34 protein-coding genes are annotated in these 42,869 nt (G+C 71.2%); 19 read left to right on the top strand and 15 right to left on the bottom strand.

Annotated elements, in window-relative coordinates; all coding sequences use genetic code 11:
* Together LZ198_RS39855 and LZ198_RS39860 are read right to left on the bottom strand one after the other, a co-directional pair.
* The coding region (locus tag LZ198_RS39855) for an FHA domain-containing protein (RefSeq protein WP_253977407.1) at positions 1 to 638 on the bottom strand (638 nt) is incomplete at its 3' end.
* A gap of 39 nt (positions 639 to 677) precedes the next feature.
* Complete coding sequence (locus LZ198_RS39860) at positions 678 to 1,025, bottom strand: hypothetical protein (protein ID WP_253977408.1); 348 nt, start codon at positions 1,023 to 1,025, stop codon at positions 678 to 680.
* 361 nt (positions 1,026 to 1,386) lie between these two features.
* Between LZ198_RS39860 and LZ198_RS39865 the strand changes: the two genes are divergently transcribed.
* The 6 genes from LZ198_RS39865 (at position 1,387) to LZ198_RS39890 (ending at position 13,142) form a co-directional block, all read left to right on the top strand.
* The gene (locus LZ198_RS39865) at positions 1,387 to 3,684 is read left to right on the top strand and encodes an MtsA protein (RefSeq protein WP_323383375.1); all 2,298 of its coding nucleotides are present in this window, start codon (positions 1,387 to 1,389) and stop codon (positions 3,682 to 3,684) included.
* A 208-nt stretch (positions 3,685 to 3,892) separates the two neighbouring features.
* Positions 3,893 to 5,485: a thrombospondin type 3 repeat-containing protein gene (locus LZ198_RS39870; protein ID WP_253977410.1), complete on the top strand. Its 1,593-nt coding sequence runs from the start codon at positions 3,893 to 3,895 to the stop codon at positions 5,483 to 5,485.
* Positions 5,486 to 5,655: 170 nt separating this feature from the next.
* The gene (gene mtsC, locus LZ198_RS39875) at positions 5,656 to 6,984 is read left to right on the top strand and encodes a cell-cell cohesion MYXO-CTERM protein MtsC (RefSeq protein ID WP_253977411.1); all 1,329 of its coding nucleotides are present in this window, start codon (positions 5,656 to 5,658) and stop codon (positions 6,982 to 6,984) included.
* A gap of 37 nt (positions 6,985 to 7,021) precedes the next feature.
* Positions 7,022 to 8,995 (top strand): cell-cell cohesion protein MtsD, encoded by a 1,974-nt coding sequence (gene mtsD, locus LZ198_RS39880; protein ID WP_253977412.1) that lies wholly within the window; start codon positions 7,022 to 7,024, stop codon positions 8,993 to 8,995.
* The gene (locus tag LZ198_RS39885) at positions 8,992 to 10,743 is read left to right on the top strand and encodes a vWA domain-containing protein (protein WP_253977413.1); all 1,752 of its coding nucleotides are present in this window, start codon (positions 8,992 to 8,994) and stop codon (positions 10,741 to 10,743) included. Before mtsD ends, LZ198_RS39885 begins: the two co-directional genes overlap by 4 nt.
* Before the next feature lie 14 nt (positions 10,744 to 10,757).
* A complete protein-coding gene (locus LZ198_RS39890; RefSeq protein ID WP_253977414.1) occupies positions 10,758 to 13,142 on the top strand; it encodes a hypothetical protein in 2,385 nt (794 codons plus the stop codon).
* Positions 13,143 to 13,419: 277 nt separating this feature from the next.
* On the opposite strand, the gene LZ198_RS39895 is transcribed toward LZ198_RS39890, so the two are convergent.
* On the bottom strand, positions 13,420 to 13,854 hold the full coding sequence (locus LZ198_RS39895) for a hypothetical protein (RefSeq protein WP_253977415.1): 435 nt from the start codon (positions 13,852 to 13,854) through the stop codon (positions 13,420 to 13,422).
* 145 nt (positions 13,855 to 13,999) lie between these two features.
* On the opposite strand from LZ198_RS39895, the gene LZ198_RS39900 reads away from it, so the two are divergent.
* Positions 14,000 to 14,392, top strand: coding sequence for a hypothetical protein (locus LZ198_RS39900; RefSeq protein ID WP_253977416.1), 393 nt, complete (start codon positions 14,000 to 14,002; stop codon positions 14,390 to 14,392).
* Here LZ198_RS39900 and LZ198_RS39905 read toward each other — a convergent pair whose 3' ends face one another.
* Together LZ198_RS39905 and LZ198_RS39910 are read right to left on the bottom strand one after the other, a co-directional pair.
* Entirely contained in the window at positions 14,393 to 16,063 is a 1,671-nt protein-coding gene (locus LZ198_RS39905; RefSeq protein WP_253977417.1) for a GMC family oxidoreductase, read from the bottom strand. It abuts the gene before it with no gap.
* Complete coding sequence (locus LZ198_RS39910) at positions 16,060 to 16,719, bottom strand: gluconate 2-dehydrogenase subunit 3 family protein (RefSeq protein WP_253977418.1); 660 nt, start codon at positions 16,717 to 16,719, stop codon at positions 16,060 to 16,062. Before LZ198_RS39910 ends, LZ198_RS39905 begins: the two co-directional genes overlap by 4 nt.
* A gap of 138 nt (positions 16,720 to 16,857) precedes the next feature.
* Between LZ198_RS39910 and LZ198_RS39915 the strand changes: the two genes are divergently transcribed.
* Entirely contained in the window at positions 16,858 to 18,204 is a 1,347-nt protein-coding gene (locus LZ198_RS39915) for a hypothetical protein (protein WP_253977419.1), read from the top strand.
* Positions 18,201 to 18,761 (top strand): hypothetical protein, encoded by a 561-nt coding sequence (locus LZ198_RS39920; protein WP_253977420.1) that lies wholly within the window; start codon positions 18,201 to 18,203, stop codon positions 18,759 to 18,761. The genes LZ198_RS39915 and LZ198_RS39920 overlap by 4 nt, the downstream gene beginning before the upstream one ends.
* 54 nt (positions 18,762 to 18,815) lie before the next feature.
* On the opposite strand, the gene LZ198_RS39925 is transcribed toward LZ198_RS39920, so the two are convergent.
* Entirely contained in the window at positions 18,816 to 19,853 is a 1,038-nt protein-coding gene (locus LZ198_RS39925) for a PrsW family intramembrane metalloprotease (RefSeq protein ID WP_253977421.1), read from the bottom strand.
* Positions 19,854 to 20,512: 659 nt separating this feature from the next.
* Positions 20,513 to 21,157, bottom strand: a complete 645-nt coding sequence (locus tag LZ198_RS39930; protein ID WP_253977422.1) for a DUF3332 domain-containing protein — start codon at positions 21,155 to 21,157, stop codon at positions 20,513 to 20,515.
* A gap of 124 nt (positions 21,158 to 21,281) precedes the next feature.
* Between LZ198_RS39930 and LZ198_RS39935 the strand changes: the two genes are divergently transcribed.
* A complete protein-coding gene (locus LZ198_RS39935; RefSeq protein ID WP_253977423.1) occupies positions 21,282 to 22,112 on the top strand; it encodes a M15 family metallopeptidase in 831 nt (276 codons plus the stop codon).
* A 12-nt stretch (positions 22,113 to 22,124) separates the two neighbouring features.
* On the opposite strand, the gene LZ198_RS39940 is transcribed toward LZ198_RS39935, so the two are convergent.
* Positions 22,125 to 23,492 carry a sigma 54-interacting transcriptional regulator gene (locus LZ198_RS39940; protein ID WP_253977424.1) on the bottom strand — a complete coding sequence of 456 codons (1,368 nt, stop codon included), beginning with the start codon at positions 23,490 to 23,492 and terminating at the stop codon, positions 22,125 to 22,127.
* A gap of 122 nt (positions 23,493 to 23,614) precedes the next feature.
* Here LZ198_RS39940 and LZ198_RS43340 point away from each other — a divergent pair, with 122 nt between their 5' ends.
* On the top strand, positions 23,615 to 26,299 hold the full coding sequence (locus LZ198_RS43340) for an amidohydrolase family protein (RefSeq protein ID WP_253977425.1): 2,685 nt from the start codon (positions 23,615 to 23,617) through the stop codon (positions 26,297 to 26,299).
* Positions 26,300 to 26,364: 65 nt separating this feature from the next.
* On the opposite strand, the gene LZ198_RS39950 is transcribed toward LZ198_RS43340, so the two are convergent.
* Positions 26,365 to 27,966: a ligand-binding sensor domain-containing protein gene (locus tag LZ198_RS39950; protein WP_253977426.1), complete on the bottom strand. Its 1,602-nt coding sequence runs from the start codon at positions 27,964 to 27,966 to the stop codon at positions 26,365 to 26,367.
* A 201-nt stretch (positions 27,967 to 28,167) separates the two neighbouring features.
* Between LZ198_RS39950 and LZ198_RS39955 the strand changes: the two genes are divergently transcribed.
* Complete coding sequence (locus LZ198_RS39955; RefSeq protein ID WP_256560328.1) at positions 28,168 to 28,866, top strand: class I SAM-dependent methyltransferase; 699 nt, start codon at positions 28,168 to 28,170, stop codon at positions 28,864 to 28,866.
* A gap of 3 nt (positions 28,867 to 28,869) precedes the next feature.
* On the opposite strand, the gene LZ198_RS39960 is transcribed toward LZ198_RS39955, so the two are convergent.
* Both LZ198_RS39960 and LZ198_RS39965 read right to left on the bottom strand, forming a co-directional pair.
* The gene (locus LZ198_RS39960; RefSeq protein WP_253977428.1) at positions 28,870 to 29,562 is read right to left on the bottom strand and encodes a response regulator transcription factor; all 693 of its coding nucleotides are present in this window, start codon (positions 29,560 to 29,562) and stop codon (positions 28,870 to 28,872) included.
* Positions 29,559 to 31,091 carry a sensor histidine kinase gene (locus LZ198_RS39965; protein WP_253977429.1) on the bottom strand — a complete coding sequence of 511 codons (1,533 nt, stop codon included), beginning with the start codon at positions 31,089 to 31,091 and terminating at the stop codon, positions 29,559 to 29,561. The genes LZ198_RS39960 and LZ198_RS39965 overlap by 4 nt, the downstream gene beginning before the upstream one ends.
* A 256-nt stretch (positions 31,092 to 31,347) precedes the next feature.
* Here LZ198_RS39965 and LZ198_RS39970 point away from each other — a divergent pair, with 256 nt between their 5' ends.
* The gene (locus LZ198_RS39970) at positions 31,348 to 33,336 is read left to right on the top strand and encodes a c-type cytochrome (RefSeq protein ID WP_253977430.1); all 1,989 of its coding nucleotides are present in this window, start codon (positions 31,348 to 31,350) and stop codon (positions 33,334 to 33,336) included.
* 16 nt (positions 33,337 to 33,352) lie between these two features.
* On the opposite strand, the gene LZ198_RS39975 is transcribed toward LZ198_RS39970, so the two are convergent.
* Positions 33,353 to 33,922 carry a hypothetical protein gene (locus tag LZ198_RS39975; protein ID WP_253977431.1) on the bottom strand — a complete coding sequence of 190 codons (570 nt, stop codon included), beginning with the start codon at positions 33,920 to 33,922 and terminating at the stop codon, positions 33,353 to 33,355.
* Between the two features lie 132 nt (positions 33,923 to 34,054).
* Here LZ198_RS39975 and LZ198_RS39980 point away from each other — a divergent pair, with 132 nt between their 5' ends.
* Together LZ198_RS39980 and LZ198_RS39985 are read left to right on the top strand one after the other, a co-directional pair.
* Positions 34,055 to 35,041: a hypothetical protein gene (locus tag LZ198_RS39980; RefSeq protein WP_253977432.1), complete on the top strand. Its 987-nt coding sequence runs from the start codon at positions 34,055 to 34,057 to the stop codon at positions 35,039 to 35,041.
* A gap of 45 nt (positions 35,042 to 35,086) precedes the next feature.
* Complete coding sequence (locus LZ198_RS39985) at positions 35,087 to 36,088, top strand: NAD(P)H-dependent glycerol-3-phosphate dehydrogenase (protein WP_253977433.1); 1,002 nt, start codon at positions 35,087 to 35,089, stop codon at positions 36,086 to 36,088.
* Between the two features lie 40 nt (positions 36,089 to 36,128).
* Here the strand turns inward: LZ198_RS39985 and LZ198_RS39990 are convergent, their stop codons facing one another.
* Together LZ198_RS39990 and hflX are read right to left on the bottom strand one after the other, a co-directional pair.
* Positions 36,129 to 36,575, bottom strand: coding sequence for a hypothetical protein (locus tag LZ198_RS39990; protein WP_407667507.1), 447 nt, complete (start codon positions 36,573 to 36,575; stop codon positions 36,129 to 36,131).
* A gap of 50 nt (positions 36,576 to 36,625) precedes the next feature.
* Positions 36,626 to 38,278, bottom strand: a complete 1,653-nt coding sequence (gene hflX, locus LZ198_RS39995) for a GTPase HflX (protein WP_253977434.1) — start codon at positions 38,276 to 38,278, stop codon at positions 36,626 to 36,628.
* 158 nt (positions 38,279 to 38,436) lie between these two features.
* Between hflX and proB the strand changes: the two genes are divergently transcribed.
* On the top strand, positions 38,437 to 39,564 hold the full coding sequence (proB, locus tag LZ198_RS40000) for a glutamate 5-kinase (RefSeq protein ID WP_253977435.1): 1,128 nt from the start codon (positions 38,437 to 38,439) through the stop codon (positions 39,562 to 39,564).
* A 19-nt stretch (positions 39,565 to 39,583) separates the two neighbouring features.
* On the opposite strand, the gene LZ198_RS40005 is transcribed toward proB, so the two are convergent.
* Positions 39,584 to 40,054, bottom strand: coding sequence for a hypothetical protein (locus LZ198_RS40005; protein WP_253977436.1), 471 nt, complete (start codon positions 40,052 to 40,054; stop codon positions 39,584 to 39,586).
* A 246-nt stretch (positions 40,055 to 40,300) separates the two neighbouring features.
* On the opposite strand from LZ198_RS40005, the gene LZ198_RS40010 reads away from it, so the two are divergent.
* The 3 genes from LZ198_RS40010 to LZ198_RS40020 form a co-directional block, all read left to right on the top strand.
* Positions 40,301 to 41,326, top strand: a complete 1,026-nt coding sequence (locus LZ198_RS40010) for a helix-turn-helix transcriptional regulator (RefSeq protein ID WP_253977437.1) — start codon at positions 40,301 to 40,303, stop codon at positions 41,324 to 41,326.
* Positions 41,323 to 42,252: a WYL domain-containing transcriptional regulator gene (locus tag LZ198_RS40015; protein WP_253977438.1), complete on the top strand. Its 930-nt coding sequence runs from the start codon at positions 41,323 to 41,325 to the stop codon at positions 42,250 to 42,252. The genes LZ198_RS40010 and LZ198_RS40015 overlap by 4 nt, the downstream gene beginning before the upstream one ends.
* Positions 42,253 to 42,258: 6 nt before the next feature.
* Positions 42,259 to 42,869, top strand: a 611-nt coding sequence (locus LZ198_RS40020) for an FHA domain-containing protein (protein ID WP_253977439.1), incomplete at its 3' end; no start/stop codon positions are given.

Here is a 42,869-nt window from a genome sequence, read left to right on the forward strand (position 1 = left end):
GGGGCCACGTGCACCGGCGCGGCCCCGGCCTGGGGCGCGTGCGCGACGGGCGCGGGCACCGGCACCACGGCGGGGGCCACGGCGTGCTGCGGGAAGCTGGCCTGCGTGGCGGCCTGGACCGGCGCGGGCTGCTGCGGCACCGCGCGCACCGCGGGCACCGTGGTGGCCAGCGGCTGGGCGGGCGCGGTGACGGGGCGGAGCTGGCGCACGGCGCCGGATTGCGACTGCGCGGCGGGGGCCTGCGACGGCGCGGCGGGCGGCGGGGGCTGCGGCGTGCCGAAGAGCGCGGCGACCTCCGGCGGCGGCTGCGGCTTGGCCTCCTGCGGCTTCTGCGCGAGCACGCGCGTCTTCAGGACGAAGGGGCCACACAGCACCTCGTCCACGGAGCGGATCTCGCACGCGGTGACGCGGTGGCCGTTGACGAACAGGCCGGTGGCCGTGCCCGCGTCCTGGATGGCCGCGCGGCCGTTCTGGAAGTAGAGCAGCGCGTGGCGCGGCTCCACGGACGGGTCATCCAGCCTCAGGTCCGACGAGGGATCCGAGCCGAGCGCATACGTGCCGGGGACGAAGACCTCGGTCCCTACGAGGAGTCCGTCGCGGAGGATGACGACTTGCAGGACGCTGGGCTGGCCGCTCAACGGTGACGCTCCCTTCAAGGGCTGGTGGGCGGTGCGGACCTACTGGTCGTAGACCGTGGCCAGCGTTTCGGCGCGGAAGCTCTCGCGCTCGCGGATCATCGACCGCGTCTTCAGCTCCTTGCGGTCGTAGAGATAGACGGCGCCCGACTTGTTCGTCTGGCCCTGGATGAGCCGGTCGTCGAAGTCGATGCGCGACGGCCCGCGCTGCGGCGGCGCCGACGACGCCGTGGCGTCCGCGTCACCGGTGACGGGGTCCGTCACGGGGGTGCCCTTGGTCTCGATTCTGGGCGGTGTCTTCGGGCCGGACTTCTTCGTTCCGGCCTTCGACTTCGCCGTTTTCGCCGAACGACCGCGGCCCTGGGCCCATGCATCGCTCGGGACGAACATCGTGCTGATTCCGAGGAGCTGGGCGACGGCCATGCAGAGAAGGAAGCGTCGCATCATCAACAGGTTAAGCGATGCGCGTATGGACCTGTCAACGCACACTCCTGCGCTCTTCGCAGCGTGCGGGCCGGCAGGTGTGGGGGGCACTCCACCCCATGTGGGGCGCCTGCTCCACGACCGGACTCGGATGTTGCCTTCATGCTGGAAAGATGGCGTGCCGCTCCGCTTCCGTAGTTGTCTCCCGGGCGAGCAGGCTCCTGCTCCAGCTCCACGAGACATCGCGACGCGTCGGGGATTGGGACATGCTCCGGCGCGCGCAACCCAGGACACGGATGTGACACCTTCGGCTCGACGATGGGGAGTGGTGGCGGGCGTCGCCCTGCTGTGGACGGCGGCGGGCGTCGTCGCCTTCCGGCTGAGCCGGGGCGCGGACGCACCCGTCGTCCCCGCGGAGGCCGCCCGGCCGCCGAGCACGGCTCCCCGGCTGGTGTCCGTGGGACCTCGGCTCACGAGCAACGAGACGTCCCAGCCGCTCGCGCTCCATGGAGAGCGTCTGGTACCCGGGTTGCGACTGTCACTGGGGCCACCTTTGTCGCTCGAGTTGCCGGTGACGGTGGTGGACGCGGGGCACGCGTTCGCGCGGCTCCCGGGGCACGTGCCGCTGTCGGAGGACCTGACCCAGGCGGTGGTCGAGGCGCGGCTGGTGGCGCCCGCCGGGAGCCCCGCGCCGGAGGGGAGCGCCCCGCTCACGGTGGTGAACGACACGGCGTTCCCGGACCTGACGGCGATGGTGGCGTCGCCGGACGGCGGTCGGCTGTTCATCCTGTCGCCGCCCACGGACACGGTGTTCTCGCTGGACGTGGCGTCCGGGAAGGTGGAGGCGCGCGCGGTGGGGGATGGCCCGTCCGCGTTCGCGACCTGGAAGGACGCGCGGGGCAAGGCCTGGCTGGGCGTGGTGCACCGCTACCAGCCGGAGCTGCGCGTGTACGCGCTGGACGAGGGCGCGGACGTGGCGCCTCGGGTGCTGCCGGCGCCGCTGGGGGCCTCCGGGCTGGAGGTGGACGGCGCCCGGGCCGTGGCCTACGTGGCGGAGCAGGTGGAGGACCGGGTGCGCGCGCTGTCGCTCGAGGACGGGCGGGAGCGGTGGAGCGCGCGCGTGGACCCGAACCCGCGCGCGCTGGCGCGCTGGAAGGACCTGCTGGCGGTGGGCAGCCTCCAGACGGGCCAGCTGGAGCTGTTGCGGCAGGCGGACGGGGCCTTGGTGTCCACGGTGGTGCCGGGGCCGGGGGTGGCCATCGTCGGGGGCTACACGGAGCGCTTCCGGGCGCAGGTGATGGGGGGCAAGGCGCCGCGCGCGCTCGTGGCCAGCGAGAAGCTGGGGCGCGTCTTCATGGCGAGCCTGGGGCCGAACATCGGGCCCAACCCCCAGCGCATGGAGGTGAGCAACAACAGCGGCGTGGCGGTGGTGGACCCCGCGCGCGCCGAGTTCGTGCGGCACCGGGGCTTCGGCGCGGGCGTGACGGAGGGCCTGGCGCTGGACGAGTCCACGGGGCTGCTCTACGCGGCGGACGTGGGCATCGGCCGCGTGCGCGTGCTGGACGCGCGGGCGCTGATGTCCAACAGCGACGCGGAGGCGCGCGGCGCGGTGCTCCAGGAGCTCGCGCTGCCACCTCCGGAGGGCACGCCGCGCATCCGCCCGGCGGAGGACTTCCAGAAGAAGGGCCGGGCGGGCGAGGAGCTGCACTCCGGGCCTCGCTCGGTGGTGCTGTCCCCCGACGGGAGGACGCTGTACGTGCTCAACCGCTTCACGCGCACGGTGGCGGTGGTGGACGTGCGCGAGGCCCGGGCGGGCAAGGCGCGCGTGCTGCGCCAGTTGCCGGTGGTCCCGTCGCGCGCGCAGGCCAAGCGCCGGCTGGGACAGGTGCTCTATTACGTGGACCTCGGGCGCACCGGCATCACCTGTGACGGCTGCCACGTCGAGGGCCACACCGGTGGCGTCTTCTACGAGAAGACGAAGCCCAACCGCATCTACCGCTCGCCCACGGTGCTGGGCAGCCGCGACACGCCGCCCTACTTCACGCCCGCCAGCCAGCACAGCCTGATGGAGACGGCGCGCTTCGTGGGGGGCCGCAACCGCTTCCACGACCCGGACCCCACGGACGAGGAGGTGGAGGCGCTCACGCTGTTCACCTCGTTGATGGTCACGCCGCCCAATCCCTTCCGGGGAGAGGACGGCGCGCCCCGGGAGACGGTGACGCTGCCGGACGGTCGCTCGGGCCACCCCGCGCGGGGGCGCGCGCTGTTCGAGGGGCGGGGCCGGTGCACCGAGTGCCACCCCGCGCCGCTCTACACCCTGGACCAGGACGCGGCGACGCGCGGGCAGTACCTGGACGTGGGGACCCCCATCGCCCTGCCGCTGCGGGTGGAGCTCCAGGACCTGGTGGTGGGCGCGGCGCCTCCCTCGCTGGTAGGCACGTGGGACATGTGGCCGCTGTTGACGAGCGCCACCGCGGGCTACGGCGTCAGGGACGGACACCTGGTGGTGGAGACCCGCTTCCCGCTGCGCGCGGTGCTGGAGTCGGCGGGTCCGAAGCATGGTGGCGCCAGCGACCTGACACCCGCGGAGCGCGACGACCTGCTCGCCTTCCTGCTCACATTGTGAGGTCCACGCGCTCGGCGCGCGCACGACGTCATCGCTTGGTGACGTGTCAGCCTGGCGGTCGTGTCGCGGGTCGTGGCCCGCAGGCACTCGCACGTTCCATGGCCGGCCGAAATCTCCCCTTCGGTTGTGCCCATGCGAGCGCAAAGCGCGCGCGACGCGTCGCTGTCGCTTGCGTTGCCCGGGGGGGCTGCGGTCTACAATCCAACGGATGAGCCCCCTCCCACGCGCCGCGTGGCTCCTGCTCCCGATTCTCTTCCTGTCCTGCTCCGACGCGGGGCTGTACTCCATTGATGGCCGCGGAGCGGGGCGCAAGGACCGCGCCAGCTTCTCGGGCACCGTGTGCGTGCCGCTCGCGGGCGGCGAGGCGTTCCCCACCAAGGTCCTCTTCGCGATGCAGGGAGGGCAGGGCATCGAGACGGAGATCGTGGGCTACGGCACGGACGCCCTCTCCACGCTGTCCAGCCGCTTCTCCGGTCCCTTCGTGAAGTTCGCCCTGGTGGCGCACCACTCCGTGGCCACGGGCCTCATGGGCCGCTTCTCCGACGCGGCCGAGTTCCAGGCGGTGCTTCCCCAGTACGCCTCCTACCAGGAGAGCGGCCCCATCAGCGTCCGCTCCGCGCTGAAGCTGGCGAAGACGCTGCTGTCCGGCGACATGCAGACGTCCTGCCGGGGCGAGGTGGCGCGCACGCGCTACGTGGTGGTGGTGGTCATGCGCCTGAGCGACGCGAGCTGCGCCAACCCCCTGCTCAACGAGGGCATCGCCCAGCGCTGCCGGAGCCTCACCTCGCCCACGGACTGCAGCTCGTGCGAGCTGGGCGCCATCACCGGGGAGATCAAGGACCTGGCCCGGCAGTACGGCGCGGGCGAGGTCGTGGTGCAGCCCATCTACGTCCGGGGGCAGACCTCCGACCCCATCACCCACGCGAACGCGGCGGCCATCGCGGAGGCGGGTGGCACCGAGCTGTTGGAGACGGACCCCGCGGGCCTGCCCGGCGCCATCACCGGGCTGAAGTACACCGCGCGCCCCAACACCCTGAAGCTCAAGCGCTTCATCGCCTACAACCGCAACGTGGTGGTGCGCGCCGGCCAGCTGCTCGTCGACAGTGACGGGGACGGCCTGCCGGACCTGGACGAGACGGCGCTCGGCACGGACCCGACGTCGGCCGACTCGGACATGGACGGGCTGATGGACGGGCTGGAGGTGCGCATGGGGCTCGATCCGCTCGTCCCCGACGTCATCAACGGCTGCAGCGTGTCGCTCGACGAGGACGGCGACCGGCTGAATGGCTGCGAGGAGCGCGTGCTGGGCACCGACCCGTGCATCGGCGACACCGACGGCGACACCATCCCGGACCTCATCGAGGTGCTGGCGATGACCAACCCGCTCGTGCCCGAGGACCTGCTCGACTCGGACCGCGACGGCCTCACCAACATCGCGGAGGTGGAGGCCCATGGCGACCCGCTCAGCGCCGACCTCGACTTCCACCGCGAGCGCGGCTACGGCTACAACCTCGTGGAGACGGACCCGTCCGTGGACGGGCGTATCTGCTACGCCACGCGCGTGGAGAACATCTCCCTGATGCCCACGCTCGCGCGCCCGCATCCCTTCATCCCGGGAGAGATCATCCCCGCGGGCACCAACGACATCTACCTGTACCTCCAGGCCGGCCGGGACAATGATCCGCGCGGCGCGGGTATCGGCTCGCTGCTCGTGCAGCCCGTCCGCTACGACGAGGACAAGGGTCGTACCCCCTCGGGCATCATTCCCCTCGACCCCGACGCGTTCATTCTCGGAACCTGATCCATCCCTCAAGTGTGGGGCTCGCCCCTCGCTGTGACTGGGGTGCCCCCCCCACACTCCCGCCCCCAGCACCCATGCCGCACTCGCAACCCCCTGGAACCTCGATGTTTTCCTCTGCCAAGGCCGCCGGATCGGCTCTTGCTAGGGGCTCGGGTCGGAAAGGAGTCACCATGTCGCTCTTTCGTTTCGCCCCGGCCTTCGTGCTCGGAGCAATCCTGGTCGTGAACCCTGGGGTGGCCCAGGCGCAGTCCAATGACAATCCGGACAACCCGGAGTGCCTCGGCGATAGCTGCGGTCGTCCCCAAGAGGAGGGCGGTGGCTGTGGTTGCGGTTGCGGCGGCTCGGTGTGGGTGAACTACACGGACGACGGCGACACGCTGTCGTACACGGACGACGCGGACGGCGACGGCCGCGCGGATGACCGCGACAACTGCCCGTTCGTCTCCAACCGCGACCAGACGGACACCGACGGCGATGGCGTGGGCAATGCCTGCGACAACTGCCCCTCGCAGTCCAACTTCCAGCAGCGCGACGCGGACGGCGACGGCATCGGCGACGACTGCGACCCCGACCAGGACAACGACGGCGTCGAGAACGCGCGCGACAACTGCCCGCTCATCCCCAACACGGACCAGTCCGACCTGGACGCGGACGGCCTGGGTGACGTGTGCGACCAGGACGACGACAACGACGGCGTGCCGGATGGCTCCGACAACTGCCCGCGCGTGTTCAACCCGGATCAGGTGATGCCGGCGGATGCCAGCCAGTGCCGCGTGGACGCGGACGGCGACAACATCTCCGACAACGCGGACAACTGCCCCGGCCTGGCCAACCCGGACCAGAAGGACACGGACAACGACGGCCTGGGCGACGCGTGCGACCCGGACATCGACAACGACAGCATCCTGAACGACGCGGACAACTGCAAGGAGGTCGCCAACCGCGACCAGTCCGACGACGACCGTGACGGCATCGGCGACGCGTGCGACACGCTCTACTGCCTCGTGGTGGACAAGAGCAACCCGGCGGACTGCCTCAACCCGAAGTCGCCCTTCACGGTGAGCGCCGGTGGGCACCGCGCGGAGAAGCAGACGGGCATCGCCATCCGTCCGGCGCTGTTCGCCAACCGCAACGGCGCGGCCATGGAGTACAAGTGGTCGGTGACGAAGCGTCCCGAGGGCTCCAACGCGGTGGTGGAGAGCCCGCAGGGCGCCGTGACGCTGAGCCGCAACTGGGAGTACGTCTACGTCGACGGCAACGTCCCCCACTTCGTCCCGGACAAGAAGGGCACCTACGAGCTGACGGTGGAGGCCCGCCTGGCGTTCGCCGACCGCGTCTTCCCGGACCACCGCGTCTCCACCTCCACCCTGGTGGTGGCGGTGGGCGAGGAGGGCGAGGACGGCTCGAACTGCAACTCCGTGCCCGCCGGCTTCAGCGCCACGGCCTTCGGCGCCGCGCTGCTGGGCATGCTCCTGCGCCGTCGTCGCAGCGAGCAGTAGTCACCTGATGCACCCCATGCCAGGAGGTCGCTTCCGCATGTTCCGCCTCGTTCGTGTTCCGTTGTTCGCGGCGGGCCTCCTGGCCGCGGGTCTGCTGTCCTGCTCCGACTCCATGTTGGAGTCGAAGGTGGACCCGCTCTCGCAACTCGATGACCGGCTCACGCTGCAGGGCCGGGTCTGCACCCGCCCACCTTCACCGAGCGGCTTCCCGGTGAAGGTGGTGGTGGTCATCGACGAGTCCGGCAGCATGTGCGTCTCCGACCCGCCGGGCGCGCAGATGGACAGCGGCTTCTGCCAGCGCGCGGAGGTGCAGGCCATCATCCCGCCGGGTGTCACGGAGCCGGCGCGCGTGCGCGCCCTCAAGCGCCTGGTGGCGCAGTTCCGTCAGGTGAACGCGCAGGGCGGCAACGTGCAGGTGTCCGTCGCCCCCTTCGAGACCAACGTCCGCAACGTCTGGCCGCCGAGCACCGCCAGCGAGCGCTTCGCCCGGCCGGACACCAACATCGACAGCTACATCGAGGGCCTCCAGAGCCAGCTGGGCAAGGGCACCGACTACCAGGGCGCGCTGTCGTACGCCTACGGCGTCATCGCCTCCGACATCCAGAAGGTCTCCACGGAGAACCCGGAGCTGCTGCCTCGCACCCGCTACGTCGTCGTGTTCCTCACGGACGGCACGCCGTATCCGCGCTGCTCCGCGAACGACAACCTGAGCGTCTACGCCAACCCGGACAACCCGGACCTGACGTGGGCGGACTCCATCGTGAGCTTCTGCAACGCCACGAACACGACGGACCAGATCGACGGGTTCGAGATCGGCACGGACCGCAACCAGAACTACCAGCTCTTCAGCTACGTGCGCCGGCTGATGGAGCTCAAGGACCAGTACAACGTGGGCGACCTGCGCATGCACACGGTGCTGCTCTTCAACCAGGAGGCGGTGCGCGCCTGCGGCCCCATCTGCCAGGAGATCTACGGCATCTACCCGGGCGTGCCGCAGGCCCAGTATCCGGAGGCTGCGAAGAAGATCGCCTCCTGGCTGCTCAAGCGCTTCGCGGAGATGGGCAACGGCGTCTACCAGGAGTTCAACGACACCAGTGAGATCTCCAACCTGGGGTTGGGCGCGCTGGACTACTCGTCGTTCGCCTCGCGCAACGTGATGAAGAGCCTGGTGGTGGAGTCGCTCAGCTCGATGCCTTCGCTGCAGTCGCGCATCGTGGACAGCGACGGGGACGGCGTCCCGGACGACCAGGACAACTCCGTGGTGCTGAAGACCAACCCCTTCCTGCGCGACAGCGACGGCGACTGCCTGGACGACGGCTTCGAGACGCGCCGCGCGGACCAGGGCTTCAAGGCGTCCAACCACCGCGACTCGCGTGGCTGCGACGTGCTCACGGCCCAGGGCACCTGCCAGTGCCGCGACACGGACGGCGACGGCCTGTCCCAGTCCGCGGAGAACTTCCTGCGCACGAAGACGCAGTTGGTGGACAGCGACGGCGACGGCATGCCGGACAGCCTCGAGGCGCGCTGGGGGTTGGACCCGCTCACGCCCAACGTGGCGGGCCTGGACACGGACGGCGATGGGATTCCGGACGACCTGGAGCTGCGCTCCGGCTCCGACCCGACCCGCCGCGACAAGGCCTTCTTCGACAAGTACGGCTACCAGTACGAGACGCGCATCGCCGAGGTCCGCCCCGACGGCAGCATCTGCTACGACTTCACCATCTCCAACCTGCAACTGGTCTCGCCGCAGGAGCGCTCGGGCGCGAAGCAGGGCTTCAACCTCTTCAACGTCTGGTTCGCCGAGGCGCCGGAGAGCGGCGTCGCCACGGACTACGGCGTCTGGACGAGCGCGTGCGCGTGGGCGCAGTACGCGCCGCCGTCCGTGCGCGTGCCGGTGGGGCCGGAGCTGACGTTCGCTGCGGGGGACTTCCGCACGACGAGCAACCTGCCGAATCCGTGGGATGACCAGAGGCGGTGCATCGGCACCACTCCTTCCGGGGAGACGCGATGAGAAGTGTGGGTGGACGGGTCCTGGCGGGCGTGGCCGCCGCGCTGGTGGTGGTGTTCGCCTGCACGGATACCTATCTGTACGACCCGCGTCGCGACACGGAGGTCCCCGTGGACCGGGCCATCGCGATCGAGGGGCGCTTCTGCACGGTCGGCTCCAACGAAGTGGTCCGCCCCATCAAGCTCGTGGTCGCCATGGACGCCTCCCAGTCCATGCGCGTGAGCGACCCGGACGGCGCGCGCGCCACCGCGCTGGTGGAGCTCATCGAGAACCTGCCGCAGGACCCGGAGGTGTACCTGGCCGTCGTCCTCTTCGCCGGCAGCACCACCGCGTTCCTCACCCAGGCGCCGGGCAACCCGCCCGAGGACGGCTTCGTCCAGGTGGCCACGCTGGACGACGCCGCGCGCCGCAAGCTCACCGAGCAACTGCTGACGTTCCGCAACCCCGACAACTCGCCCAACCGGGACTCGACGGACTTCGTCAAGCCGCTGTCGGACATCTACTCGCTCATCAACACGGACATCGCGCGCAGCCGCCTGTCGCCGGGCGGGCAGAACGCGCTGGCGCAGGCGCGCTACTCGGTCATCTTCCTGTCGGACGGCAAGCCCACCAACAACCAGGACGCGGAGCTCATCGAGGGTGATGCGGTGGTGCGCATCCACCAACTGCGCGACCTGGTGGAGGAGGTGACGGTCAACACCGTCCACGTCTTCAACCCCACCCAGCCGATCGGCACCGGCTGTGACCTGTCCGGGGATGCGGGCTGCCCGCTGCTCATCATCAACCAGAACGCGGACCGCCTGGAGAAGATGGCGGGGCGGGGCGGCGGCAACTTCCGCGACTTCCGCAACAACGAGCCCATCAACTTCCTCGACTTCTCCTTCGGCCAGGTGCGCCGCACCTTCATCGTGAAGGAGGTCATCGCCTCCAACCTCTCCGCTGCTCCCGGAAGCCGTATCGAGGACGCGGACACGGACGGTGACGGCCTGTCCGACGCGCGCGAGGCGGAGATCGGCACCGACCCCAACAAGGTGGACACGGACGGCGACGGCTTCAGCGACGGCGTGGAGGTGTACTTCCGCGACCGTGGCGTCGACTTCAACCCCATCCAGGTCGCGGACCCGGACGGCGGCGGGTTGGACAAGGGCTGCCCGCCGGCGCTGCGCGCCGTGGACACGGACTGCGACGGCCTCCTGGACTGCGACGAGCAGTTCATCGGCACCAACGCGTCGCTGGCGGACAGCGACCGCGACGGCGTGCCGGACGGCATCGAGTGGCGCGGCGGCACGCAGGGCTCCAGCAACGACCTGGACGAGGACCCGGACAACGACGGCCTGACGAGCCGCGAGGAGCTGCGGCTGCACTCCCACCCGCTCGAGGTCGACACCGCGAACCTGTCCGTGGACGGCTACCGGTACGCGTTCGAGGCGGAGGGGCCGCCGGACGAGCAGGGTCGCCAGTGCTACACGCTGCGCGTGGACAACGTGCTGCTGGTGCCCACGCTGCCCGCCGCGGACGACGCGGGAATCGTCACCCACGGCGCCGGTTACAACAACGTGGTCCTGTCCGTGGCCATGGTGCCCGCGGACGACCCCACCGCCCGAACCCTCGTGCGCACCTTCCGGGTGGACAACGTCCGCTACCCCGTGGGTGGCATCAAGTCCCCCGCCGACGGCGTCATCCGCGTGACGCCCGAGGACTTCGTCGACGGCTGCCCCGGCCGCGTCGACGACCCGCCCCAGACGCCGTGAGAGCTGACGCCATCATGCCTACCTACGTCCGACTGTTGCCACTCGCGCTCCTGACCCTGGTCGCCTGTTCGTCCGGCGGGGACGACAAGGAGGACGCGGGCACGCCGCTGGTGGAGGACCTCTGCAACTCGCGCGAGGAGGCCCTGTCGCTGGCCGAGTGCGAGCTCAAGCCCGGCGTGGCGCTGGAGCGCCTGCTGGTGCTCGAGGGCGAGAAGCGCGAGGGCGACCAGGACTGGTACCGCATCGTGCTGCCCGCCAACACCAGCGCGCGCACGCTGCTCAACGTGAACGGCGCCTACCTGGCCTCCAGCACCGCGGTGCAGTTGTCCATCACCATCCTGGGCCCCCTCGCGGACGGCAAGGAGGGCGCGCTGGCGAAGAAGGACGACAAGCATGGTCAGGGCGCGCCGCGGCCGGTGGACATGGTGGTGCCGCTGCGCGACGACCTGGCGGGCAAGACGCTGCTGGTGCTGGTGCAGGACGCGCCGGACGTGGTGTCGCAGCCGAAGTTCGACGCGCGCAATCCCTACCGGTTGACGATGACCATCACGGAGAACCCGGACGCGCACGAGCCCAACGACCTGCCCACGGCGGCCACGCCGCTGGCGCTGGGCGCGGGCACCGACGGGTTGGTGGCCACGACGACGGGCTACCTGGCCACGGACAACGACGTGGACCGCTACACGTTCGACCTGGCCGAGGGCAAGGTGGCCTACGTGCGCGTCACCGCGCCGGACCAGGGCTTCGTGCCCAACTGGCGCCTGTCCTACCAGTTGCTGCGCCCCGGCTTCCTGACGAAGGAGGAGAAGGAGGACGAGGGCGAGGTGCGGCCGCAGGTGCGCCCGGGCGTGCTGGCCACGGCGCGCAAGGTGAAGGCGGGGCGGGGCGGCAAGTGGATGCTGGTGGTGCGCGGCTACCGGGGCATCAGCGACCGGGACACGGCCGCCGGTGACATCCGGCAACCGTACGAGGTGGAGATTCGCGTCCTCGACGAGAAGGACCCGCAGGACGTCACGCTGCCGGGCAACGACACCGTCGCCACCGCGTTCGGCGCGGGGCTGGACGGCACCACGCCGGGCACGCCCCAGGCGGTGAGGACGTTCGAGGGCCGGCTGGCCTACCTCGCGGACCAGGACTGGTACTCGGTCCGGCTGCCGGCCTCCACCGTGCCCACGCGCCTGCGCTACCAGCTCACGCCGCTGGCGACGGGCGGGCGCTTCCCCGCGCTGCCGGACACGCCGGACCGTCAGGTGCTGGTGTTCAGGCTGGTGACGACGGCGGGCAATCTGGATGACTGGCGCAACACCTGCCTCAACGACAGCAAAGTGTGCCCGAAGGGCTTCTCGGAGAACCCGGACATGACCTCGCTGGTGCGTGGTTTCTGCGAGCGCACCGACCTGCCCGCGCCCATGTGTCTGCACTCGCTGCGCGAGGAGGCCGCCAGCAACCCGGTCTTCGCCAACTTGAGCAACTTCGTCGGCGTGCTGCCGGTGCCCGCGCACACGGACAACATCACCTACTACTTCCTGGTCCAGGACGACGGCACGGACTGGGCGGACGACAAGGACTACCGGCTGACGGTGTCGTGGCTGGAGGAGGACGCGGACGAGGTGGGCCGGTACGTGAGCGGCACCGAGCAGCCCGTGGTCCGGACGCTGGCGTCCACGAGCGCCTTCCCGTCGCCGCCCGACACGGCGGAGTTCTCCGTCTCCGGCAAGCTGTCCCACGGCTTCGGCCGGCTGCGCAACGGCGAGGACCGCGTCAACGGCCGCGGCGTGCGCGGGCCCATGGACTATGACGCCGTGCCCTCGGACGTGGACTCGTACGAGTTCACCCTCCCGGACGTCCCCGCTCCGGAGGACCGGGCGTGGCTGGTGCAGTGGGAGGTGGAGAAGGTCCCCGACTCGGGCACGCCGCACGGGCTCGCGCTCGACCTGACCTTCTGTGATGGCGACGCGACGGCGGACGGGGGCGTGTCCGACGGAGGCTGCGTGGCGGTGAAGACGGGCAGCCGCAATCAATCCCTCACACTGGGCTACCGCTCGGACGCGCTGCGCGCCTGGCACACGCCGGCCAATGCCTCCGTGAACAGCCTCATGCCGCTGTACACGCTGGAGGAGCGCCCCAACTCCACCGTCGTCACGCTGGCGCCGTATGCCTGCGGCTGCCTGGAGCCTCGCTTCATCCGCGGCAAGAAGATGCGCGTGGACGTCTCCGCCGCGGAGCGCACGTCCTACGAGTCGGTGAACTACACGCTGCGCACCGCCTACGCGCCGTATCCCCAGAAGTACACGCTCGACGGCGGCACGGAGGTGTCGTGCCCCATGGCGGGCGCCGACGCCGGGACTCCGGACGGGGGCGGCACCGCGGCGAACTGTGTGTTCACCCGTCAGCCGTGAGCCTCGCGAGCACGGGGCCCGCCACGCGGGCTCCGTGAGCACGCTTCGTCCCGGGAGCCCTCGCCTCGCGAGGCGCTCCGCGACGGGACTCCGCCGTCGCCATGGCTCCCGCGCCATGCGTCGTCGACGCGAGGTCTGGAAGGGGAACCCGCCTCCGGGGGGCGCCTGGCTTCAGGACCTGACCGCTGTCGGTCAGGGAGCCACGCGGCGGCCTCTCACGGCGGGGCGCGCAGCCGGGCGGGGACGTGAGGCCCACCACCCGGCTGGCGGGACGCGCTCAGGGCTGGATGCCCAGCGCGTTGAGGGTGACGACCTTCTCCGGCAGGTTGCCCGCGTTGGACTTGATGGTGATGGAGCCGGTGTACTCGCGGGCCTCGCGGGGCTTGAAGCCCACCTCGATGAAGACGCGCTTGTTGGTGGCCACCTGGAGCGGCGTCCCCGGCGTGAAGCCCTCCGGGAGCTTGATGCGGAAGTCGCTGGGGCCGCTCAGGACGATGTCGGTGATTTCCAGCGTATCCTGGCCCTTGTTGGTCACCGAGACGGAGTTGAAGTTCTCCGTGCCGATGTACGTGCCGCTGCCGAACTCGCGGTTGAAAGCCATTTCATCGCGGTCGGTGATGATTTGCGGCGCCTTGGGGAATTCCTCGCTGCTTTCACCGCAGGCCGCGACGGAAAAGAGAATGATGGGGAGCCACGGGGTGTGCAGTCGCATGGACGTCCACTCCTCGCTAGAGGGTCAGATGATGATGAATGTTGTAACAGTGTTTCGTCGTAAGGCCCAGCACGCAGCGGCAATTCTGTGCGTGGCATTGGCGGTGGGATGTGGGGACACGCGGGATGACTTCATCGGGCCGCGCGTGAAGGATTCGTGTGATGCCACCTGGCCGGTCTGCAACCGCATCGCCGGCTGCATCCTGGGCTCGGAGTCGTGGGCGGAGGGGCGCTTCCCCGGGCATGGGCAGTTCATCGTGCAGGTGCCGGAGGCCTCCACCGTCAAGGTGAGCTTCTTCCTGGACGAGGTGACGGCGGCGGGCGAGGAGACGGTCGTCCTCTTCCACGAGGATGGCTGCCGCGCGCGCACCCGCAAGGCGACCGCGGGCCGCTCGGTGTTGGACCAGATGGAGAAGTTCGGTGTCTTCTCCCTGGAGGCGGACGTCATCGGCGTGGGCGACCACCTCATCGAATTCGACTCGGACCTGCAGGGGCGCTACGCCGTGAAGGTGGACGTGGAGCCCCTGCGCGCGCGCTAGCTAGCCCCCCGCGCGGGCGCCCGACTTGAGCGAGCGCACCAGGTGGTCCGCCACGCGGAAGCTGTTGGCGGCGATGGTGAGCGTGGAGGGCACACTGCCGCCGGTGGGCATGAAGCTGCCGTCCACCACGTAGAGGTTGGGCACCTCGTGGGCGCGGCAGTGCTTGTCGAGCACCGACGTCGCGGCGTCGTCCCCGAAGCGGCAGGTGCCGTGCTGGAGGATGGTCGTCTCGCCCGTGGTGTTGGTGCGCTTCACCTCGTCCGGCTCCAGCCGCAGCAGCACCTCCTCGCCGCGGTCGACGAGGAAGCGCGTGGCCACCAGGTCCAGCGGGTGGCGCTCCACGGTGATGGCCGCCACGGGGATGCCGAAGTGGTCCTTCACCCCCTGCTCCACGCCGACGTAGCTGCCGGGGGTGGGGAGGTACTCCGCGTACACCTCGAACTGGAGGATGCGTGAGTCGCGGTAGGCCCGCATCCGGTCCTTCAATTCCTTGCCGAAGACAGCGGACGCCCCGCTGCCCGCCAACCCTGTCGCCGCGTGGATGGGATTGGGGTGCGTCCACATGAAGCCCAACGTGCCGCCCTTGCGGAAGCCGAAGCGCGTGTCAGGCATCAGGTAGAAGTCCTGGATGCTGCGGTTGACGAAGGGCCCCGGGTCCTTCAACCACGGGCGCTTGTCCGCCTGTTTCGACAGCCGGAACGTCGCCTGCGATTCGCCGAACGAGCTGAAGATGAGGTTCTTGCCCACCAGCCCGCTGCCGTTGGCGAGCCCCTGGGAGAAGCGGCTGGACGTGGAGTTGAGGAGCAGGCGCGCGCTCTCCACCGCCGTGCACGACACGACGATGACCTTGGCCGGCTGCTCCTGGGTGACCCCGTCCGGGTCCACGTAGACGACGCTGCGCGCGCGGCCCTTGCGGTCCACCTCCACCGTGCGGGCCATGCAGCCGGGGCGCACCTGCACGTTGCCGGTGGCGATGGCGGCGGGGATGAGGTTGGCGTTCGTCCCGCTCTTGGCCCCCATCTCGCAGCCGTAGCTGCCACACAGCGCGCAGTACGCACACGGCGCGCGCCCCTTGTACGGCCGGCTGATGATGCCGCGCGCGGTGGGCAGCGAGTGCCAGCCCATGGCCGCGCACGCCTTGTCGATTTCCCCCGCCACCGGATGCACGTCCAGTGCGGGCAGGGGATACGGACCGCTGCGGGGCTCGGCGAACGGGTGGGGCACCGCCTGTCCGGACACGCCCAGCTCCACCTCCGCCTTGTCGTAGAAGGGCGCCAGCTCCTCGTAGGAGATGGGCCAGTCCACGACGGTGCTGCCGGGCACCGCGCCCAGCGTGCTGCGCAGCCGGAAGTCCACCGGCTTGAGCCGGTAGAAGAAGCCGCTCATGTGGACGGTGCCACCACCCACGCAGTTGGCCGTCCACGCCGCGGTGCTCCGCTCGTAGCGCTCCTTGGCGTTGCGCCGGATGAGGTGCGGCTCCTCCCACGGCAACGGCATGAAGAAGTTGCGGCGGCTGTTGAGGATTTCATCGTGGATGAAGTCCTGGGGCCGGTAGTGCGGCCCCTTCTCCAGCACGACGACCTTGAAGCCCGCGCGCCCCAGCTCCAGCGCCATGGGCGCGCCGCCCGCGCCGCTGCCGATGATGCAGATGTCGACCTCGGGCAGGCTCACTTGTGGACCCCGCACTCGCGCAGGCACTTCGGCCCGTCGTAGTCGTCCGGCGGCGCCATGGCCACCGTGCCCACGGTGTCGAACCCCACCAGCCGCCAGCCCACGCGCCCCTTGTTGCCGCCGTAGGACGGATCCCCGAGGAAGCCCTCCAGCGACAGCACGGTGAGCAGCTCGAAGAAGTGCGCCTCGCCGCTCTTGCCCGGGCTGTCCTTGAAGAGGGTGAGCAGCTCGTCCTGCTGCGCGGGCGTCAGGGTGGCGAAGCCCTTCTGGAACATGCGCTGGGCGCGTCGCTCCAGCGCGGCCACGCCCTCGAGGAAGTCGCCGCGGATGGGCTCCATCTCCGGTGTCTGGAGGATGCGGTCGATGTAGACGGCCACGTCCGCGTCGGTCGCGCCGGGGTCCTCGTCGCGCGGGAGGATGCGCTCGGTGGCGGCGACGACGACGGCGTACTCGAACGCCGAGAAAGTCCGTGGAGTCTTCCCCCCACTTTCACGCGCGAGTGGACCGGGGTCCTTGGGAGGGGCCTTGGAGGAGTCGTCGGACGAGCGCTTGCATGCAACGGGACCGAGCAGCACGACACCGCCGCCCAGGAAGGTCAGACGTTGGATGAAGGAGCGCCGCGACAGGCGTCGAAGGGGAGAACGCGCACGGGCCATAGGTGCGTGTGAGCCTAACCCAGCGCGAGGTCCTTGGCTTCGAGTCCGGATGTATCGCTCGCCTGCTCCCCCGCGAGTCACGCTGACATAGGATGCGCGGCGACGACGGTCGGGTCCGACAACGCAAGGAGACGGAAGATGAAACGGCATGCCTGGACACTGGGATTGGTATTGGCGCTGGGCTGCGGCAAGGATTCCCCGCCGACCAATCCTGGCGCGGACGGTGGTTCGGACGGCGGCTCGGAGGAGCAGACCCCCTTCACGAAGCTGGAGGTGGACGCGGACCCGAGCGAGTTCAATCCCATCTCCAACATCGCCATGGCGGTGGGACCGAACGACCGCATCGGCATGGTGTACTTCGTGAACAACGGGACCATGACGGGCAGCGTGGCGAACTACGACCTGCGCTACCGCGAGTTCGACGGCGGCACGCTGGGGCCGGTGGAGAAGATCGTCACCGTGCAGCGCGTGTACGGCGTGTCGCTGGCGTTCGGTCCGGACGGTCAGCCCGCGGTGGCGTACCTGGGTGGCGGTCGCGACGACTCCACCTTCTGGCTGCAGAGCGACCTGGCGGTGTCGTACCGGAACGCGAACGGCACGTGGACCGAGCGCATCGTCGCCACGCGCTCCAACGCGGCGCTCACCAACAACCCGCTGAGCGACGCGGGCTTCCTGGTGGGGCTCAATCCCTCCATCATCTTCTCCGGCAACCAGGCGCTCGTGGCGTACCGCGACGGGCACAACGGCAACTTCGGCCGTCAGGACTGGGAGTCGGCGGACCTGGAGCTGGCCATCGGCGGTCCCACCGCGTGGACGTTCAACATGGTGGCGCCGTCGGGTGACACGAAGGAGGGCTTCGGCGGTCACATCTCCCTCATCCAGGCGGGCGCGCAGCCGGCGGTGGTGCACGACCGCGCGTTCGAGAGCGCGCAGGCCACTGGCGCGGACGTCGTCTTCCAGCGGCGCAACGCGAACGGCACCACGTGGTCGGCGCCCACGAAGGTGCAGGTGCTGGCCAACGGGCAGCTCGGGCCGTCCATGGCCTACGACGCGGAGGCGGGCTTCGGCATCGCGGTGCTGTCCAAGTCCGACGACAAGCTGACCTATATCGAATGCGCGGACCGGAGTGCGACGAGCTGCACGGCGGCGGCGGACTGGACGTCGCCGGACCCCGTCTACCACCACGGCACCGGCGGCTGGTACCCGTCGCTGGCGTTCGACCCGGTGAACCACGACCCGTCCATCGCCTATTACATCTGCGCGGAGGCCGCGGGCCGCAACGACACGAGCTGCAACCCCAACGAGGACAAGCTGGTCGTCGCCACGCGCATCGGCGGTATCTGGCGCGAGACGCTGGTGGACGCCAACGGCGGCTGGTCGCCGAAGCTGGCGTACCTGAGCTCGGGCAAGCGCGTGGTGCTGTACCGCACGCCCGTGGTGTCGCCGACGAAGAAGGGCGTCCTGCACCTGGCGGTGGAGCGATGAGGAGGGCGGCTCGCGCGCTGGCCGCGCTGACGCTGGCGGGGCTCGCCGCCGGGGCCGGGGTGGTCGCGTGCGCCCGGCCGGACAACTCGCTGTCGGGCAGCGCGTCCGAGCTGTTCCCGCTGGACGTGTCCAAGGTGGAGATCCTCCGCAACGCGGAGGCGTTCCAGGTCAGCTACTACCGCAACAACGACCTCGACGTGGACCTGGTGGCGCGCATCACCGTGTCCACGGAGGGGCTGGACCTGCGGCCGGGCTCGAAGGTGAACCTGGCGGGCAACACGCCGTCGGGCCTGGCGCGCACGACGGTGGTGCACCTCAACGCGGGCGAGCCCGCGCGCGTCTTCGCGCCGGTGTCCAAGGGCTCGCTGGAGCTGGACGAGGGCGGCAACCCCGGCGAGGACACGCGCGGCGAGTTCGGCATGTCCTTCCAGAAGGGCGAGGGCTACGGCGCGGGACGGACGCTCGACGGGACGTTCTCCGCCGTGGCGCAGGACGCGGGCTTCGGCCCGGACGTCGGCGAGCCGCTCGACGGCGGCGTCACGGATTCGGGGACCTGAGGTCGAGCACGCGGTGGGCGCTGGCGCGCGAGGCCAGCGCCCACCATGAGCCTGTCAGCCCGGCCCGGTGAACCGGGGGACGGGCTCGAGGCGGAGCCCGGAGCGGAACAGCCGCAAGAAGGGCACCGTGGGGATGTGGAAGAGGGCCAGCGTCACCACCCACGACGCCACGTGGAGGCCGTCCCGCTCCGGCATGTAGAGCAGTTGGTGGAAGCCCGCGACCGTCATGAGCGCGACGATGGTCAGGCCCGTGCTCGCGATGGCCAGCTTCATCCAATTCCAGGGTGAGCGCCCTGGCTCCGCGACGAACTCGGCTGGCAGGGGCGCGCCGGGGTGATGGGGCAGGGGGATGTCGTCCGGAGCCCCGGGTGGCAGGCCGGCGACGCGGCGCACGTGGGCGAGATGGGCGCTCAGCCGCATGTGCTCGCGCTGGTCCGCCTGGAGCTCCAGGTAGAGGCGGCGACCCCACCAGACGAGGATGCCCAGCACGACCAGCGAGAGCACGGCGTAGCCGGTGTGGGTCATCAGGAAGAGGTCGTAGGCGCCATGCAGGAGGATGGCCCAACCCAGGCCGGCGGCGAGGAGCGAGAAGCGCTGGCCCGCCGGTCGGCGGCGCGCGCGGCCGACGAATGCGCCCATCACCACGCCCATGAACGCGTGGCCGGGCACGGCGGTGATGGCGCGCATGAACGCCACCCCGAGGCCTCCGTCGCTCACGTAGAGGACGTTCTCCAGCGTGGCGAAGCCGAGCGACGCGGTGGCGCCGTACACCACGCCGTCCACGGGCTCGTCGAAGGCGGGCTTGCGCCAGGCATAGCGGTAGAGCACGAGGAACTTGAAGAGCTCCTCCGGAATGGCGGCGCCGAGGAAGGACTGAGACAGCGCGCTGCTCCACGTCCCCATGACCCACGTCTGACCCAGCTTCTCGAGCGCCATGGCCACCGGCACCACGGGGATGCAGATGGCGGCGCCGAGGAGGAACGTGCCGAGGAGTACGCCGGCCGGTTCGGGGCGTTGGTCGCGCGAGCGGATGTACCAGAACAGCAGGAGCGATGGGACGATGGCCGACCCAGCGAGAAGCAGATCCAGCATGGCCGCACGCTAGCAGGCGGGACTCGCCTGGGAATGCCCGTGTCGGGACGGGGCGCCTGGGCCGTGTCCGGCCGCGCGTGCACAGTCGGAGGGCGCTCATCGTTGCCACGGAAGCTCGGGGCGCGACAGGGGGGCCGTGGTGTCCGTGGGGGCGTGACGTCTGTTGCCGTCCGAGGCTTGGCCCGCGAGTGCTCTCGTTTCTTCCGCGTGTGTTCGCGAGCCGTCCACGACACGCGCGGGGACCGCGCCTCTCGAAGAGAGCGCGTCCAATGCATCCTCTGCCGCGAGAGGCCTTCCGTGATACGGGGCCGCGCGCTGTGGCGCAGATGCCGAGCGCTTGACTTGGCGACATCCGACGCGCGAGCGCCTGGTGCATCCTCCACCGGGCGGAGCTGTCCGCCCGGCGGAGCCGGGGACCCATCCGCGGTCCACGATGTGGCGTAGATGCGGAGCACCAGACACGGCGACACCCGACGCTTGAGCGCCCGGTGCATCCTCCACCGGGAGGAGCTGTCCGCCTGGCGGAGCTGGATGCGTCAGCGGTCCGCGACGTGGCGCAGACGCCGAGCACCAGACACGGCGACACCCGACGCGCGAGCGCCGGTGCATCCTCCACCGGGCGGAGCTGCCCGCCCGGCGGAGCTGGACTCATCAGCGGTCTACGGCGTGGTGCAGACGCCGAGCGCCAGGCCTCGCGACACGGAGGCCTGGGCCACGGTGTGCCGCGCGAGCGCGGAGGCGCCACCTTCCTCGTAGATGCGCCGGGCCAGCGCCACGGCCTCGCGGGCGTGGACCGTGAGGGTGACACCCGCGCCGTCCGTCACCGCGACCGCGCCATCCGCGGCCTCCTCGGCGCGAATGAGCAGCGCGCCCGCGTCGTCGCGCACCACCATGCCGTTCTCCAGCGGCTCGAAGTAGCGCACCACGGGCTCCTCGCCCTCGTGCTGGACCTCCAGGCGCATCACCCCGGTCTCCGCGTCGCGCGACATGCGCAGCACGTCCGTGGGGCTCAGCCGCACCACGCGCGTGCCGTCATCCGCCCCGTCCGCGCTCGACACCGGGTTGTTGCCGCTCCAGAACTCGATGCTGTTGATGATGAGCGCGTCGATGATCGTGCTCAGCTCGTACACGGGGACGATGATGAGCACGAGGAACATCAGCCACTGCACGAACTTCTCGCCGGAGATGTTCTTGTTGAACTGCCAGATCTTCTGCGTGAGCTTGAAGCTGCCGAAGCAGCCCGTCGCATGCATGGAGATGAAACCCGCGCACATCACTGCGAGCCACGGTGAAGGACGCTTCATGGGGGGACCCTCCTGAGGGCGTTGGACGGGCGGGGACCATGCCATGACGCGGCTGCACGTCACGCACCGTTGTAGGCCCCGTCCAGTGCTCACCACTTCGCGCGGCGGATGCGAGGATGGAGGTGTGACTTCCAACACCCCTTCTCCTCGGAGTCGTATCGGGTCGGCCTCGCGCGGGGCCTGCGTCGCGCTCGGGCTGCTGGCGGGCGCTCCGTCCATGGCCTCCGTCCCCGCCGAGGACGGCGACGGCGATCCACCTGGGGCGCTTCGCTGTCTGGTGAAGTGGTACCCCGTGCTCGCGCCCGTGCGGCTCGACGCGGGCTGGGGTTTCCGCCTCCCCGACGGGCGCACCTTCCCCTTCGATGACGGGAAGCAGAAGACGTTCGAGCAGCGGCTGGAGTCACCGGACCTGGAGGACACGCTCTCCATTCCCTACCGCGCGGGGGCCGTCACTCCCGTGACTCGCGAGGACGACGACCCGGGGCGCATCCGCTTCGACCCGCTCTTCACCGCCACCTACGGCGACGCGGAGGCGAAGGTGGACGTGGTGCCCATCCGCTTCCTCGGGCAGTCGTTGAAGGTGCACCGCAAGGTGGAGCCTGTCTTCCAACGCCTCGCGGCGCGGCTGGAGGCGCTCGTCGCGAAGGACGCGTCGCTCCGGCCGTTCCTCACGAACGTCGGCGGCACCTTCGTCTGGCGCAACGTCGCGAACACCCGGCGCCGCAGCGCGCACGCGTATGGCGTCTCGCTGGACCTGAACACGGCGCGCTCGCACTACTGGGAATGGCAGCGCCCCCGGCAGCCGGTGCGCTGGCGCAACGAGGTGCCCCAGGTGCTCGTGGAGGCCTTCGAGGCGGAGGGCTTCATCTGGGGCGGGCGCTGGTACCACTACGACACGATGCACTTCGAATACCGCCCGGAGCTGTTGGATCCGGACTGCGCGCCCGCGCGCTGAAGGGCCCCGGGCTCAGTCGACCTCGCTCTGCACCAGGCCGTACTTGTGCAGCAGCGAGTAGAGGTGCTTGCGGTCCAGCTCCGCCTCGCGCGCGGCGCGGGCGATGTTGCCCTTGGCGCGGCCGAGCAGGCGGGTGAGGTATTCGCGCTCGAAGGCGCGGATGAGCTCGTCCTTGCAGACCTTGAAGGGGCCGGTGAACTCCGCCGGGAGGAAGTCGCCGGAGGGGGCGGGGGGCTCGCGGGTGAACTCGCGCAGGAGCGCGTCCCCGGCCAGCTCCGGGATGTCCACCATGTGGCGCGCGCGCTCCAGGGCGTTGCGCAGCTCGCGCACGTTGCCCGGCCACGTGTGCCCGGTGAACTGCTCGCGAATCTTCTCCGGCAGCCGCAGCCACAGGCCCTCTCCCGCGAAGGCGTCCACCAGGAGCGGGATGTCCTCCTTGCGGTCGCGCAGCGGCGGCAGGCTGACGGTGAACACGGAGAGGCGGAAGTAGAGGTCCTCGCGGAAGCGGCCCGCCTGCGTCTCCGCCCACAGGTCCTTCTTGCTGGCCACGACGATGCGCGCGTCGAAGGAGATGGCGGAGGAGGCGCCGAGCCTGCGGAACTCCCGGTCCTCGATGGCGCGCAGGAGCTTGGGCTGCAGGTCCAGCGCCAGGTCGTCGATCTCATCCAGGAAGAGCGTGCCGCCGTTGGCGCGCTCCAGGCACCCGATGCGCTGGCTGACGGCGCCGGTGAAGGCGCCCTTCTCGTGGCCGAACAGCTCGCTCTCGATGAGGGAGTCGGAGACGCTGGCGCAGTCGAAGACGACGAGCGGCCCGGGGGCGCGCGGGCTCAGCTTGTGGATGGCCTTGGCGGCGGCGCCCTTGCCGGAGCCCGTCTCGCCCACCAGCAGCAGGGTGGAGTCCGTGGGGGCGATGCGCTGCAGCAGCGCGAAGATCTGCCGCATGGGCAGGCTGCGGCCCACCAGGTCCCCGAGCCGGTCCTCCTGCGTGGGCTCCACCTGCACGGGGGCCAGTTGCGGGCTGAAGCGCAGGCGCACGTCGCCCACCTCCAGCAGCGCGCCGGGGCGCAGGTACGCCTCGCGCACCTGGGCGCCGTCGAGGAACGTGCCGTTGGTGGAGTCGAGGTCCTGGACCAGGAAGCGGTCGCCCATGCGGCGCACCAGCAGGTGGTTGCGGCTCACCGTGGGGTGGTCGATGACGACGTCGTTGTCGGGCGCCTTGCCCACGCGCAGGGCTTCGTTCGCCAGGGGGAAGACGGTGCCTGCGCGCTCGGTGTCCAGCAGCACGAGGTGGAACTGCTGCGCGGAGAGTCGCTCACCCTGGGCCCGTGCGTTGATGACCGTGTGCGTGGGGATGGGCGCTGGGGGCAGAGGGGGGGGCATGTCCGGCGGGGATTCTAGACGGCTTCTCGTCGCGAAGTGATTTCCTGTGTGGCGGACGGCGCCTGCCTTCCTGGCCGGTGGGCATGGTTGGAGCCCCATGGGAGCGTGCTACGACGCGGCCCATGCGCTTCCGTACCCTGCCCCTGTTGCTGGTTTCCGCTTGCGCCACGGTGCCCCAGGCGCCGCCCCCCGTCGCTCCCGCCGCCTCGCCTCCGGCCGCCACCCGGGTCTGGAAGCAGGCCCGGGCAGTGGTGGTCCGTCACGCGACGGTGATGCCCGCCACGGGCCCCGCCATCGAGGACGGGGCGGTGGCCTGGGTGGACGGGAAGTTGACGGCGGTGGGGCGGAGCGCGGAGGTGGCGACGCCTCCGGGCGCGGAGGAGGTGGACGGCACCGGCCTCTACGTGACCCCCGGCATCATCGACGCCCACAGCCACCTGGGCGTGTATGCCACCCCGGAGTCGTTCTCGAATTCGGACGGCAACGAGGCCACGGCGCCGGTGACGGCCGAGGTCTCCGCCGAGCACTCGTTCTGGCCCCAGGACCCGGGCCTGCGGCGGGCGGCGGCGGGCGGGGTGACGTCCCTGCTGGTCCTCCCGGGCAGCGCCAACCTGGTGGGGGGGCGGGGGTTCCCGGTGAAGCTGCACTTCGGGCGCTCGGCGGCGGAGGTGCGGTTTCCGGGCGCGAGGGACTCGCTGAAGATGGCGTGCGGCGAGAACCCCCGGCGCGTCTACGGGCAGGACCGGAAGATGGCGCCCTCCACCCGCATGGGCAACGTGGCTGGCTACCGGCAGGCCTTCGCGCAGGCGCGCGAGTACATGGACAAGTGGGCGGACTGGACGAAGAAGAAGGAGAAGTCGCCCGACGAGGCCGGGCCGGCTCCCGCCCGGGACCTGAAGCTGGAGACGCTGGCGGAGGTGCTGCGCGGCAACATCCTGGTCCAGAACCACTGCTACCGCGCGGACGAGATGGAGGTGATGCTCCAGGTCGCCCAGGAGGCGGGCTACTCCATCCGCGCCTTCCACCACGCGCTGGAGGCCTACAAGGTCCGCGACAGCCTGGCGGCGAAGAACGTGGCGGTGGCCACCTGGGCGGACTGGTGGGGCTTCAAGCTGGAGGCCTGGGACGGCATCCCCGAGAACGCGGGCCTCGTGTCGCAGGTGGGCGGCAAGGCCGTCATCCACTCCGACTCCGCCTACGGCATCCAGCGGCTGAACCAGGAGGCCGGCAAGGCGCTGTGGCGCGCGCGGGAGTCCGGCATCCCCCTGACGGAGGAGGAGGCGCTGCGCTGGGTGACGCTGAACGCGGCGTGGGTGATGGGCGTGGAGGCGCTCACCGGTTCGTTGGAGCCGGGGAAGATGGCGGACGTGGTGCTGTGGAAGGGGCACCCGCTGAGCGTCTACGCGCGGGCGCAGCGCGTGTGGGCGGACGGCGTCGTCACCTTCGACGCGGCGTCCGGCGCGGTGGAGGCGAGCGACTTCGAGGTGGGGGACATGGCCCGGGGCTCGGCGCGGCTGGTGGCGTCGTCGGCGCCGGCGCCGTCCCTCGCGGACCTGGGGCTGACGGCGGCGTGTGACGTGTCGAGGGACGCCGCGTGCGCCGCGTTGGTGCCGGTGGGGACGCAGGCGTGCACGGCGTTCCTGGGCGTGACGGCGTTCACGGGCGCCGGCTGGATGCGCGACGCCACGGTGGTGCTGGACGGTGGGAAGGTGGCGAGCGTGAAGCCGGCCGGCGTGGCGGCGCCCACGGGTTGCCGGACGGTGGAGGGGAAGGGGCGGTTGCTGACGCCGGGCCTCGTGGATCCGCTCACGCAGCTCGGACTGGTGGAGGTGGGCCAGGAGTCGCAGTCCCAGGATGACGGGCTGAGGGGAGACGCGGACCGGCGGGACGTGCGCGCGGCGCTCCAGTCCGCGGACAGCGTCAATCCCGCCTCGGCGGTGTTCCCGGTGGCGCGCCTGGGCGGGGTCACCGGCGCGGTGACGGTGCAGCACGGCGGGCTGGTGTCCGGACAGAGCGCCTATGTGACGACGGACGGCACGGTGCGGCGCGGGGCGCTGGCCATGCACGTCAACCTGGGCACGCCGGGGCGCGACGCGGTGTCGGGCTCCCGGGCGCTGGTGCTGGAGCGGCTGCGCGAGCTGCTCTTCGACGCGCGCGAGTACGGCCGGCGCAAGGCGGACTTCGAGCAGCGCCGCATGCGCGACGTCGCCGCGAGCCGGTTGGACCTGGAGGCGATGCAGCCCGTGCTCGCGGGCACCCTGCCGGTGGTGGTGGTGGCGCAGCGGGTGTCGGACATCCGGGCGGCGCTGGCGCTGGCGCGCGAGTACGGCCTCGAGCTGGTCATCGCGGGTGGCGGCGAGGCGTGGATGGTGGCGTCCGAGCTGGCGGCGGCGAAGGTGCCGGTCATCCTCCAGCCCACGCAGAACCTGCCGCTGGACTTCGACCGGCTCAACAGCCGGCTCGACGCGGCGGCGCTCCTGCACGCGGCGGGGGTGAAGGTGCTCATCTCCGTGCTGGGCGAGCCGGCGATGGTGCGCACGCTGGCCCAGGAGGCCGGCAACGCGGTGTCCTGGGGCCTGCCCCACGCGGAGGCGCTGCGGGCGATGACGTCGAACGTCGCGGAGGCCTTCCACCTGCCGGTGGGGCGGCTCGTGCCGGGTGCGGTGGCGGACGTGGTGCTGTGGACGGGAGACCCGCTGGAGTCGTCCTCCCGCCCCGTGGGCATGTGGCTGGGCGGCGCGCAGGTGCCGCTCGTCAGCCGTCAGCAGGCCCTGTTCGAGAAGCACCGGGTGTTGCCGGCGAAGTAGCGCGGAAGAGTGCGGCGGTCGCCCCGCGAGGGAGGACGACCGCCGCGTCGGGCCCCGAGCAGCTTTCAGTTGCCCTGGTAGATGCCGATGCCGCCCGCCACCCACTTCTTGGTGACGGAGTCGGTGTGGCCCATGAAGGCCACCAGCATGCGGCGCCCGCCGCCCGAGGTGTCGGACTGGATGTCGCTGATGCGCGCCATGCCGTACTTCGCGCCGAACAGGTCCAGGCCGTAGTTGATGATGCTCCCGCCCTTCACCCGGGACAGGCCGCCACCCCACGACGCGCCCGTCCAGATGCTGCCGTCGGACGGGTCCAGGCCCACGGAGGACAGGTACTTGTCCACGAGGCCGGAGCCCGCGCCCAGGCGGCGCAGCACCCCGCCGCCGGAGTCGAGCTGCACGAGGCCGTTGCTGAACGAGCTCATCCACACGCTGCCGTCGCGCGCCACCACCGCGCCGGAGATGTTGTCCTGCACGCGCTCGTTGGGCCGCGAGTACTCCGGCTTCGCGTCCGGCCACAGGTCGCGCTTGTTGGCCGGGTCGTTCTCCGAGCCCGTCTGCGCGTGCCAGAAGTTGCCGCTGTTCGTGCCGTACAGGAAGCGCGTGGTGCGGTCCGAGCCGCCGAACCAGACGTCCCCGTTCGGTGCCGGGGCGACGCCGTAATAGGCGTCCGTCAGGAGGACCATGTTCCCGCTGGCGTCGTACGCGTTGATGCTCGGGTGGACGTGCTCGAAGACGCCGGAGCAGTTGAGCTGCCCGTTGCACATGGGCGCGCCCTTGAACTCCGCGTTGCCGCGCGCGAAGCCGTGGTTGCCGCCGAACCACACGCTCGCGGTGTTCTTGTCGTAGGCGATGCGCAGGATGTTGCAGAGCTTCTCGCGTCCGCGCGGCTCCGCGCTCACCACGTGGGGGCCGGAGAAGATGTCGTAGTGCACGACGCTCAGCGTGCCGTTCGCGTGCAGCGACACCTTGTCTGCGTCACCGCTCTTGTAGCGCGACGGGTCCGGGCTGGGACCGTCCCAGTTGTTCTCGCAGTGGTCGGAGCCCTTGCCGGGCATCCCCTCGTAGCCCACGTACACCGTGCCCGACTTGCCGCCCGCCACGGAGATGACCTTCAGGTACTTGGGCCCCGGAGGCGTGCTGCCGTCCGGCATGAAGCCATACGGCCGCAGGCCATCCTCCATGCCGTAGCGCACGAAGCGCTCCGCGCCGGGCTTGAGCAGGAACAGCCCCTCCACGCCGCCGGCGACCCAGATGTTGCCGCCCTGGTCCGCCGTCACGCCGTACACGGTGACGGGGCCGCCCTGGTCCGCGCCCAGGAAGCGCCAGCCCGGCACCGAGGGCAGGGGGGGAATCTCCGCTTCCGCGCGAGGGTCCGGCCCCGCGTCGGGTGGGCCGGCGTCGGGGATGCCCGCGTCCGGCCCTCCCGCGTCCGGTTCTCCCGCGTCGGGGACGCCGCTGTCGGGACTCCCCGCGTCCGGCTCTCCCGCGTCGGGCGTGCCGGGGGTCTCCGCGTCGGGCGTGCCGGTGTCGGGCGGCGTGCCCGGGTCATCGATGCTCGGGTTGTCCTGCTGAGACTCGTCCTCGCTCTTGTTCGAGTCGCAGCCCACGGTCCACATCGCGCTCGCCACGACGAGCGCGCCTGCCCAGCGCCATCCCCGCCTCATCCGCTTGCTCCCCACGCACCTCGGTCCGCTCACCATGAACGGCCGACTCCGACGAGACACATCGCAAGGCCGATGCCAGTGTCGGCTGGCGTTGGGAGGGGGGGAGCGTCCGCTCCCGGACAGCCGGTGGGTACCGGCGTGTCCCGCCTGAGCAACTCACTGTCCCGGCTGGCCCCTTTTTCGTGCTAGGGGCTTCCGGAAATGGGTGGGAACGACGCACGCGGTCGCACATCTCTGTCCTTGGTGGGCCAGGAGCCGGACCTCCTCTTCTACACTCGCCAGGCGAGCGAGCATGGTGGCCCGGTGTTGGTGTTGGGCGCCGCCAACGGCCGCGTGGTGTGGGCGCTGGCCGAGCACGGCTTCACCGCGGTGGGGGTGGATCCGTCGGAGGTGATGATCCGCTCCGCCGAGGAGCGCCGCGCCACGCAGCCCGCGGAGGTGTCCGACCGCGCCCGCTTCCTCGTCGCGGACCTGCGCTCGCTGCGGCTGCCGGACCGCTTCCCGCTGGTGCTCGCGCCGCAGCACGCGCTGGGGCTGATGCCCGGCAACGACGACCTGGAGGCCTTCCTGGCGACCGTGCGCGGTCACCTCACGCCGGAGGGCACCTTCGTCTACGACGTGCTCAACACGCCCCGCGAGCCCGTGCTGCCGCGCGACGACGAGGAGCCCAACGCGGGGCTGGAGCCGCGCCGCCCGCTGTTCGCCCTGCACCTGCGCGAGCGCAAGCGCCCGGACGCCCCCAGCCCCATCCGCCGCCTCAAGCTGCGGCACTTCTCCCCGGAGGAGCTGGACGCGGCCCTCACCGCCGCGGGCTTCGTCCCACGCGAGCGGTACGGGCGCTTCGACGGCAAGCCCTTCGACCTGGAGGACTCGCGCCACATCGGCGTGGCCGGGCCCTGAGGGCTACTTCTCGAAGCGGTAGCCCAGGCCCCGCACGGTGACGAAGTGGCGGGGCGCCTCCGGGTCCGGTTCGAACTTCAGCCGGAGCTGGCGCATGAAGTTGTCCACCGTGCGCGCGCTGCCCTCGTAGTGGTAGCCCCACGCGCCGGACAACAGCTCCTCGCGCGTGAAGGTGCGCTCCGGGTGGGACAGGAAGTGCGCCAGCAGCTTGAACTCCTGCGCCGTCAGCTCCACCGGGGCGCCCGCGCGGGACGCGGTGCGCGCGTTCATGTCCACGCTCACGTCGCCGAACGTCACCGGGGGCGCGGCGCCGAGCGACGGGTAGCGCCGCCGCAGCACCGCCTTGATGCGCGCCAGCAGCTCCTGCAGCCCGAAGGGCTTCACGACGTAGTCGTCCGCGCCCAGGTTGAGCCCGAGGATCTTGTCCGTCTCCATGCCCTTGGCGGACAGCACCACCACGGGGGTGTCCCGGCCGCGCTGGCGCAGGTCCTTGAGCAGCTCGAAGCCGTTGAGCTCCGGCAGCATGAGGTCCAGCACGATGAGGTCCGGGGTATCGTCCAGGGCCCGTTGCAGGCCGGTGCGCCCGTCCTGGGCCTGGAGCACCTCGTAGCCCTCGAAGCGCAGGTTCATGGAGAGGCCGGTGAGGATGGACAGGTCGTCCTCGACCACCAGGATGCGCCGTGTCGTGTCGCTCATGCCTTCTGTACCGGCAGGTGGATGGTGAACCGGCTGCCGCGGCCGGGCTCGCTCTTCACGGCGATGCGTCCGCCGTGAGCCTCGATGATTCGACGGGCGATGGCCAGCCCCAGTCCGCTGCCCTCCGTCTTGCGGGTCATCAGATTGTCCACCCGGTAGAAGCGTTCGAAGATGCGCTTGCGGTCCTTGGGGGCGATGCCCACGCCGTTGTCCTCCACCGTCAGGTCCACCCACCGGCGGCTGCGGCGCACGGTGAGCGCGATGCGCCGGTCCTCCGGCCCGCTGTACTTGTACGCATTCTGCAGCAGGTTGAGCAGCGCCCCGGCGACCGCCTCCTTGTCCACGCTCACCCAAGGCAGCTCCTGCGCCACGTCGACCTTCAGGTCCATGCCCCCCTCCAGCCGCTGGGCGCGGAAGGCGGCCAGCGCCGAGTCCACCACGTCGGAGACCGGCATCCGCTCGGGCTGGTACACCTTGCGCCCGCCCTCGATGCGCGACCAGTCGAGCACCCGCTCGATGAAGATGGACAGGCGCTCCGTCTCCCGCGTCAGCAGGGTGAGCACTTCCTGCATCTGCGCCGGGTCCTTCAGCCGGCCCAGCGCCAGCGTCTCGATGAACATGCGGATGGAGGTGAGCGGCGTGCGCAGCTCGTGGCTCACCAGCGACACGAAGTCCGTCTTCATCCGGGACAGCCGCGCCTCGCGGTAGAGCACGCGCCCCGTATAGACGACGCCGAAGGTGAGCGTCAGGTAGAACAGCCCGAGCAGCACGCCGTACACGGCGCGGTTGCGCGTGGAGGCGCGCGCCACCGGGTCCTCGCCGGTGGGCAGCACCACCAGCCGGAAGTCCTGGAGCGGTGGGGACAGCACGCGCTCGGCCAGGACCTGGGGGCCCAGCGCGCTCGCCCGCGCCTGCGCGACCTCCGACACCAGCTTGCCCATCAGCCCGCCCTCGCCGCTGGGCTCGCGGGGCACCGGCATGAGGGTGAAGCGCACCGGCTCGCTGGACACCGCGCGGGGCTCCACCCGCTCCGTCAGCAGGGCCTCCAGCGCGCGCACCGACAGGCGCACGCCGCGCACCACCTGGCCCTCGCGCTCGGCCATCACCAGCACGGAGTGGCTGCCGGCGGCGAGCGAGAAGAAGGTGGGGGACTCGGGGAACGAGTGGGTCTCCGGCAGCACGGCGGCGAGCGACTCCGCCAGCAGCGGGTCCTCCGTCACCGCCCGGCCGCCTTCCAGGAGGAAGGTGCCGTTGGGTTCGGAGAGGACGCGCCCGTCGGGGGCCACCAGCCGCAGCGTGCCGCCTTCTTCCTCCAGCCGCGCGGAGGCCAGGGCGGCGGGCAGCTCCTGGGACAGCGCCTCCAGCGTCCCCCTCCACGCGGCCTCCAGGCGTTTCTCCACCGCGGCGCGCTCGTTGATGATGGCCACCACGCCGAAGCCGGACAGGCCGGCGGAGGGCAGCACCACCAGGATGATGAGCAGCGCGAAGGTGCGCCGGAAGCTGAGGATGACGGGGGCGGAACGCGACACGTTCCTCTCCTTTACTCCCACCGCGTGCCACACGCTCGTGGCGTTTCGCCGTGGACATCGTGGCCGGACCCTGACCGTTCCCCCGGCCTCGGGGGAGGGAAGGAATCGACTTCGGACGCCATCTGATGCAAGCATGGTGGTTCGCGGGGGAGGCGAGCGACCAGGGCCGGCCGACATTCCCGACCGCGACACGACGCGGCATTCCCAGGGTGAGTGGGTGCGGGCAGAGGCCGGAGCCGTGTGGAGGACGCTTCCCATGAGACGTCATGTGCTGGCCGCGGTGGCGGCATCGATGCTCGGGCTGGTGGCCTGTGAGGACCACTCGCCGGTGGACTCGTGGACCCGCGCCTCGGGTTCGCTGGCGCTCAGCCTCGACGACGCGTTCCTGTACGTGGTGGACGCGGACACGGGCGTGCTCGCGGTGGTGGACACGGCGCGTGGGGAGAAGGTGGGCGAGGTGAAGGTGGGGCAGGGCCCCGAGCGCGTGGTGGTGGGTCCGGACGACACCGTCTACGTGTCCAACCGCGCCGAGCGCAGCGTGTCCGTGGTGCGCCGGGGGCAGTGGAGCGAGGCGGCGCGGGTGCAGGTGGGCGTGGAGCCCATGGGCCTGGCGGTCTCTCCGAAGGGTGACACGCTGTACGTGGTGAACAGCACCGCGCTGGACACCACGGAGCACGGCACGCTGATGGCCGTGGACACCGCGTCGCTGACGGTGCGCTGGGAGCTGCCGGTAGGCGAGGAGCCGCGCGGCATCGCGCTGGTGGACGGTGGAAGGCGCGCGCTCGTCAGCCTGTTCAAGCACAGCGACATGGTGACGGTGGACCTGTCGGACTCGCACCAGCCCCGGCTGATGAAGGAGCGCACGGACCTGTATGCGCGCGCGAACATCGATGGGGAGCCGCAGGAGGGCGACATCTTCGTCCCCCAGGTGCGGGCCCTGTTCCGGCCGCGCGGCATGTCGGACGTGGTGGTGACGCCGGACGGCAAGCGCGCCTTCTCTCCCGCGCTGTGGGCTCGAGAAGACCCACTGGCCCCCGCGGGCTCCGACCCGGGTGGCTCGCTGTACGGCGGGGGAGGGCCCTGCAACACGGCGGGCGTGGTGGCGCCGGGGCTGGTGACGTTCGACACGGACGACGGGTCGCCGCGCGTCGACGACATCGACCGGTGCCGTCCGCCCCCGGACGACGAGCCCGACTTCCCGCCGTCCACCCTCGTCAGTCCGGAGCGCAGCCACCCCATCCAGGGCCCGGTCGCCGCGGCCGTGGACCCCTCCGGCCTGTGGATCTTCGTGGTGAACCGCGAGACGGACAACGTGGCCATCCTCCCCACGGACCGGCGCTCCGGCGCGGACCTGTCGAACAGCCGCTTGAGCTCCGTGCGCCAGTTGGTGCGCGTGGGCTCGGGCCCCAGCGGCATCGCGCTGACGCGGGACGGGCGCAAGGCGTACGTCTACAACGCCTTCGACCACACGGTGACGACGCTGGTGAACGACGCCTCCGGCAACGTGGCCAACGTGCGCGCGGAGGGCGTGCCGGTGGCCATCGTCGGGGACGTGCTGTCGCCGCAGGCGGCGGCGGGCCGCAAGCTGTTCTACTCGGCGCTGGACTCGCGCATGACGAGCTCCTCGGTCGCCGCGTCGTGCGCCTCCTGCCACCTGGACGGGCGGGAGGACGGTCACGTGTGGGGCTTCCCGGACGGGCTGCGCCAGACGCCGAGCCTCGCCGGGCGCAAGGTGACGCAGACCAGCCCGTTCCACTGGAGCGGCGAGTTCGACACCCTGCGCGACTTCATGGACGCCACGGTCCGCGGTCGCATGGGGGGCACCGCGCTGGACGGGGTGATGGTGGCGCAGTTGAGCGCCTTCATCGACGCCATCCCCACGCCGGACAACCCCTACCGCCACGACGCGCCCACCCCGGCGCAGGCGCGGGGCGAGGCCGTCTTCCAGAAGGCCGGCTGCGCGACCTGTCACGAGGGCGCAACCTTCACGAACAACCAGCAGGCGGATGTCGGCACGTTCAACGTCGGCGGGACGTTGCCGGACGATGCCTCCGTGCGCAGCAAGGGGCTCAACACACCGTCCCTGCTGGGGCTGGCGCGCACCGCGCCGTACCTGCATGACGGCAGCGCGCCGTCGCTGAAGGACCGGCTCCTGCGCAACCGGCAGTCCAACAAGCATGGCGACACGTCGTCGCTGACCTCGGCCGAGGTCGACGACCTGGTCGAGTACCTGCGCATGCTGTGAGGCGGGACGCCGCCGCTCAGGGTGCTCCGGCGTCGGGCGGCGGCGCGGCGACGAAGCTGTCCGGGCGGGTGGCGCTCAGCGCGATGCGCGCCACGTCCACCGCCTGGTCGGAGGTGCCGCCGAGCCACGTGACGACGAGCGCGCAGGGCGTGTCGTCGTCCCAGGTCATCACCTGCATCATCCCCTGCACGGGGGCCCGGCGGGCGGCGGCGCGGCCGAGCGCGGGAATCTCCTCGCCGCCGGCCTGCAACGTGGGGGCGAGCAGGGCGTGCAGGTCCGCGTCGGCGTAGTGCGGCTTGCAGTCCCAGGTCACCGACACGGAGACGTCCTTCTCCGTCGAGGAGCGCAGGACGCACAGCGGCGCGCAGGTGGGGCAGGAGCGCTCCTCCTTCAACGAGAAGCCGGGGAGCATGAGCTCGCGCTGGTCGGTGGGCAGCAGCGTCTCGCAGCCCGCCAGCGTCTTGTGGGCGTCGAGCCCCGGGGCTGTGTGACCCGCGTCGGCCGCGGGCTCCGTCGCGCGGCTGCGGCAGGCCGTCGCCAGGGCCAGTGTCATCAGCAGCGCCGCGCGCCCTCCTCCAGCCCTCATCCCGTGTCTCTCCTCTGGGCGCCCGCGTCCGGCGCGGGGCGGATGGTAGACCTTTGCCGCGCCGGTGCGGACACGTTTCCCACCGGCTGTTCACCGCCCCTCGGGAGACGCACGCCGGGTGGACGTGCGGTCGTGCGCCGCTCGTTCCCCGGAGCGCCGTGGATTAAGCTGCCCGCCGACTCCATGGCCCCCTTGCGCTCCCTCCTTCCGCTCACCCTCCTGGCTGGATTGTCCGCCCGGGCCCAGGTTCCCGTGGAGCCGCCCGCGCGCAACCCCACGCCGGACGAGTCGTGGGCCACGCCCGCCCAGGTGGAGTCCTCCTCGGGGCAGGGCGCCCGGGACGAGCAGGGCTGGAACACCTTCCCCGGCGCCACGGCCGTGCCGGAGGGCGAGGCCGCGGCCGGGCTCCCCCGCCTGCCGGAGGTGCCTCCGATGACCGTCGTGGACAACCCGCCGGGGGCTCGCGAGTCACGCCTCCGGCCCGTGGAGCCGGCCGGGCCTCCCGCGGTGCCCAACCGGGTGAGCCTGCTGGGGGCTCGCACGGTGGGCGCGGGCAGGGTGGCGGCCGGGGTCTCGCTGGGCTTCCCGGTCGTGTCCGCGCGCGTGGCGGTGGGCGTGCTGCCCCGGCTGGACGTGCTCGCGGGGTTCGACACGCTCTACGGGACGATGAACGAGCTGCGCCTGGGCGGGCGCTGGGTCGTGCTGGAGGGCGGCGCGCGCTGGAGCGTGGGCGTGGTGGCGGAGGGGAGCCGGGCCTTCTTCCTGCGCTCGGCGAGCGTGGAGGACAAGGGCGCGCGCTACCTGAGTGGCCGGCGCAACTGGAACGTGATGCCGGGCCTCGTGGCCAGCTTCCAGGTCCAGGGGGCGCGGACGCCCCGGTTCTTCCTCGACGCGCGCTACCTGGTGTCGTTCGACACGGAGCCGCTGCAGCGCACGCCGCTGGGCGGACTGCCGCCGAACCTGGTGACGACCAGTTCGTGGCCCGTGCGCGTGGGGGCGGAGGTTCCCCTGAGCGAGAAAACGTCCTACTCCGTGTCCCTGGGCGGCGACGTCCGCAGCGGGACGGAGGACGCCGCCTTCATGCCCGTCGTGTCCGTGGGCATCGTCACCGGTCTCTAGCGTGGCACGCTTCCGTGCCCCCCCACCCCCCGAGAGAGGTCTTGCATGCGTGGCAGTGTCATCGGCTCCGGTTCCTTCGGTACGGCCCTGGCGAACGTGCTGGCGGTGAACTGTGATGAGGTCCGCCTCTGGGGGCGTGAGCCGACGGTGGTCGACGCCATCAACACGCGGCACGAGAACCCCACGTACCTGCCGGGCATCCCCATCTCCGAGCGCGTGCGCGCGACGCAGGATTTGGAGGAGGCGCTGGTGGGCTCGGAGCTGGTGGTGCTGGCCACGCCCAGCCACGCCACGCGCCAGGTGGTGGCGCGCGCGAAGGACTTCCTGCCCAAGCACGTCCCCATCGTCACGGTGTCGAAGGGCATCGAGAACGAGACGCTGCTGACGATGACGGAGCTGCTGGAGGACTGCCTGCCGGAGGAGTTCCATCCGTACATCGCGGTGCTGTCCGGCCCGAGCTTCGCGAAGGAGCTGGCGCGGCGCATGCCCACGGTGGTGACCATCGCCTCGCACTGGGACAAGGTGGCGGTGCGCTGCCAGAAGGCGCTGCAGACGGAGACGTTCCGCAGCTACACGTCCACGGACGTGGTGGGCGTGCAGTACGGCGGCGCGCTGAAGAACGTCATCGCCATCGCCGCGGGCATGGCGGACGGGCTGGGCATGGGCCACAACGCGCGCGCGGCCATCATCACCCGCGGCCTGGCGGAGATCACCCGCCTGGCGGTGCGCAAGGGCGCCAACCCCCTGACGCTCTCCGGCCTGTCCGGCATGGGGGACCTGGTGCTGACGTGCACGGGTGAGCTGAGCCGCAACCGCCACGTGGGCATGGAGCTGGGCAAGGGCCGCAAGCTGGCGGACATCCTGTCGCAGATGAAGGAGGTCGCGGAGGGCGTGAAGACGGCGCGCAGCGCGCGCGACCTGTCCATCAAGACGGGCGTGGAGCTGCCCATCTGCCAGCAGGTGTACCTGATTGCCTACGAGGACAAGAACGCGAAGTCGGCGGTGGTCGACCTGATGACCCGCCAGCCCAAGTCCGAGCTGGTCTGAGCCTCCGCGACCTCAGTCCCCGGCCGGGACGCGCAACGCGTCAGTACCGCCGGGGGCTGGCGTCCGGTGAGGCGCCGCGGATGCGCCAGACGGTGAGGCGCTGGGAGTTGGTGTGGCTGACGACCATGCCGTCCTGCTGCATCTGCTCCAGCAGGCGGTGTGTCTTCAGGCGGTCCAGGCCCACGGCCTTGGCGAGCACGTCACCGGGCAACCCGGCGATGTTGCTGCGCAGCTCGTTGACGATGGCCTTCTTGAACTCGTTCTTCTGGAGGCCGTCCAGGTCCTGCGTCCTCCACGCCTGGAGGATGCCCGCGGCGATGAGCACCAGCGTCAGCACCGCCACCAGCGGGTAGATGATGTGGCTGTTCTGCTCCAGCAGCTCGAAGTACTTCGGCGACAGGGAGGAGACAGGCTTGGCGTAGTCCGGTGCCGCCTGGGCGAGCAGTCCGGAGAGCGGGGACGTCAGGGTGAAGATGGAGTGGGCCACGGCTCCCCGACTCTACGGGGAGCCGCGCTCGCCTCGCAACCCGCCCGCCCTCAGACGACGCCGATGGCCTCCGAGGCGCCCTCCGCGAAGAGCGTGGTGTCCGCCTTGGCCAGCAGCGCGGAGAGCCCCTCGCGCGTCTGGGCGCTGATGGCCACTCCTCCACGCGAGCGCAGCAGGCTCTCGATGTCCTCCGCCGGCATCAGGTCCGCCTTGTTCCAGACCATCAACCGGGGCTTCTCCATCAGCCCCAGCGACGCGAGGATCTTCTCCACCGCCTCCACCTGCTCGTCGCGCGCCAGGTCCGCCGCGTCCACCACGTGCAGCAGCAGGCTCGCGTCGTACAGCTCCTCCAGCGTGGCGCGGAAGGCGGCCACCAGGTCCTTGGGCAGGTCCCGGATGAAGCCCACCGTGTCGGTGATGATGACCTCGCGCTCCTGCGGGAAGCGCAGCCGGCGGCTGGTGGGGTCCAGCGTGGCGAACAGCTTGTCCTCCGCCAGCACCTGCGCGTTGGTGATGGCGTTGAGCAGCGTGGACTTGCCCGCGTTGGTGTAGCCGACGATGGAGATGATGGGCAGCTCGCGGCGGTTGCGCTGGGCGCGGCGCACGCTGCGCTCCCGCCCGATGGCGTCGATGCGCTTCTCCAGGTGCGTGATGCGGTCGCGCACGCGGCGACGGTCGATCTCCAGCTTCGTCTCGCCGGGGCCGCGTCCGCCGATGCCGCCCGCCAGCCGGCTGAGCGAGTCGTCGCTCTGCACCAGCCGCGGCAGCCGGTACTTCAGCTGCGCCAGCTCCACCTGGAGCTTGCCCTCGGCGCTCTGCGCGCGCTGCGCGAAGATGTCGAGGATGAGCTGCGTGCGGTCCAGCACCTTGAGGCTCGTCGCCTCGCCGATGTGCCGCCCCTGCGACGGACTCAGGTCCTTGTCGAAGATGAGCAGGTCCACCATCGACTGCATGGAGCGCAGGTTCAGGTCCTCCAGTTTGCCCCGGCCGATGAGGTAGCGCGGGTCCGCCTCGCGGCGCATCTGGAGCACGCTGTCGATGACCTCCACGCCCGCGGTGCGCGCCAGCTCCTTCAGCTCCGACAGGCTCGCCTCCGCCGTGGCGCGGTTGCCGTCCAGGCACACCGCCACGAGGATGGCCTTCTCCCGCCCGCCCACCGCGCGCGCCGCCGCCTTGCGGTTGAACTCCTCCTCCAGCGCGTCCAGCGTGTCCAACAGGTCCGGCTGGTTGCCGTGGACGGAGGCCACCGACTCGACGTGCCAGAACTCGCCGGTGCCGTTCTCCGGCACGAGGTACGCGTAGTGCAGCACCCCCGGCAGGCCCTCGCCGCCCACGCCCACCGCCGCCACGCAGTCCAGCCGCAGCAGCGCCAGGTCCGTCAGGTCGTCCTTGGTGAGCGGTTCGCTCTTGAGGTGCGTGTGCACCAGGCGCAGGCCACGCAGACGCACCTGGCCAGCGCGCGCACGGCCGATGTCGGGCAGCTCCAGCTTGTGGGCGTTGCCGACGACGACGTGCTCGATTTCACCCTTGCGGTTGATGAGCACACCCACCTGGCGGTTCGTCTCGTGCGACAGCTCGGTGAGGTGGCGGGCGAGTTCCGGGGACACGATTTCGTGCGGGGACACACGCCGACGGAAGGTGTTGCGCAGCCGCTGCTGCTCGCTCGCCTTGAGACCCAGGGTGTTGCCGTAGATTTCCTTCAAACGCTCGCTCCCATGACGAAGCCCCGCCGGCCCCGTCCATCCGGCGCACTATACGGCGCGCCGCCCCGGCGGCTGACACCACCCTTCCGGCCCGGGGTACCGGAACCGTATTGAACACACGCGCCGCGCGCACCCTTTCCGGCCTAACCTCCGGGCCCGTGACCCACTCGGGACGTAACGCGCTGCGCGCCGCCCGGCGCGTGGTGGTGAAGATCGGCACCAACGCGCTGACGCACGCCACCGGCCGCTTCAACCGCGAGCACTTCGAGGCGCTGGGCCACGACCTGCTGTGGGCGGCCCGGGGCCGGGAGCTGGTGGTGGTCTCGAGCGGCGCCATCGCGCTGGGCGTGGAGCGGCTGGGCCTGCCCGCCCGCCCGCGGGACATCCCGGGCAAGCAGGCGTGCGCCGCGGTGGGGCAGAGCCGGCTCATGCAGGCGTACGAGGACGTGTTCGGAGGGCAGGGGCAGGCGGTGGCCCAGGTCCTCCTCACCCACGAGGACGTGCAGGACCGGCGGCGCTACCTCAACGTGAAGCACGCGCTGGAGCGCCTGCTCGCCGCGGGCGTGGTGCCCGTCATCAACGAGAACGACACCGTGTCCGTGGACGAGCTGAAGTTCGGCGACAACGACACGCTGGCGGGCCTGGTGGCGGGCGTGGTGGAGGCCGACGCGCTCGTGCTCCTCTCCGACGTGGACGGGCTGTTCACCGCCGACCCCCGCAGGGAGCCGGAGGCGCGGCTCGTGGACGCGGTGGATCAGGTCACGCCCGAACTGCTCGCGCTCGCGGGGGGGGCCTCCAGCACCGTGGGGACGGGCGGCATGGCCACCAAGGTCCGCGCCGCCGCGCGCGCCGCCGAGCTGGGCATCCGCGGCGTCATCACCTCCGGCGCGGTGCCCGGCCGCCTGCGCGCCGTGCTGGAGGGCCAGGGGGTGGGCACGCTCTTCGAGCCCACCGGCGGCCGTCGCGGCGCCCGGGCCGCGTGGATCTCCCACGCGCTGCGCCCCCTGGGCGTGCTCACCGTCGACGCCGGCGCGCGCGAGGCCATCGTCACCGGCAAGCGCAGCCTGCTGCCCAGCGGCGTGCGCGGCGTGGAGGGCGACTTCGGGCGGGGCGACCCCGTGGACCTCGCGGACGAGGCCGGCCGTGTGTTCGCGCGCGGCCTCGTGTCCTACGACGCGCAGGAGCTGCGGCGCATCGCCGGACACCACACGTCGGAGATCGAGAGGGTGCTGGGCTACCGCTACCTGGACGAGGCCGTGCACCGCGACGACCTGGCGGTGCTGTAGCGGGGCAGGGGACTCCTCGCTAGATGGAGCTGGACGAGGAGCCGCCGCTGCTGGCGCTGTCCTCGGTGAGCCGCATCAGCGCGCGGAACTCCGGCGAGTCCACCTTCATCAGGAGCAGCGACACCTCCAGCTCGCCGGGCACGCGGCCCAACTGGAGCTTGCGCTGCTGGCCATGGAGCAGCGCCAGCTCCGAGTGGCCCTTGGCCTCCGGCAACAGGAGGTCGAGCTGGAGCATGAACGTCTCGCCGTCCATCTTCGGCATCAGGACCAGTCGGTAGTCCGGCAGGGGGGCTCCCGGCCGGCGGCGCTCGGCGCGCAGCGTGCGCCCCGTCTCTCCCAGGAGCTTGGGCTGGGCCACCAGCCGGCCCTCGCGCCAGACCTCCACGGCGAAGTAGAGCGGCTCGGCTCCGGCGGAAGCGGGCATCGCCCCACACACCCCTCCCACCAGCAGCGCCAGCCCGGCAACCACGTTACGGAAGGTGCGGTTCATGGAGAGGTCCCTCGTAAAGCCGTTGCAGGAATACCCCAAGTCGAACCCATAGTGCGAGCCCTCCGTCCGACGTCCTCTGTTTCCAGGCCAACGGGCAAGTTTCCCACAGATGAATACCTGCTTGCCTGTTCAGTCGTTGCCGGCTAATCGGCTGCACCCGGGCGGGCCCGGCGCTTGTTGACGGCCGTTGCGTGCCCCTTCCTTGACCCCCCGGGGTCCGCCCGGCATCGTCGCCGATCTTCCCGAATGGACCGCACCGAACGCATCCTCGACCTCGTGGCCCTCCTGCTCGACGCGCGCGAGCCCATCTCCTGGGCGGAGCTGCGCGAGCACTTCCCCGCCGACTATGGAGGCTCCGACGACGCCGCCGAGCGCAAGTTCGAGCGGGACAAGGCGGAGCTGGTGGAGCTGGGCTTCCCCCTCACCTACGTCCAGGGCGACGACGAGCGCCGCGACGGCTACATCGTCGACCGCGACGCCTACTACCTGCCCGAGGCGGATCTGACGAAGGAGGAGCTGGCCGTGCTGTACGCCGCCGGCTCCGCCGCGCTCGCGTCGGGGGCCTTCCCCGGCCGCGACGACCTGGCGCACGCCCTGCGGAAGATCGGCTTCTTCGCCGGTGAGTCGCTGCCCACGCCGCGCGTGCGCATGGAGCTGGGCTCCGTGCAGGCGGGGCAGGAGAAGGAGGTCTCCGCCCGGCTGGAGCAACTGTGGGACGCGTGTGCGGGGCGCAAGTGGGTGGAGCTGACGTACGCCAGCCCCAAGCACCCGGGCACCACGCAGCGGCGCGTGGACCCGTACGGCCTGGCGCTGCGGCGCGGGGTGTGGACGCTCGTGGGCCACTGCCACCTGCGCGGCGGGCTGCGAACGTTCCACGTCCACCGCGTTCGGGAGTTGAAGGTGAACACGGCGCGGCCGCGCACGCCGGACTTCCAGGTGCCGGAGGACTTCTCGTTGGACAACCACGTGGCCTACTTCCCGTGGCAGCACCGCTTCCACGCGCCGGTGGAGGTGACGCTGCGGCTGTCGGGCGCGCTGTCGTCGCGCGCCGGGGGGCTGTTCCCGGGCGCCACGCTGGAGCCGGTGGAGGAGGGCGTCACGCGGGCCCGGCTGCCCGTGTCGTTCCTCGACGGGTTGGCGCGCTTCTGCCTCACGCTGGGCCCCGACTGCCTCGTCGAGGGGCCGCAGAGCGCCCAGGCGCGGCTCCGGGAGATGGGCGCGCGCGTCGTCAACCGGCACGCGGACGCGCAGGAAGACAAGGTGAGCGCATGAGCAACGTCCACGAGCGGCTCCGCCGCCTGCTGTTCCTCGTCCCCTACGTGTCCAAGCACCCCGGCGTCACGGTGGAGGCGCTCGCGCGCGCCCTCAACGTCAGCCGCGAGGACCTGTTGGAGGAACTGGACCTGCTCACGTGCGTGGGCCGGCCCCCCTTCAACCCGGACGACTACATCGACATCTACGTGGACAACGACCGCGTCTACGTGGACCTGGACCAGCGGCTGTTCGCGCCGCCCCGGCTGACGGCGGGCGAGGCCGCCGCGCTGGCCGCCGCCGCGGAGCTGCTGCGCCCGGCCGCCGGCGACGCGCTCCAGGGCGCCCTCCAGAAGCTGGAGAAGGTGCTGCCCCCCCAGGTCCGGGAGCGCTACCGGGAGATGTACCGGAAGATCGACGCGTCCACGGAGGCGCCCCAGGCCCTGGGGCCGCTCACCCGCGCGATTCTCGAGCGCCGAGAGGTGACCTTCGGCTATGCCAGCCCCGGCCGGGCCCCGGAGCCCCGCACGGTGCGTCCGTATGAGCTGCTCAGCCACCGGGGACAGTGGTATCTCCAGGGTTTCTGCCACACCCGGCAGGACGCTCGCCTGTTCCGGCTGGACCGGATGGAGGACCTCGTCGTCACCGATACGCCGTTCCTGCCCCCGCCCGATGCCCGGGCGGATGTCCCCAACCCCGCGCGCAGCCGTACCGACGTGTCCGTCCGAGTCCGCTTCTCGCCCGTGGCGGCGCCCTATGTGAAGGAACGCTTCGGCCAGGACGCCCGCCCGCTCTCCGACGGGGGGGTGGAGGTCCTCGTCGCTGGTGACAGCGAGCGCTGGCTGACGCAGTGGGTGCTGTCCTTCGGGGGCGAGGCAGAGGTGGTGGAACCGGTCTCCGCGCGTGCCGCCGTTGCCCGCGCGGCGCGAGCCTCGATAGGATTGTAGGGCCCCATGCCTTTCCAGCTGACGATCTCCGAGGGAAAAGACGCCGGCAAGGAGTTCGTCTTCGACCAGGACTCCGTGCTCATCGGTCGTACGTCCGAATGTGACGTCGTGCTGTACGACCCCGGTGTTTCACGCCGACACTGCCGTCTGTTCCTGGATGGCGAGTCCTACAGCGTCGAGGACCAGGGCAGCGCCAATGGAACGCTGCTCAACGGCTCCGCCGTCCAGACACAGGCCCTGGAGGACGGCGACAAGCTGACCCTGGGACCGGTGACGTTCGTGTTCACGCTGATGACCAGCGACCTCGCCACCGGCGAGAGCGACGTCCCACAGGACGAGGGCGCGGGGAGCACCCGCATCGTCTCCGTGGACGCGCTCAAGCGTCAGCGCAACAAGGGCGTGGCCCTGGCCCCGGACGGCGCGGACGAGAGCGCCCTGGAGCAGATGCGCCAGGGGGCCACGCGCAACAACCTCCGCGCCCTGCGCCCGGCGGGTGGCACCAGCGGCTCGCGCCAGGCCGTCCCCGCCGCCCAGGAGCCCGCCGCCATCGAGCGCGCGTCGTCCGCTCCGCCCGCCCGTCGTCCCGCCGCGGGCTCCAGCGCCCCGGCGCGCGCGGC

Origin of the sequence: Myxococcus dinghuensis (assembly GCF_024198235.1) — a bacterium.
Taxonomy (GTDB): domain Bacteria; phylum Myxococcota; class Myxococcia; order Myxococcales; family Myxococcaceae; genus Myxococcus; species Myxococcus dinghuensis.

Coding starts and splice junctions, on each gene's coding strand:
- LZ198_RS39920 (WP_253977420.1), top strand. CDS start 18,201: ATGAGGAGGGCGGCTCGCGCGCTGGCCGCGCTGACGCTGGCGGGGCTC.
- LZ198_RS39940 (WP_253977424.1), bottom strand. CDS start 23,492: ATGCCCCCCCCTCTGCCCCCAGCGCCCATCCCCACGCACACGGTCATC.
- LZ198_RS39975 (WP_253977431.1), bottom strand. CDS start 33,922: ATGAGGGCTGGAGGAGGGCGCGCGGCGCTGCTGATGACACTGGCCCTG.
- LZ198_RS39860 (WP_253977408.1), bottom strand. CDS start 1,025: ATGTTCGTCCCGAGCGATGCATGGGCCCAGGGCCGCGGTCGTTCGGCG.
- LZ198_RS39870 (WP_253977410.1), top strand. CDS start 3,893: ATGAGCCCCCTCCCACGCGCCGCGTGGCTCCTGCTCCCGATTCTCTTC.
- LZ198_RS40015 (WP_253977438.1), top strand. CDS start 41,323: ATGAGCAACGTCCACGAGCGGCTCCGCCGCCTGCTGTTCCTCGTCCCC.
- LZ198_RS39985 (WP_253977433.1), top strand. CDS start 35,087: ATGCGTGGCAGTGTCATCGGCTCCGGTTCCTTCGGTACGGCCCTGGCG.
- LZ198_RS39925 (WP_253977421.1), bottom strand. CDS start 19,853: ATGCTGGATCTGCTTCTCGCTGGGTCGGCCATCGTCCCATCGCTCCTG.
- LZ198_RS40010 (WP_253977437.1), top strand. CDS start 40,301: ATGGACCGCACCGAACGCATCCTCGACCTCGTGGCCCTCCTGCTCGAC.
- LZ198_RS39930 (WP_253977422.1), bottom strand. CDS start 21,157: ATGAAGCGTCCTTCACCGTGGCTCGCAGTGATGTGCGCGGGTTTCATC.
- mtsC (WP_253977411.1), top strand. CDS start 5,656: ATGTCGCTCTTTCGTTTCGCCCCGGCCTTCGTGCTCGGAGCAATCCTG.
- LZ198_RS39950 (WP_253977426.1), bottom strand. CDS start 27,966: ATGAGGCGGGGATGGCGCTGGGCAGGCGCGCTCGTCGTGGCGAGCGCG.
- mtsD (WP_253977412.1), top strand. CDS start 7,022: ATGTTCCGCCTCGTTCGTGTTCCGTTGTTCGCGGCGGGCCTCCTGGCC.
- LZ198_RS39885 (WP_253977413.1), top strand. CDS start 8,992: ATGAGAAGTGTGGGTGGACGGGTCCTGGCGGGCGTGGCCGCCGCGCTG.
- LZ198_RS40005 (WP_253977436.1), bottom strand. CDS start 40,054: ATGAACCGCACCTTCCGTAACGTGGTTGCCGGGCTGGCGCTGCTGGTG.
- LZ198_RS39970 (WP_253977430.1), top strand. CDS start 31,348: ATGAGACGTCATGTGCTGGCCGCGGTGGCGGCATCGATGCTCGGGCTG.
- LZ198_RS39915 (WP_253977419.1), top strand. CDS start 16,858: ATGAAACGGCATGCCTGGACACTGGGATTGGTATTGGCGCTGGGCTGC.
- LZ198_RS39955 (WP_256560328.1), top strand. CDS start 28,168: ATGGGTGGGAACGACGCACGCGGTCGCACATCTCTGTCCTTGGTGGGC.
- LZ198_RS43340 (WP_253977425.1), top strand. CDS start 23,615: ATGCGCTTCCGTACCCTGCCCCTGTTGCTGGTTTCCGCTTGCGCCACG.
- LZ198_RS39910 (WP_253977418.1), bottom strand. CDS start 16,719: ATGGCCCGTGCGCGTTCTCCCCTTCGACGCCTGTCGCGGCGCTCCTTC.
- LZ198_RS39960 (WP_253977428.1), bottom strand. CDS start 29,562: ATGAGCGACACGACACGGCGCATCCTGGTGGTCGAGGACGACCTGTCC.
- LZ198_RS39890 (WP_253977414.1), top strand. CDS start 10,758: ATGCCTACCTACGTCCGACTGTTGCCACTCGCGCTCCTGACCCTGGTC.
- LZ198_RS39895 (WP_253977415.1), bottom strand. CDS start 13,854: ATGCGACTGCACACCCCGTGGCTCCCCATCATTCTCTTTTCCGTCGCG.